Raw genomic sequence first — 57,671 nt, 5'->3', positions numbered from 1 at the left:
CCACAGCCGTACTTGGGGCCGGTGACGTGCAGCATGTCGCGCAGTACCCACAGCAGCGGCATGTCGGCCGGTGCCTCGACGGTGACCGGCTTCCCGTTGAGGACGAAGGAGTAGGAGGGCATCGGCACCTTCTCAGAAGTTGATCGGAAAACGGCGGGGCCTGGTGCCGGTCGCCCGGGCGTAGGCGTTGGCGACGGCGCCCGCCGCGGCCGGGACGCCGAGTTCACCGGCCCCGCCGGGGTCGCGGTGGGAGGGCATGATGTGCGCCTCGAAGCGCAGCGGGGCGTGCCGTTGGCGGGCGTAGTGGAAGTCGGCGAAGCTGCCCTCGCGGACGGCGCCCCGGTCGATGTGCAGGCCGGCCTGCAGCACGGTGGAGATGCCGTCGACGGCGGTGCTCATGAGCTGGGCCTGAAGTCCGCGCGGGTTGACGGCCGTTCCGACGTCGGCCGCCATCACCATCCGGGTCACCCTCGGGTTCTTCGGGTCGCTGGCGTCGATCTCGGCCAGGCAGGCCACGCAGGAGTCGTACTCCTCGTGCACGGCCACGCCCTGGGCGTGGCCCGCCGGCATGGTCCGGCCCCAGTTCCCGGCGGTCGCGACCTTGTCGAGTACGGCCTTGACCGCCTGGCTCCGAAGGGTCGTTCGCCGGAACGCGACCGGGTCCTCGCCCAGGCTCCCCGCGACCTCGTCGACGACGATCTCCTCCGCCGTGCGCATCGTGCCGGAGTCCACGGACCGCCAGGCGCCGAGGGGCATCGCCAGTTCGACCGAGCCCGAGTCCCCGGACACGCGCCCGAAGTTGTACAGGCCGCTGTCGCTGGGCAGCGGTCTCGCCGGGGTGCGGGAGAGGGCGGAGGTGACGCCGCCCTGAGCGGTCACTCCCTCCTTCCCGAAGGACTCGCTCACCGAGGCCGTCATATGGGTGAAGGCCACCACTCGGCCCCCCGCGTGGCTGGCCCTGATCCGATGGTGGCTGGCCGGACGCATCCTGCCGTGCCGGATGTCGTCGGCGCGGCTCCACATCAGCTTCACCGGACGGTGTGCCGCCTTCGAGATCAGGGCCGCCTCGATCGCGGCGTCGGAGTCGAGCCGCCTTCCGAACGAGCCACCGCCCCGCATGACATGCACCCGGACCTTGGACGCCGGCAGCCCGACCGCCGAGGCGATGGTGTCGCGCGCGTCCATCGGTGTCTGGGAGGAGAACCAGAGCTCGGCCCGGTCCGCGCGTACGTCCGCCACCGCGGTCAGTACCTCCATCGGGGCATGGCTGACGAAGGCGAACTCGAACTCGCCCGTCACCTGCCGCGTTCCGAGCAGCGGGGTGCCGAGCGGCGGCACGGCGGCCCACAGCCGGGACCGGACGGCCGCGTCCGACAGCGCCGCGAGCGGGCCCGGGGCCCAGGTGATACGCAGGGCGTCCCTGGCCTTGAAGGCGTGGTGGAAGGAGTCCGCCACGACGGCGACGCCACCGGCGACCCTGACCACCGCGTGGACGCCCGGCAGGGCGCGCGCCGCCCGGTCGTCGACCGAGACGACCTTTCCGCCGAGCGTCGGCGGCCGGGCCACCACGGTCGGTTTCGCCCCGGCCGCCGTCAGGTCTCCGGCGTACTGGGCCTTGCCGGTGACGATGTCCCGCGCGTCGATCCGGGTCGTCGGCCGCCCGATCACCCGGTGCCGGGAGGCCGGCTTCGGCTCGGTGGACACCGCGGGGGCGTGGATGGTGGCGGCGCTCCTGGTCAGCGACCCGAAGGTGGCCGAGCGTCCGTCGGGGGCGATCACCCTCGTGTCCCGGGTACGCAGGGTTCGCGCGGGGACGTGCCATCTCCGGGCAGCCGCGGTCACCAGCCTGGCGCGCGCGGTGGCCGCCAGTCGACGCGCCGGTCCGTACAGCGAACTGACCGAGTTGGAACCGCCGGTGTACTGGTTTCCCCGGGTCCGGGCCTCGGCGAGCGGGATGTCGACGTCGGCGAGCCGGGCGTCCAGCTCCTCCGCGATCATCATGGCGACCGCGGTCGTGATGCCCTGGCCGACCTCGACGCGCGGCAGCCGTACGACGATCCTGTTGGCCGCGGTGACCTCCAGGACCAGCATCTCCTCGTCGGCACCGGTCACCAGGACGTCGGAGGGCGCACCGGTGCCCGCCGCGGTGGGCTCGACGCCCTCCGCCGACGACCCGTCGCAGCCGAGCGGCGCCGCGACGATCAGGGTGGACGCCGCCAGTGTGTGGACGATGAACCCGCGGCGGGACAGTGCCCGCCGTGGCACGGCGTCCCGGGACGATCCGGTGCCGGCGGCAGAGGACTCGAAGCCGTCCACCCATCACTCCGTTCGTTCGGCCGATGTGTCGACTGGTAGGAGGGGCCCACCGACTTCAGGGTTGCGCCGACCGCTTCAGGGTTGCGCCGAAGCCTGGGCGCCGGGGAGATCGACGCGCAGGAGGATCGCCACGCAGGAGGATCGCCGCGAAGTCCCCGGGGCATCGTGCGTGGGGCTCGCGGTGTGGCCCGCCCGACGCGGGTCTGCCCGAACGGGCACCTGTCCTTGCCTTTGCACCTCATGAAGTCCGGCGGACGAAACGCTAGCGTCCCTTCGTGTGCGTCCGGACGCCCCGAGAACCGCCGTCGGCGTCCGCCGGACCCGAGGACTTCACGGGCGCCGGCTCGCGATGCGGCCCTCCGGAGCCGTGGTGGAGCAGAGCCCCGTCCAGGTCCTGGCAGCACCGCTCCGCGTCCGGCCGGAGCGGGCCGGGCGGCGCACACGCTTCTTCTTCATTCCGCACCCGGTCCGCCCGGGCTCGGTGACCGCACGGCCCAGGGAGTCCTTCCGGTGAACGAGTCGTCACCCGACCAGGGGGCAGGCCGCACTCGCCGCAGCCGCCGCCCCGGTCCCTTCACGCTGCTGGCCCTGCCGGGGCTGACGGTCGCGCTGGGATTCTCCGGGTTCCTGGTCGCGACGGGCCGGTTGTCCTCCGGCTGGTCGCCGGACTCGGACGCGCGTTCGGTGACCGCGGACGGCAAGGCCACGGACCGCGTCGACGAGTCCTACGTCCCCTGGCTGCGTACGGCGGCCAAGACCTGCACCGTCCTGAAGCCGTCCGTTCTCGCGGCCCAGATCGACCAGCGTTCCGGCTGGCAGACCGACTCGGGCGCGCTCTCGGACGAGAAGGGCATCGCCGGGTTCACCGACGCGCAGTGGCGGACCTGGGGCAAGGACGAGGACGGCAACGGACGGTCCTCGCCCCGCGACCCGGTGGACGCCATCATGGCGCTCGCCCGCCAGGACTGCGCGCTCGCCAAGAAGGTCACCAGCCTCAGAACCCGTGGCACCGTCACGGGAGAGCTCCTCGACCTCACTCTCGCCGCCTACACGGTGGGCACGGACTCCGTGACTCGTGCGGGGCGTGTGCCCACCGAGGCAGGGACCTACCTCACCGAGGTCAAAGGACTGTTCGCGCGCTACGAGACGTTCGACCGGGACGAGACGGCGAACCCCGGCGGTGGGACGACGAGCGGCTTCCTGGCGGCACCGCTCAGCTCCCTGGTGGTCACCTCGCCCTTCGGTTCGCGCGAACACCCCCTCACGGGCGTGACCAAGCTGCACACGGGGGTGGACTTCGCCGCGTCGCAGGGGGTACCGGTATCCGCCGCGCGGCAGGGGCAGATCGTCTTCGCGGGACTGACCAAGGCCTACGGCAACCGCATCGTGATCGACCACGGCACCCTCGGCGGAAAGCGGCTGGAGACGACCTACAGCCACCTGTCGGCCATGGCGGTCACCACCGGCCGGAGTGTCGAAGCGGGAACCGTGATCGGGTTCGTCGGCTCGACCGGCCTGTCGACCGGCCCGCACCTGCACTTCGAGGTGCTCGTCGACGGGACCTACACCGACCCGATGCCGTGGCTCGCTCCCGGCCACTGACGGCCCGAACCGTCCGGTCACGGCCCCCGGATGCCGGTGCGGGTTCGCGGCACGTGCGCCCGGTCGCGGACCCAGCCGAACAGCGCCACCGAGAACACCGCGGCGAACGCGCACCAGGTCGACACGAACTCCAGCTCCCACAGCGCCCAGCAGATCAGCGCACCGGCGCCCATCACCGCACCGAGCAGCACGAGTCCGCGGTCGCCGGAGAGCAGCAGGGAGCCGAGGGTGGCCAGGAGGTAGCCGGTGACGAGCAGTTCAGGGTGGTCCAGCGCGACGACGTAGGCGACGGTGTGGCCGCGGATCTCGGCCCGCACCGGATGCGTCGCGAGCGCGTACGCGAGTGCCGCGGCGGTCGCGACGCCGATCGCCGTCGCAACCGCCGGGCGGGGCCGAGCCTGCCGTGGAGCCGCGCACCACACACCGGCCGGTACCCACACCGCCAGCAGAGGCAGCGCGATGACGGCCCAGGCGACGGTGGCCGGGCTCGTGCCCCCGCCGGAGTTCCAGACCACGGACTCGACGATCTGATGCGCCCCGAGGAGCAACGGCAGCGCGGCCAGCGGCAGATCGCGGGCGCGACGCACCCGGGCCACCCGGGCCACACAGGCCACTCCGACAGCGGCGATCGCGGTACCGGCTGCCAGGTCGGCCGTCGCACTCCAACACATCGCGTCGCCCTGGGGTCGGCCGTCAGGTGATTGCACGTTCCACCGTTACGGTGCATCACGCTACGGCTCCCCCGGGCCGATACCCCGCGTGGACACGACAGTCACGGGGATTGTCCGTGCAGTAAGCGCTCTCTAGACTTCCGTGCAATGGACACGGAAAACGCCTTCGAGGACGCCTATTTCGACTTCTGCCCCTGGGATTTCGTGCACCGCGCCTCGGCCGGGCAGCGCGCCGGGCAGGACGCGCGCCAGCGGCGGCTGGCGGAATCCGGCGCGCGTTTCGGACCGGACTGCTTCGTCTCCCCGACCGCCGGTGTCTTCGCCGACGTGCTGCGCCTGGGAGCGAACTCCTATGTCGCCGGACATGCCTATGTCACCGGCGAGGTGACCGCGGGCGCCGACTGCACGGTCAACCCGTACGCCACGGTACGAGGGCGGATCACCCTCGGCGACGGGGTACGGATCGGCGCGCACAGTTCGCTGCTCGGCTTCAACCACGGTTTCGCCCCCGAACTGCCGGTGCACCGGCAGCCGCTCACCAGCAAGGGCATCACCGTGGGCGACGACGTGTGGATCGGCTCGCACGTCGTCGTCCTCGACGGGGTGACGATCGGCGACCACTGCGTGGTGGGCGCGGGGACGGTGGTCACCAAGGACCTGCCGCCGTGGACAATCGCCGCGGGCAACCCGGCCCGCCCCCTGCGGGACCGCCGCGCCGGGGGTGTCGGGCGGCGAGGGGGCCCGGGGGGCCTGGATCCGGAGGACCTGAGCCCAACAGACCCGCGCCCGAAGGGCCTGGATCCGGAGGACCTGAGCCCGACGAACCCGAACCCGGAGGACCCTGACCCGGAGGGCCCGAGCCCGAACGACCTGGACCCGAAGGACCTTCGTCCGAGGAGCCTTGAACCGGAGGGCCTGAGCCCGAAGTGCCTTCATCCGAGGGGCCCCGACCCGGAGGGGCTGCATTCGGGGGGCCTGAGCCCGAAGGGCCCTGCCCCGAGGGAGCTTCGTCCGGGGGGCCTGGCCCCGAGGGATCTGGGAACGGAGGGTCTTCATCCCGAAGGCCTCGGACCGGAAGGCCTCGGACCGGAAGGCCTCGGACCAGGTGACGCTGTCGCCCGGTTTGCCGACCGGGTGCGGGCGCAGGCGGTCGATCTGCTCGCCCGCTGCTGGAACCCCCGCACCGGCCGCTACGTCGACCGGCCGGGCGCACCGGCCACCGTCCGGGCGCACTGCGACGCCGTCGAGATCGCCGATCTGCTGCTGGGCTCGGCCCCACCGCAGCTGCCGACCGCCGAACACGCCGAGCGGCTCCGGGCCTTGCAGGACCGTGGCACTGGGCTGGTGCCCGAGTTCGCCCCCGACGGCGGCCCGGGGCAGCTACCCGCTCCGGCCGAGGACGGCTGGGTCGACGACGGCACCGCCGAGTACCACGTCCTGGCCGTGGGCTACGCCCTGGACCTGCTGGGGTCCCGCTTCGATCAACCGGTGCATGTCGTACGACGTATGACGGCCGGTCAGCTCGTGTCCCGGCTGGAGTCGTTGCCGTGGCGGACGCGGGCCTGGTCGGCCGGTGCGTGGGTGGACTGCTGGGCCACCGGCGCGCATCGCAATCTGGAGCTGGGCGTCGAGGCCGGGGAGCCGGGCGCGCTGGAGGCGCTGTTCGGCTGGCTGACCACGCGGGTGGATCCGTGGACGGGGATGTGGGGCGCGGCCGAGTCGCCCGCCACGGGGCGGCTGCAGCTGGTCAACGGCTACTACCGGCTCACCCGGGGCTCCTACGCCCAGTTCGGGCTCGACGTTCCTCACCCGGAACGGGTCGTGGACACCGTACTGGCCCACGCCCGTGATCAGCGCTGGTTCGCGGCCGGCCGGGAGAACGCCTGCAATGTGCTGGACGTGGCCCATCCCCTGTGGCTCGCGGGGCGGCGGACCGGCCATCGGGCGGCCGAGGTGCGGGTGTGGGCCGAGGAGCAGCTGACGCGGGCGCTGGGGCGCTGGCGGGACGGCGCCGGTTTCGGGTTCGGTCCGGCGGGCGAGGGCGGTGCGGGACCGGGGCGGGAGCCGGGGCTGCAAGGCACCGAGATGTGGCTCGCGATCGTCTGGCTGCTGGCCGATCTGGTGGGTGTGGCGGACCGGTTGGGGTACCGGCCGCGCGGCGTCCATCGCCCGGAACCGGCCCGGTCACCGGGGTTCACGACGCCCGGATAGGCCACGCGGTGCGGCGGCCCTGGCATGCTGCACCCATGCCGACGCCCCCGCAGCCGCCCTCGCCCGCCGACGCCTCCCTCACCTCGGTCAACGGCCTTCGCATCCGGGCGCGTCGGGTGAGTCAGCACATACGCGGTGCGGGGCGCGTCCTGCACGACGTGTCCCTCGACGTCGCTCCCGGGCGGCTCACCGTGATCGCCGGGAGCAGCGGGGCGGGCAAGACGATCCTGTTGCAGACGCTCGCCGGGCTGCGCGCCCCGGGCGAAGGGACGGTCCTGCACGACGGGGCGCGGCCCGGGCCGCCGGGGCCGGAGTTCGGATTCGTACCGCAGGAGGACATCATCCACCGGGAGCTGCCACTGCGCCGGACGCTGGTGTATGCGGCGGGGCTGCGGATGCCGCCGGACACCCCGGCCGCGTCCGTCGCCGCGAGTGTGGACCGGGTCCTGGAGACTCTCGGTCTCTCCCATCGGGCGGCGACGCCCGTGCACGCGCTCAGTGGCGGGGAGCGCAAACGGGCCAGTATCGCCGCCGAGTTGCTCACCCGGCCGCGGGTGCTCCTCCTCGACGAGCCGACCTCCGGGCTCGACCCGGTGACCGGGGCCGCCCTGTTGCGGACGCTGCGCGCGCTGGCCGGGGGCGGCACCACCGTCGTGCTCACCACCCACACTCTCGCCGATCTGCTCCGCGGCGACCAGGTCGTGTTCCTCTCCCCCGGCGGCGAGGTGGCGTACGCCGGTGAGCCGGGCGCGTTGTGCGGGGCGTTCGGGGTGGGCGCGGTCGAGGAGGTGTACGAGGCGGTGGCCGACGGGGTACGCGTCGAGCGGCCCGCGGCACGGGAGGAGATCACTTCGTCCGATCTTCCCGCATCTCCCCCTCCCGCCAGGCGTGTTGGCGCCCTGCGGCAGTGGTCACTGCTCACGCGTCGCGGTACCGCCCTGCTCCTCCACCATCGGCTCTCGGTCGCCGTGCTGGCCGGTTCACCCGTGATGATCGTGGCGATGTTCGCGGTGCTGTTCCGCTCGGGTGCGTTCGATCCCGCGGCACCGGACCCGGGCTCGACCGCGATGATCATGTTCTGGATCGCGTTCGGGGCGTTCTTCTTCGGGCTGACGTACGGGCTGCTGCAGATCTGCACCGAGTTGTCCGTGCTGCGCCGGGAGTGGCTGGCCGGGCTGCGGATCGGTCCGTACGTCGCGTCGAAGCTGACCGTCATGCTGCCGGTGCTCGCGGTCGCGGACGCGCTGCTGCTGGTGGTGCTGCGGGCGCTGGACCGGCTGCCCGCGGCGGGGTGGGGCACGTACGGATCCCTGTTCGTGTCGAGCGTGCTGGCCTCGGCGGCCGCTCTCGCCCTGGGGCTGCTCGCCTCGGCCGCGGTGACGGACCCGGGGCAGGCCACGCTGATGCTGCCGCTGCTGTGCTTTCCGCAGGTGCTGTTCTCGGGTGCCTTCGTGCCGGTGCCGCGGATGACCGGTGCCGGGGAGGCGATCAGCTGGGCGATGACCAACCGGTGGGCGTTCGAGGCGCTGGGCAGCGGGGTCGGCCTGGAGTCGCTGTGGCGCGCGGGCGCCTCACCGCTGGGCCCGCCGCTGCTGGACTCGTACGGGGACTCGTTCGGCCATCCGGCGAGCCGTGGCTGGCTGATCCTGGCGGGGTTCGCGCTGCTGTTCCTGGCGGTGACATGGGTGATCCTGGTGCGCAAGTGCCGGGAGGGCGTGGTACGGAGCCGGGCCGGACGGTGAGCGCCGGGCCCCGCCCGCCCCGGCGACCACGAGCACTCTCGGCTGCCCGCCCAGGCACCCAGGGCATCCCGTAGCAACCTCCCGCGCACCCCAGGGCGCGTGCCCTCAGCACCCCACCCGGGCCGCGAGGCCCGACACCCCCGGTACCCGGTCGCGGTAGGCCCGGGTCACGAACGTCAGGAACGTCTCGATGTCCCTCGGCTGCGAGGACACGCCCAGGGAGACGCGGACGGCGCCCGCCGTCGGCATCCGCAGCACCTCCAAGTAGTCCTCCAGTGAGCGGAGTTGTCTGCTCGCCGCGGACCGCAGCCGGCCCAGCGGGAGGGCGAACGCCGCCTCGCCGGCGCCCGGGTTGCAGAAGCAGCCGGTGCGCAGCGAGATGCCGAGCGCGGCGCTGTCGCGGGTGACGATCCGTTCGTCGACGATCCGGCCGTCGGCTCCGAGCAGGTTCAGCGCGACCGTGCCGCCGCGGGCCGGCCCGGCCTGTTCGGGGCCGTAGACCCGGACCATCGGGGAGCCGTCGCTGTGCCGCAACCCCTGCAGTCCGGCGAGCAGTTGCCCGGTCAGGGCGGTGACATGGGCGTGCACCCGGTCCATGCCGAGGCGGTCGATCCACTCCAGCCCGGCGGTGACGTCCGGGATGGACAGGAAGTTCACGGTGCCGTCCTCGAAGGCCGCCTCGTCGTCCGCGAGGACGTGCCACTGCGCCTGGGCGCTGACCGCGTAGATCGTGCCGCCGGAGAACCAGGGGCGGCGCAGCTTGGCGAGTGCCTCCCGGCGGGCGATCAGGCTGCCGATGCCGGTGGGATGGCCGAAGACCTTGTACCAGCTGACCACGGTGAAGTCCGGGTGGAACCGGCCGAGGTCGAGGGTGTTCGTCGGTACGAAGGCGGCCGCGTCCAGCAGGACGTCGTAGCCGTGCTCCTGGGCCCGTGCGATCCACTCCAGCGGATACCGGACGCCGGTGAAGTTGCTCTGTGCCGGGTAGGCCAGCAGTCCGCGCGGCCCCGCGCCGCTCCGCCGACGCAGCAGACCGTGACGGCCCGGACGGCCGGGACGGCGCGGGAGACCCGAACCGCCCGGGAGGCCGGGACCGCGACCGCGTGCGGTGAGCGCCGCGCGCAGCCGTTCCTCGTCGAGCCGGAGGTCGGACCCGCTCACCGGGACGTACGCCGTCGCGGCTCCCCGGGCCCGTGCGTACTCCCGCAGTCCGTTGACCGAGTTGTGGTTGTCCAGGGACATCACCAGCCTGCTGCCGCGGGCGAACGGATATGCCTCGCCGACCAGGCGCAGGGCTCCCGTGGCATTGGGCGTGAAGATCACGGCGTACTCGGCGGGGTCGGCGTCGAAGTGCCTCAGGACCGCCCGGCGGGCCTCGGTGAGCAGGAGCCCCGAAGCACGGGAGGCCGGGCTCTCGGAGTGCGGGTTGCCGAATAACCCGCCGGTGATCCGCTCGGCGCTCCCCGTGACGAGGGAGCGTGGCGCAAGCCCGGCGCCCGTGTGGTCGAGGTAGGTGTGGCCGCCCTCGTCGAGATAGCCGAACTCGCGCGTCCGCAGGGCCGCGAAGCCGTCGGCCCAAGCATCCCCAAAGGTGTCGCCGGTGTTGCGTATGTGGCCCCCGGCCCGTGCCTCTTCCATGTGCCCCTCTCCGCCCGACCGGTCCCGTCCGCACCCCGGACCAGCCCTTTATGAACCTTCAACCAAGGTATGCGTACGAACCGGGCCCTCCCCTGTGCCGCGGCATCGAACAGTGATTGGGTGGGCCCCGGCCATGCCGGATCGACCGACTTCGCAGGAGAGCCCCGCAACCATGAGCAACCCTTACACGTACGAGTACAAGGTCGTCACCTTCCGGTAGTCGCTGATCGGCGACGCGCTGGACAGCGACAAGCTGGAGAAGGTCCTCAACAAGCACGCCGGGGACGGCTGGGCGCTCAAGGCCATCACCTCCGCCGACGTCAAGGGCCGCATAGGTCCCGGCGCGGTCGAGGGGCTGCTCCTGACGTTCGAGCGGCCGCGCGGGTAATCGCACATATGACCGCTTGCGTCCTCGTATGGTGCGCGAAACGCCGAGCCGGGGGATGCTGGATCTGATGGGACAGCGGATCCGCAGGTGCTCCTGAAGACGTCGGAGGCCTTCCGCATGCGGAAGGCCTCTCTCGGCTGGGCGGATGTCGGCGGCGTACCGCACGCCACCGATATCCCGGGGCTCCCGCGGCCGGCCGCTGCCGGCCCGTGAGGTCAGGACGGTACAGCGATGAAGAGCGACGGAACACTCGACCGTGCGGTTCTCTCCAGTCACTCGGTGTTCGGAGCCCCCTGCTGGGTCAGCCTGACCACGCACGATCTGCAGTCCGCAGAGGACTTCTACCACGCCGTACTGGGCTGGGAGTGGCACGCGGGGAAGCTGGGCGAGGATCTCTACCGGTTCGCGCGGGTCAACGGGGTGCCGGTCGCCGGTGTCTCGCCGATGTCCGCCATCGGAGTGCGGACGGCCACCTGGACCCCCTATTTCGCCGTCTCCAGCGCGGACGAGACCGTGTCCCGCAGCCAGGAGCGCGGCGGTACGACCGCGGTGGGGCCCATCTCGTTCCCGCCGGGCCGCGCGGCGCTGCTGGCCGACCGGGACGGGGCGGTCTTCGGCATCTGGGAGGGCCGGCTGGTGTCCGGCTGGGAGACGTGGCGCCACGCGGCACCGGTCTTCGTGCGGCTGCACACCCGCGACGCCTTCGACGCCGCCATCTTCTACGCCGAGGTCCTGGAGTGGGCCAGCCCGCGCCCCGGCAGCTGCGAGGTCCACTACGAGGACAACGAGGTCGTCCTGCGCAGCCGGGGCGACGTCGTGGCCCGCATCCACTCGGGCGCGGTGGGGGCCGCCCCCGACCCGACCATCAGGCCGCACTGGCAGATCCACTTCACCGTCGAGGACGTGGAGGCCTGCGCCCGCGCCGCGCGCGCCCACGGGGGCACCGCCCACCAGCAGGGCCTCGGCTCGACGGAAGCGATCCTGATCGATCCCGACGGGGCGCACTTCACCGTGACCTCCAAGGGCGCCGCCTGACTCATCGGGCCCCGGCCGCCAGCGCGTCCCCCAGCGCCGTGCGCTCGTAGAGGACGTAGTGGCCCCGACGGTACGACACCAGCAGTCCCGCCTCGCGCAGCACCGTCAGATGGGCCGAGACCGACGAAGGGGCCAGCCCGTGGCGGTCCGCCAGGGTCGTGGTCGAGGCGGGGCCGTCGAGACCGGCGAGGACGGCGGCACGGTGGTGTCCGAGCAGCCGGGCCAGGGCCGTGGGCGCCTCGTCCGGTGCGGCCCCGGCCGGCGGGCCGCCCGTGCCGGGGGCCGGATAGATCACCGTCGGCTGCCAGGGCCGGGCGAAGCCGCTCACCACGTCCGGCCGCACGAAGACGCTGGGCATCAGCAGCACCCCACGCCCGTCGGCGCCCTGGGCGGCCTCGTGGGCGGCGTACATGCCCAGGGTGAGTGTGTCGTCCGTCCACGCGATCTCCGGGTGCAGGTCGGCGAAGAGCGCTTCGAGGCCGCCGTCCGCCAACTGCCGTGAGCGATACGCGATATCGGCCTCCAGCAGGGCCTGGTGACGGGGCCAGTCCGGGGCGAGCAGCGCCTGCCAGGCCCGCTCGGTGAGGTCGGCGAGGCGTCGCACGACGGCTGCGGGGTCGTCCAACGCCGCACGGCCGTAGGGCGATTCGGCCGCGCCGGGTGTGCAGGCGAGCGAACGCGCCAGCTCCGTACGGGCCATGGCGGGGTCGGTGGCGCGCATCCGGGCCAGTTCCTCCTCGAAGGAGGCGTTCGGCTCCCGCGGTGGCGGTCCCAGGAAGTCCGGGGTGTAGCCGCCCTTGCGGGGGATGAACAGCCACAGCTCCGACAGGTCCAGGGCCGCCACGGTGTCGCGCACCCGCCGCAGCCAGTCCCGGTGGAAGGCGTGCCGGGCCGGACGCCGCAGCATGCGCAGCGCCTCGTGCGTCTGGCAGAGCGGGGACACCGCGAAACGGCAGCGCGTCAGGTCGTCGGTGCCGAGGTGCAGGGTCAGCGGCAAGACGGCCTCCGGTGAGCCGTCGACGGGGCTCACGGGACCTGGTGAGGGATTCGGCTCCAGCCGAAAGAGTAGTGGGCCGCGTGAGGACCCCGCACGCTTGCCCGTGGCCGCGTCCGGTCACTCCCCCCGGCCGCCCTCGGCCGACTCCCTCGACTCCCGCTCGACTCCCGCTCGACTCCCCTTCGGCATCACCTCAACGACACCTCGACAGCACCTCGACAACGCCTCGGAGAAAGGCTCGTGGATGGCGAGCGTAGGTCCCACCGCCTGGCGCAGAGCCGCCGTCGTCGCCGCGATCATGCTGGCGGCCTTCACCTTCAACACCACGGAGAATCTCCCCGTCGGACTGCTCCCGCTCATGGCGGACGACCTGCGGGTGTCCCTCACGTCCGTGGGACTGCTGGTCACCGGCTACGGCCTGACGGTGGCCGTCGTCTCGCTGCCGGTCGCCCACGCCACCCGATCGATCCCGCGCCGCCATCTGCTGTCCGGGCTGCTGGGGCTGCTCGTGCTGGCCAGCTGGGTATCGGCGCTGGGGTTCGTCTCGTACGGCTCCCTGCTGGCTGCACGGGTCGCGACCGCGCTGGCCCAGGCGCTGTTCTGGGCGGTGATGGGCCCCGTCGCCGTGGGGCTGTTCCCGCCCGAGCGGCGCGGGCGGGTCATGGGGCTGCTGTCCGTCGGGGGCTCGCTCGCCACGGTGCTCGGGGTTCCGGCAGGTACCTGGCTGGGGGCGCACAGCGGCTGGCGTGCGCCCTTCGTGGTGCTGGGCGCGCTCGGCCTCGTCTCGCTCGTCGCCATCGCCGTCCTGCTGCCGACGTCACGTCCCGGGGAGGGGCACGCCGCGTTCGGGGCCACTCCCGACGTCCGCCGCTTCACCGTCGTGCTGGCGACCACCACGCTGTCCGTGACCGGAGCCTTCGCGGGGTTCACGTACATCGTCGCCTTCCTCGACCGGGTGAGCGGCTTCTCCGAGGACTCGGTGAGTGTCCTGCTCATGGTGTTCGGGCTGGCGGGAATCGTGGGCGTCTCGACGGCCGGCCCCCTTCTCGACCGCTTCCCTCGCGCGACCCTGACGGTTCCCGTGGCGACCCAGGCGGCGGCGCTGCTCGGTCTGTACCTGGGCGGCGGCAGCCAAGTGGCGACCGTCGCCCTGCTGATGCTCCTGGGCGCGTCCGTGGGCCCCGTTTTCATGGCCACGCAGAGTCAGGTCCTCCAAGTCGCTCCCGGGCGCACGGAACTGGCCATGGCGGCGAACTCGGCCGCCTTCAACGCGGGCGTCGCGGCGGGCGCACTGACCGGCGGCGCGCTGCTCTCCGCAGTCGGGGTGCGCGGCACGTTCCTGGTGGGCGGCGTGCTCACCCTCGGCGCCCTGGCGGTCCTGATCCGGCCCGTGCCCTCCGTACCCGGCCCGTCGCGGTCCCAGTCGGGCGGGCGGGCCGGGGGTGAGGCCGGTGATGGGGCCGGTGGTCAGGGGAGCGGTTCGGCGGTGGGCACCATCGGCGACTGGTAACCACCGCTGGCGAGCATCCGTACCTCCCCCGCCGAGCTGATCTCGGCACGGAGGATGCCGGTGGGGTCGGCGTACACCGGGTTGCCGCCCGGCCCGAGGCTGTCGGTCCGTTCGACCACCACCTCGTCGGTGATGACGCCGACACCTGATTCCTGATGAGTGAAGGTCAACCGGTAACGGTCCTGAGTCTGCATGACAACCTCCCGCGCCCGAGACAGTGCCAGAGATACAAATGCGGGCAAAACCAATTCTTCTCCATGATGCGACCAGATCGGTCCGGCAGCAGCACGCGCCGGCGAGGGGGCGGGCGCCATGTCACCACACGTGGTGCCTCTCGCCTCGCGGCGCCGGGCAGTGTAGACATGGGCACATGGTCCGACGATTGGGTCGATCCCGGGCCCCGTCGGCCCCTTCCCCCGACGGTCCGCGCGCAGGGCGCACACGCGCCGCGGGACTGCGGTCGGCGCTGAGCGGACGCAGTGTCGCGGGCCAGGTCTTCATGCTGCAAGTGGTGATCGTGCTGCTCCTGGTCGTCTCCGCGGTGGTGGCGCTGGTGCTGCAGGTACGGCACGACAGCACACAGGAGGCCCGCAACCGCTCGCTCGCCGTCGCCGAGACCTTCGCCAACTCGCCCGGCATCCGTGAGGCACTGCGCAGCGCCCACCCCACGGCCGTGCTGCAGCCGCGGGCCGAGGCCGCCCGTAAGGCCTCCCAGGTGGACTTCATCGTGGTGTTGAACACCGACGGGATCCGCTACACCCACCCCAAACTCGACCGGGTCGGCAAGAAGTTCGTCGGGAACATCGCTCCCGTCCTGGCCGGCCACTCCCTCATCGAGGAGGTCAACGGAACCATAGGGCCGCTGGTGCAGGCCACGGTTCCCGTGCGGGCGACCGACGGCAAGGTCGTGGGCATGGTGTCGGCCGGTATCACCACCGCCAAGGTGGGTGGTGTCGCGAACCGGCAGCTGCCCCTCCTGCTGACCACGGCCGGCGCCGCGCTCGCCCTGGCCACGGGGGGTACGGCACTCGTGAGCCGACGGCTGCTGCGCCAGACCCGTGGCCTGGGCCCGTACGAGATGACCCGCATGTACGAGCACCACGACGCGGTGCTGCACGCCGTCCGGGAGGGAGTGATCATCGCCGGTGGCGAGGGACGGCTGCTCCTCGCGAACGACGAGGCGCACCGCCTGCTCGATCTGCCCGCCGACGCCGAGGGGCGGCACGTCCTGGAACTGGGGCTCGACACGGACACCGCCGAACTGCTGGCGTCGGGACGCGTCGCCACGGACGAGGTGCACCTGGTCGGGGACCGGCTGCTGGCCATCAACCAGCGGCCCACGGACCTGCAGGGCGGCCCGCCCGGCAGCGTCGCGACGCTCCGTGACTCGACCGAGCTGCGCGCGCTCTCCGGCCGGGCCGACGTGGCACGGGAACGCCTCAAACTGCTGTACGACACCGGGGTGGGCGTCGGCACCAGCCTGGACGTGACCCGCACCGCCGAGGCGCTGGCGGAGGTGGCCGTCCCACGTTTCGCCGACTTCGCCACCGTGGACCTGGCCGACGCCGTTCTGAGCGGGGACGAACCGGAAACGGTCACCGAACTGCGCCGTACGGCGTGCAGCGGCATCCGCAAGAACTCCCCTCTCTACCCGGTGGGAGAGAAGATCCGCTTCGTCGCCTCCTCACCGCAGGCCCGGAGCCTGCGCACGGGCGAGGCGGTCGTGGAGCCCGAGCTCGAAGCGGCCCCCGGCTGGCTCGCGCAGGATCTGGAGCGCACGGCGCAGGTCGTGGAGTACGGGATCCACTCGCTGATCACCGTGCCGCTGCGGGTGGGCCCCCTGGTGATGGGTGTGGTCAACTTCTGGCGCTCGGAGAAGCCCGAGCCCTTCGACGAGGAGGAGGTGGCCCTGGCCGAGGAACTGGTCGCCCGGGCCGCCGTCTCCATCGACAACGCGCGCCGCTACACGCGCGAACACACCATGGCCGTGACGCTGCAGCGCAGTCTGCTGCCGCGCAGCCTGCCCGAGCAGAGCGCCCTGGACATCGCCTACCACTACCTTCCGGCCCAGGCGGGGGTGGGCGGGGACTGGTTCGACGTGCTGCCGTTGTCCGGGGCCCGGGTCGCCGTCGTCGTGGGCGATGTCGTGGGGCACGGGCTGCACGCCGCGGCCACCATGGGACGGCTGCGGACCGCCGTGCACAACTTCTCCGCCCTGGACCTGCCGCCCGACGAGATCCTCGGGCTCCTCGACGAGCTGGTGGGCCGTATCGACCAGGACGAGGCGGCCACGGACCACAGCGCCGCGATCACCGGCGCCACCTGCCTGTACGCCGTCTACGACCCGACCGACCGGCTGTGCACCGTCGCCCGGGCCGGCCATCCGCCGCCGGCACTGGTCCGACCCGACGGCAGCGTCGAGTTCCCCGAGGTGCCCGCCGGTCCGCCGCTGGGGCTCGGGGGCCTTCCGTTCGAGACGGCCGAACTCAAGCTGGAGGAGGGCAGCCGTCTCGTTCTCTACACGGACGGGCTGGTCGAGGACCGGGAACGGGACATCGACGAAGGGCTCGAACTGCTGCGTAGCGCCCTCGCCGGGGCCGACGGGTCACCGGAGGACACCTGCCGGGCCGTGCTCGACGCCCTGCTTCCGGCCCGGCCGAGCGACGACATCGCCCTGATCGTCGCGCGCACCCGCGCCCTCGATGCCGAGCACATCGCCGAGTGGCAGGTGCCCTCCGAGCCCGCGGCCGTCGGGGAGGTGCGCGCCTCGGTCGCCCGGCAGCTGGCCGCATGGGGGCTCGACGACATGGCGTTCGCCACCGAGCTGATCCTCAGCGAGCTGGTCACCAACGCGATCCGGTACGGCGGTGGCTCCATCCACGTCCGTGTGCTGCGCGACCGCAGCCTGATCTGCGAGGTCTCCGACAACAGCAGCACCTCGCCCCATCTGCGGTACGCGACCACCACGGACGAGGGCGGACGCGGTCTGTTCCTCGTCGCCCAGCTCGCGGAGCGCTGGGGCACCCGGTACACCCAGGCCGGCAAGGTCATCTGGGCCGAACAGCCCCTGCCCTGAGGGGCGCCCGGACGAATCTCGCCCCCGGCGCGACGAATCCCGTGGTTCCCGGTCCAATGGAGGGTGACGGGATACACCGGTACGACATGCGCCGTCGGACCTCCGGGGGCTGTGGCGGCGCGATGGAGGTCCGCGATGCCCAGTGCTCTCCGGCTGCTGCCCGCCCTCTCCCCCGACCACCGTCAACGGCTGATGGCCCTGGCCCGGGAGGTCTCCTTCCCGGCGGACGGAAAGATCTTCGAAGCAGGGGGAACCGCGGACCGGTTCTGGGTGGTCCGCTCGGGAACGGTCTCCCTGTACCAGCGGGTCGTCGGGGAGCGACGCATCTCCGTCGCGACACTGGGGCCCGGCGATCTGCTCGGCTGGTCGTGGCTGTTCCCTCCGCACCAGTGGGACTTCGGCGCCGAGGCCTTCAGCCCCGTACGCGCGTATGAATTCGATGCCGTGGAGGTACTCAGGCTCTGTGCCCAGGATCCGGCGCTGGAACTGGCGATGACGCGCACGATCGCCGCAATCCTCGCGCACCGGCTGGAAACGACTCGCGCGGCCCTGATCGAGCACTACGCGCGCCACGGCGGCGGCATCCGCTGACGGGTGCGGGCGGGAGCCGGTCCGCGATAGGAATCTCGCGTGAACCACACCGCTGACTCCCGCGAGGCCGCCCCCTCCGACGGGACCCCCGGCTCCTTCGAGCTCCTCCCCGGCGCCCACGACTCTCCCGTCATCCTGCACGTCCCGCACTCCTCCCGGCGCATACCGGCGCCGGTGCGCGCCGGCATCGCCCTCGACGACGCCTCGCTGGCGAGCGAGCTGGACCACATCACGGACGCGCACACCGCCGAGCTGGCCGCGGCCGCGGCGCGGGCGGCCGGGGTCACCCCGTGGCGGTTCGTGAACCGGCTGTCCCGGCTGGTGGTCGACCCCGAGCGCTTTCCGGACGAGCGGGAGGAGATGCTGTCCGTCGGGATGGGCGCGGTCTACACACGCACGACGCACCGTGCACCGCTGCGGCCGCCGGACCTCGACCCCCGGCCGCTGATCGACCGCTACTTCCACCCGTACGCGCAGGCCATGACGGCGGCCGTGGCCGACCGGCTCGCCGTCGCCGGACGGGCCGTGGTCGTCGACGTCCATTCGTATCCGACGGCCCGGCTGCCGTACGAGCTGCACGGGGACGGCCCGCGGCCGCCGATCTGTCTGGGCACCGACGCCTTCCACACCCCTCCGGGGCTCGTCGCCCTCGCGGAGAAAGCGTTCAGGGAGAAAGCATTCGAGGAGAAAGCATTTGAGGAGAAAGGGTTCGGGGAGGTCGGCATCGACAGCCCGTTCTCCGGCGCCTACGTACCCCTGCGCTTCCACGGCGAGGACCCGCGGGTCACGGCCCTGATGGTGGAGATCCGGCGGGACACGTACATGACCGAGCCGGGCGGCCCGGCGGGCCCGGGGCTCGCGCGCCTCGCCCTCGCGCTGGCGACCCTGGTCGATGCCGTGTCGAGGTAGCCGTGCGGTGCGCCGCCCGTCGCGTCTTCCGCCTCACGGATCGTTCATAGATGCTGGAGCCAGATACACGTTCGACCCCGAGGTGAGGGCAGCCCGTCGATGGCTTTGCAGATCAGCGCCACCAACCCGGAGCATCCCGCGCTCCTGCTCGAACTGCCCTGGCGGCTCCCGCTGGAGGAGTGGCCCGAGCACTACCTGGTCCCGCTGCCGCGCGGCATCTCCCGGCACGTGGTGCGCTACGCACGCGCCGGGACCGAGGTCGTGGCGGTCAAGGAGCTCGCCGAGCGGCCCGCCCTGCGCGAGTACGAGCTGCTGCGCAGCCTGGACCGGCTGTCCATACCGGCGGTCGACCCGCTCGCCGTGGTCACCGGGCGCACCGACAGCGAGGGCGAGCCGCTGGAGCCCGTCCTCATCACCCGGCACCTGGGCGGCTCGATGCCGTACCGGTCGATGTTCGAGACCACCATGCGGCCCGCCACCATGCACCGGCTGATGGACGCGCTGGCGGTGCTGCTGGTGCGACTGCACCTGGCGGGGTTCGCGTGGGGCGACTGCTCGCTGTCCAACACGCTGTTCCGGCGCGATGCCGGGGCGTACGCGGCGTATCTCGTGGACGCCGAGACCGGGGAGCTGCACCCCCGGCTGAGCAGTGGGCAGCGGGACTACGACCTCGATCTCGCCCGCGTCAACATCAGCGGGGAGCTGCTGGACCTGGAGGCTGCGGGGGCCCTGCACCCCTCGGTCGACCCGATCGACTTCGGCATGGAGATCGTCGCGCGCTACCAGGGCCTGTGGGAGGAGCTGACCCGCACGTCCGTGTACCCGGCGGGCAAGCACCACTACATCGACCGCCGTATCCGCCGCCTCAACGACCTCGGCTTCGACGTCGCCGAGATGCAGATAGAGCACTCTCCGAACGGGGACACCGTCACCTTCGTGCCCAAGGTCGTCGACGCGGGCCACCATCAGCGCCAGCTGCTGCGGCTGACCGGGCTGGACACCGAGGAGAACCAGGCGCGCCGGCTCCTGAACGACCTGGAGAGCTGGATGGCCACCCAGGACGACTACGCGCCCGGCGACCCTCCCCCAAGCTCTCGGCCTCGCGCGAGCAGGGGGTACCGGTACCCCCATGCCGCCCGTCCGGAGGTCCTCGCCCACCGCTGGGTGCGGGACGTGTTCCGGCCGACCGTCCGGGCCGTGCCGCCGGACCTGCGCGGCTCCATGGACGCGGCCGAGATCTACCACGAGCTCCTCGAACACCGCTGGTACCTGTCCGAGCACGCCCAGCACGACATCGGTCTGGACACGGCCGTCGAGGACTACGTCACCAACATCCTCCCCAAGATGCGGGAGTCCCTGCTGCCACCGGAGCAGGCCCCTGTACGGCCCGTGTGAGAGGCGGGCCGGAGCAGTTCGAGAGCGAAGGTGCCCGTTCATACATACGATTGGGCGTGTACCGGCCGTGCGGCGTCGCCCGGCGTACCTGGCGGCCGGGACGACACTGACCATCTCGGGGTGGGAGACGTATGGCACAGGCCGCCGGTTCAGCGCGGACCGTCATTCTGACCGTGGATGACGATCCCGGGGTGTCGCGCGCCGTGGCGCGTGACCTCAGGCGCCGCTACGGCGAGTCGCACCGGATCGTGCGCGCGGAGTCCGGGGAGACCGCGCTGGACGCGCTCAGGGAGCTGAAGCTGCGCGGTGACCAGGTGGCGGTGATCCTGGCCGACTACCGGATGCCGCAGATGAACGGCATCGAGTTCCTGGAGCAGGCGCTCGACGTCTACCCGGGCGCGCGCCGGGTGCTGCTGACCGCCTACGCGGACACGAACGCGGCGATCGACGCGATCAACGTGATCGATCTGGACCACTATCTGCTCAAGCCGTGGGATCCGCCGGAGGAGAAGCTCTACCCGGTCCTCGACGATCTCCTGGACGCCTGGCGGGCCAGCGACTACCGGCCGGTGGCGACCTGCAAGGTGGTCGGGCACCGCTGGTCGGCGCGCTCCTCGGACGTACGGGAGTTCCTGGCCCGTAACCAGGTGCCGTACCGCTGGTACTCGTCGGACACCCCGGAGGGGCAGCGGCTGCTGTCCGCGGCCGGTCAGGACGGGGAACGGCTGCCCTTGGTGATCACGCCGGACGGGACGCCGCTCGTCGAGCCCGACGACCCGGATCTCGCGGCGCAGGTGGGGCTCGCCACCACGCCGACGGCGGAGTTCTACGACCTCGTCGTCATCGGCGGCGGTCCGGCCGGGCTCGGGTCGGCCGTGTACGGCGCCTCGGAGGGGTTGCGGACGGTGCTGGTCGAGCGGTCGGCGACCGGCGGGCAGGCCGGGCAGAGCTCGCGCATCGAGAACTACCTCGGCTTCCCGGACGGGGTGTCCGGGGGCCAGCTCACCGACCGGGCGCGGCGGCAGGCGGCGAAGTTCGGCGCCGAGATCCTGACCGCGCGGGAGGTGACCGGACTTGAGGTCACCGGAGCGTCCCGCACCATCCGTTTCTCGGACGGCTCGGCGATCTCCGCGCACGCGGTGATCCTGGCGACCGGTGTCTCGTACCGGCAGTTGAACGCGCCCGGCCTGGCGGATCTGACGGGGTGCGGGGTCTTCTACGGTTCGGCGCTGACCGAGGCGGCCGCGTGCCAGGGCCACGACGTGTACATCGTGGGCGGGGCGAACTCGGCCGGGCAGGCCGCCATGTATCTGTCCCGGGGCGCCAAGTCGGTCACCCTCCTCGTCCGCGGCCCCTCACTGACCGCCTCGATGTCGCACTATCTGATCCAGCAGATCGAGGAAGCGCCCAACATCATGGTGCGCACCCGCACGGTCGTCGACGCGGCGCACGGCACCGACCATCTGGAGCAGCTCACCCTGCGGGACGTGACGAGCGGGCACACCGAACTCGTCGACGCGCAGTGGATGTTCGTGTTCATCGGCGCGGCCCCGCTCACCGACTGGCTGGAGGGGACGGTGCTCCGGGACGAGCGCGGATTCATCCCGGCGGGCCCCGACATGACCGTCGACGGGCAGCCGCCCAAGGGCTGGGAACTGGACCGGCCGCCGTACCACCTGGAGACCAATGTTCCCGGCGTGTTCGTGGCCGGGGACGCACGTGCCGAGTCCGCGAAGCGGGTCGCTTCCGCGGTCGGAGAGGGAGCCATGGCCGTCATGCTCGTCCACCGTTATCTGGAGCAGTCGTGAGCGGGCGGCCGATGCCGTGCGACAGGGCGGAACTCGGGACGCTGTTCCTGTTCGAGAAGCTGGACACGGACCAGTTGGAGCGGCTGTGCCGGGAAGGCCGGGTGGAGAAGTTCGATCCCGGTCCCGTCTACACCGAGGGCGATCCGGCGACCTGCTTCTTCGTACTCCTCGAAGGCACCCTCGTGATGTCGCGCCGGGTCGGCGGCGACGACGTGGAGACCATCCGTAACTCCCAGCGCGGGGTGTACGCGGGGGCCACCCAGGCCTATGTGAGCGGGCCGGATCAGGCGCGCTACAAGGGCTCGCTGCGCGTCACGGTGCCCTCCCGGTTCTTCATCCTGCCTGCCGAGACCTTCTCCTCGATCATGCGGGACTGGTTCCCCATGGCCGTGCATCTGCTGGAAGGGCTGTTCTACGGCTCCCAGAACACCCAGCGGGCCATCGGGCAGCGCGAACGACTGCTGGCGCTCGGTTCGCTGTCGGCCGGGCTGACGCACGAGCTCAACAACCCGGCCGCGGCGGCGGTGCGCGCCACGTCCGCGCTGCGGGACCGGGTGGCCCACATGCGGCAGAAGCTCGGCGTGATCGCGGCGGGACCGTACGCGCGCGACACCCTGGAGACGCTCGTCGAGATCCAGGAGCGGACCGCCGAGCAGGTCGCCAAGGCCACGCCGCTGAGCCCGTTGGAGGCCTCCGACCGGGAGGACGCGCTCGCCGACTGGCTCGACGACCACGACATCGCGGGCGGCTGGCAGCTCGCGCCGACCTTCGTGCAGGCGGGGCTCGACACGGACTGGCTGGACCAGGTCGCGGCGGCCGTGGACGAGGAGACGCTCCAGGGCGCCGTCCACTGGCTGAACTACACCGTGGAGACCGAGCTCCTCATGAACGAGATCGAGGACTCCACGACCCGTATCTCGCACCTGGTGGGCGCGGCCAAGCAGTATTCGCAGCTCGACCGCGCGCCGTACCAGGTCGCCGATGTGCACGAACTCCTCGACAGCACACTGATGATGCTGTCCGGGAAGATGGGGCCCGGCATCAGGGTCATCAAGGAGTACGACCGTACGCTGCCGAAGATTCCCGCCTACCCGGGCGAGTTGAACCAGGTGTGGACGAACCTCATCGACAACGCCGTCTCGGCGATGGGCGGCGAGGGAGAGCTGACCGTGCGCACCGCGCTCGACCGGGAGCAGTTGCTCGTGGAGTTCCGTGACACCGGTCCCGGGGTCCCGGACGAGATCCGCGACCGGATCTTCGACCCGTTCTTCACCACCAAGCCGGTGGGTGAGGGCACCGGGCTCGGTCTGGACATCTCCTTCCGCATCGTCGTCAACAAGCACCACGGGAGTCTGCAGGTGCAGTCCGTCCCGGGTGACACCCGGTTCCAGGTCCGTCTGCCGCTGACCGCCGCGGACACCGAAACACCCGAGGAGTCCTCATGAGCCTGCCCGCCGGAATCGACCCGAGCATCCCGCCGAGCGGTACGGGATGCGCCGAGTGCGACGCCGTCGACGGCTGGTGGTTCCATCTGCGGCGCTGTGCGCAGTGCGGCAACATCGGCTGTTGCGACGACTCCCCGGCCAAGCACGCGACCGCGCACGCGCAGAGCACCGGCCATCCCTTCATCCGCAGTTTCGAGCCCGGCGAGGCCTGGTTCTGGAACTTCGAGACGTCCGAGATGTACGAGTCGGGCCCGGAGCTCGCTCCCCCGCTCAGCCACCCCGCGGACCAGCCCGTTCCCGGCCCCGCGGGGCGCGTCCCCGCGAACTGGGCGGACACCTTGCGCTGACTGACGGCCGTGCGCCTGACCGACGATCGGGCGCTGAACAACGACCGTGCGCCGAACGACGACCGGGCGGCGAGCGGGTCCCGTGCGAAAGGGCCGGACCCCCTCAGCGCACCGAGGTGCCGTACATCTCCCCCAGCGGCTCGGCGAGCAGTTCGACGCGGGCGCCGTCGGGGTCGCGGAAGTAGAGCGAGGTCCCGCTCTCCTCCTGGTACTCGACCCCGGCGGCGCCGAGCCGTTCGCGCAGCCGCTGCCAGGTGGTGGGGTCGACGGAGATGGCGAGGTGGTGCAGTCCGCCGAGCACCTCCGTGTAGGGGCCGAGGTCAAGGCCGGGGAAGTCGAAGAAGGCCAGCAGATTGCCGTTGCCGATGTCGAAGAAGAAGTGGGTGGAACCCTTGTAGTCGCGGTTCTCGATCACCTCGGTGAGCGGGAACTCCAGGACGCCCTGGTAGAAGCGCACGGTCCGTTCCACGTCCGCGGAGAGCAGTGCCACGTGGTGCAGTCCGCGCGCGGAGCTCGCGGGCCGGTCCGAGGTCAGGTGGGTGTCCCGGATGCGTGCACGCTCCGCCTCGATCGCGGCGAGGTCCAGGGGGTTCAGGGCGCTCATGAGAGACTCCGTCCGCAGTTCAACCACTTTGTCTTCACCCTAGACCTCCAGGCTGCGGGCGGGCCACTGCTCGGGGTCGGCCGGCTGGAACAGGCCGGCGGTGACCGCGACCAGTCCGCTCCAGCCCGTCTGGTGGCTGGCGCCGAGACCGGCGCCGGTGTCGCCGTGGAAGTACTCGTAGAACTGCGGCAGGTTCTGCCAGTGCGGGTCCGTCTGGAACTTCCGCTGCGTCCCGTGCACGGGACGTCGGCCCGAGTCGTCGGCCCGAGTCGTCGGCCCGAGTCGTCGGCCCGAGTCGTCGGCGAGGAAGGTGGCCGTGAGCCGGGCGGCGATCTCCCGGGCGACCTCGTGGAGTGTGAACCGTTCCGGGTTTGATCGAGGCTCGATCTTTTGGAAGGATCGAGTCCGTTATGGCGAAGCAATACCCCAAGGAGCTCAAGGAGCGGGCCGTGCGTCTGGTCCTGGAGACTCGTGATCAGTACAAGACCGAGTCCGCGGCGATCCGCTCGATCGGAGCGAAACTCGACATCGGGCCGGAGTCCCTGCGGAACTGGGTGCGTCAGGCCGAAGTCGACGCCGGTGCCCGGACCGGTACCACGACCGGGGAATCCGCCCAGCTCAAGTCCCTCAGGAAAGAAGTCGCCGAGCTGAAGCGGGCGAACGAGATCCTGAAGGCTGCGGCGAGTTTCTTCGCGGCCGAGCTCGACCGGCCACACACACGCTCGTAGCGTTCATCGACGAGCACCGGGACCGCTTCGGCGGAGTCGAGCCGATCTGCAGGACGCTCACCGAGCACGACTGCAGCATCCACCCGTCCACCTTTTACGCACACAAGAAGCGCATGCCGTCGGCCCGCTCACTGCGGGACGCGGAACTGGCACCGCTCATCACCAAGATCTACCGCGACAACTACAGCGTCCACGGAGCCCGCAAGATCTGGGCCGAACTGAAACGGCAAGGACATCAGGTGGCCCGGTGCACTGTCGAGCGCCTGATGAAGGCCGAAGGCATCACGGGAGCGGTGCGCGGGAAGAAGGCCGTCACCACCAGGGCGGACAAGGAAGCAGACCGGGCCCCGGACCGGCTGGGCCGGCAGTTCGTGGCCAGCACCCCCAACCGGGTGTGGGTCGCCGACTTCACCTACGTGGCCACCTGGTCGGGCACCATCTACGTCGCGTTCGTCGTGGACACCTTCTCCCGCCGGATCGTCGGCTGGTCCGCCGCGACGAACAAGCAGACGCCGCTGGTACTGTCCGCACTCGAAATGGGCCTGTGGCAACGTGACCGCGCGAACACCCCTGTCATCGCAGGGGAGTTGATCCATCACTCCGATGCCGGATCGCAGTACACCAGCTTCCGCCTCGCCGCCCACCTGACCGCCGAACAGATCGCGGCGTCCATCGGCACCGTCGGCGACGCCCTCGACAACGCACTGATGGAATCGACGATCGGCCTGTACAAGACCGAGCTCATCAAGCCTCAGCGGCCATGGAAGGCCCTCAGCGACGTCGAGTTGGCCACGGCGGAGTGGGCCGACTGGTACAACCACCGCCGACCCCACGGTGAGATAGGCCACGTCCCGCCAGCCGAATACGAAGCCGTCTATTACCAACAGCAGCCAAAACTGCAGGCCACAGCCACAATCTAGAGTCTCTACCGAATCCGGAACGGTTCAGTCGGGGCGCGGTGGACGGCTTCGACGTCGGTGCCGAGGGTGGCGCCGTGGTCGGTGGCTTTGGTGCGGTAGCCGGTGTCGGTCCAGGCCTTGTGAGGCGTGGGTTCGCGGCGGCGATCCGGGAGAGTAGGTGGATGCCGCCGGTGTTGTCGGAGTTGCCGGCGGTGGTGGCCCATACGGCCGGCGGCAGGCTGAGGGTGTCGACGCCGGGGTGGTGCTTGCGGCCTGCGATCTTCTTGCCTGCGTCGATGCCCTGGCCCGCGGCCGGGACGTTCGCGGTGGTCTTGACGCTCTGGGCGTCGAGCACACAGGCACTCGGCTCGGCGTCCCCGCCTTCGGCCTCCCGCACCAACTGACGCAGGGGACCGTTCATTTGGACGAGGATGCCGTCCTTCTGCCAGGCGGCGAAGTATCCGTAGACGGTTTCCCACGGCGCGAAGTCGTGCGGCAGGTAGCGCCAGGCGGCCAGGGCGGGCTCTGTCAACTCCCAGCGGGCATCGGACAGATTGCTGGGACACGGGCGCTGTCGCGTCATGTTTCGGTACTACCGTCGCGACCCTCGTACCGACAGGGCGCACATGGGTTTCAGTAGGGGCGCCTTGAGATCAGACAAGATCGAACGGACGGAAACGGGCCCGCACATAGCGTCAACAGCATCACCTGACACACGAGATATCCCTAGCCCCACCACTCCTGAATCGACCGGACACCCAAAGAGCTACCAAACACCCTCCCCGGAACAAAACGCTCGTTTAGGCGAGTAACTCCCTGGCATCCGGCCACGGAGTCTCCGCAAAAACCCGTTGGCGGACCACGGCGACCACTGCTACTTTTCCGGAGGCCGTGCGAGAGAACGAGGAGGTGGTACCCGTGAACACAGTATCGACATGGGTGCTCCCCTTCGGGGTCACGGTCGGGCGATAGGTCGTCCGGGAGCGCCACACTGCGCACTCCCGAAAGGCACGACCATGCACTTCACTTCTGAACAACGCCTCGATGACGGCGTCCTCGAGCGCGAATTCACCCTCGGCGAGATTCCCGGCATCCTGTGGACGCCCGGATCCGCGTCCGCACCGGCGCCGCTGATCCTGCTCGGCCACCCCGGCGGACTGCACAAGATGTACCCCCGGCTGGCGGCCCGGGCCCGGCACTCCGCGGCGGAGGGCTTCGCCTCGGCCACCATCGAGCTCCCCGGAAGCGGCGACCGGCCCCGTTCCGCCGTCGCCGAGCAGGCCCGCGCCGACCTGCGCCGGGCGCTGGAGGCCGGCGAGCCGGTCGACGACGACATCGTGGACCGGCTCGTCCTCCCGCTGGTCGAAAAGGCGGTCCCGGAATGGCAGACCACCCTGGACGCCCTCCTTTCGCTGCCCGAGATCGGTGGCCCGGTCGGGTACTCGGGGGGAGTGATCGCCATCGGGACCCGGCTGGCGGTGGTCGAGCCGCGCATCTCGGCCGCCGTTCTGTTCGCCGGGAGTTTCGTGCCTCGTTCCATGTTCGAGGAGGCCCGGCAGGTCACCATTCCGCTGCACGTCCTGCTCCAGTGGGACGACGAAGGGAACGACCGGCAGACTGCCCTGGACCTGTTCGACGCCTTCGGCTCCAAGGAGAAGACGCTGCACGCCAACATGGGCGGGCACACCGGCGTCCCGCAGTTCGCGGGGGACGCCGCGGCCCAGTTCTTCACCCGGCATCTGAGCTAGCCGCGGGCCCGCCCCGCCGCCGGGCCAGTAGACGCTAGGCGGTGTCGGCCAGCACGCCGCTCATCGAGGACAGGTCCCGGCCCTCCTCGATGGCGGTGGCCGGCAGATACACGACCGCCCCGATCGCGGCGGTACCGGCCATCGGCGGTACCGGCCGGTCGGGGCGGCGCCCGGCCACCAGCGCCTCCATCAGCTGGGCCCACGCCGTGAGGCACTCGGCCCGTACCTTGCGGATCGCCGGGCAGGCGACCGACTCGACCACCAGCGCCCGGGCCGGGGTTGGTCCGTATAGCCCCCCCTTCACCGGGACGGTTCGCGGAACACCTATGCGGAAGACCCTGACCTGGGGCTCCGTTCCCTTCGGCCGGTGTTCCGTTGAGGGATCCCCTTACGGAACACCTCGGCAGGTCGATCGGCGGCGCTGTCCTTGAGCGAGCACGCTGACGGCCGACCACACCCCATCACGATCCGTCCGGCCGCGTCGCCTGCCGGCCGTCTGCGAACCAGGCGCAACATGGAGCACCACGCCAAAATCCACACCGAACGCTGGCCACTACCGGACCCGCGCCGATCAGGCCCGGTCCGCCGCCACCGACCGCGAGTTCGCCGACCTGCTCGCCCCGTAACACCGGGTGTGAGTAGTTGAGGTACAGAATGTGCCACTTCCAAGGACGGGAAGATGTCGGTGGCGGTCGCGCCCCAGTACTGATGCTGTTGGCAAATCCGCCGCGGGGAACACTCTCCCCGGAAGCCGTGAGCACTAGATCGATCTAGTGCTCACGGCTTCCGGCACACATGCCGCGGAGCCGACGTGGCCGACCGGGTTGGCCAACAGCATCAGTACTGCGGCGCTTTGGGCAAGCAGGCCAACTGCCAGCTCGCGGTGAGCGTGCACGCGGTCTCCGACACCGCGTCCTGTCCGCTGCAGTGGCGGTTGTTCGTGCCCGGGGAGTGGGCGCACGATGCCGTACTGCGGCAGAAGACCGGGATACCGCAGGAGGTCGGGCACCGGGAGAAGTGGCGCCTGGCCCTGGACACCATCGACGAGCTGGCCGGGTGGGGTCTGGTGCCGCCGGTGGTGGTGGCCGACGCCGGTTACGGGCAGAACGCCGACTTCCGGGCCGGCCTGAGCGAGCGGGGCATCGGCTATGCCGTGGCGGTCCGTTCGGATATGACCGTCCACCCGCACGGCCCCGAGCCCCTCACGCCGCCGTGGTCGGGCAACGGCCGCAAGCCGCAGCCCCGCTACCGGGACAAGCCGTCCCCGGTGGCCGCGCCGGCGATGAGCCACGGACGGACGGCATTCCACGAGGTCACCTGGCGGCAAGGCTCCCGCGGGCCGATGCGCTCGCACTTCCTGGCCGTGCGGGTGCGGCCCGCCGGCGTCAGGGCCCGCCGTCTGGCCCAGGCCGCCGCAACCACGCAGGGCGACTGCTGGGACGGTGTCCTGCCCGAAGTGACGCTGCCGGCCGAATGACCCGAAGGCTCCGAAGCACCCAGCGACTACTGGCTGTCCAGTCTGTCCGCCGACACCCCGCCGGCTGAACTGGTCCGCCTGGCCAAGATCCGCCGGCGCATCGAGCACGACTACCGGGAACTCAAACACGGCCTCGGCCTGGACCGCTTCGAGGGCCGTTCCTGGGCCGGGTGGCATCACCACGTCACCCTGGTCACCGCCGCCCACGCCTTCCTCACCGAACAACGCCCGGCCCCAAGCCGATACAGCCAACTCACCCTCTACCAGATCCTCGACACCCTCCAAGACCTGCTGAACTGCTGGACCGGCACCTGCACCACCTGCCACCGCCCCCTGCCCAGAACAACCACCACCAGCCCAAACCCAAGGGCCAGAGCAACCTAACGGAGTTCTGCTAGACCTCTGAGATTCCCTGCTACCGCGCGTCTCAGTTGATCAAGTCGACGCAGGTCTCAGCCACGGCCTCGGAGCAGATCATCTAAGACGGGATAATTCGACCGGGGGGCGGAGCGACGGGTGCGGGTCAGCGCCCTTCGCCGGGGTGCGCCTTCGCTGCGGGGAAGGGGCGTTGGACGGCGGCGACGCGGCGGTCGGCCGGCTGCATGGCGCGCCCTTGCGGGTCGGTGCCGGCAGTGAGGCCGGGCTGGTTGACCCACGAGGTGGCGACCGGCGGTAGTGGGCGGCTCGGCCACCGCATGGCGCGCCGCGCTGGCCGGGCGGCAGTCGAGAGGAAACCTATTTCCAGCGCCTCTCGCGCTGTTAGCCTGCGCGCATGTCAGACCTGGGGCCCGTCGCCTGGCCGCCTGAGCCCATGAGGACCGAGAGGCTCGTGCTCCGTGAGCCCGAGGCCCAGGACCGTGCGGCGTTCATCGAACTGCTGGCGTCGCCAGAGGTGCACACCTACCTCGGCGGCCCCCGGCCGCGTGACGAGCTTGAGCGCGAGATGCCCGGGACGCCCGAGCGGTGGCCCGGGAGTTTCGTCGTTGATCTCGACGGGTCGATGATCGGCCAGATCCTGCTCAGGAGAGCAACGGGGCACCGCCGCCCGGCTGCCGCGGGGAAGGCCGATCTCGGCTACCTGTTCCTGCCGCGGGCGTGGGGATTCGGGTACGCCGCCGAGGCGTGCGCGGCGGCACTCGACTGGTTCGACGGCGTCCTTCCCGGCGAGCCGGTGGTGCTCACCACCCAGACCGCCAACATCGGCTCGATGCGCCTCGCGGCAAAGCTGGGGTTCACCGAGGTAGAGCGGTTCCAGGCCTGGGACGCCGAGCAGTGGCTCGGCCTGCGGTCCCCGGACACGCCGTCCGCTTGAGCCCAAGGTCGCCAGGTCGGGTAGCCCGAGGGAGTCTCCCCCTCGGGCTACCCGACCTGGCGCGCGTGCACCCACAGAATGTCCAGGTGGTCGGTGCGGAGCCGGCGCAGCGACGCCTCTACCGCCTGCCGGAGGTTCTTGCGGTGGTTGCCGACCGCGTTCACATCGCCCGCCCGGGTTCTGAAGGATGGACTCCGAACTGCCGGCGGTATAGGTGGTCGCGGTGTCGATGAAGTTGCCACCTGCGTTACGCCTACGGCGAGGGGACCACCTGGACGGAGGCCGCCGCGGCCGCCGGCGCCGTCGACCCAGTGGCCGTCGGTGAACGGGTCCGGCACAAGAACAATCGGCTGACCGCCGAGCAGGCCCGCCGTACCGCTCTGCGGCGCGGCGGCCCGGCGGCGCCCTGACCCCGGCCGCACGTCCCGCCCGGGGTCCCGGTTGCCCGCACCCGCCCGCCCGCCCGCACGTGACGCCGTCACGCATGGGCGGGTTGCGCGACTTGCCTCTCTCCGCCGCAGCCTCCCACCACCCCGACCCGGCCAGGCGAAATGCGCAGCTTAGAGCCTTGAAGGGTCGCTTCGGCAGAGAAGCGGCAGAAGGTCAAGGTCTCCCCGATCGCCCGCTGGACGCAGGACGACGTGGACGCGTATGTCGCCGAGCACGGCGTACTCACCAACCCGCTACTGATGGACGGCTACGCCTCCGTCGGCTGCGCGCCCTGCACCCGCCGGGTGCTGTAGGGCGGAGGACGCGCGCGGAGCCGGATGTCACCCCCCGTTTTATCGCTTGCCGCGCTAACCGTCCGCGAGCGCATACTCCCGGTCCTGTCGGAGCCTTCACCCCGCGACGCAAGAGGTGAGAGCCGTCCACGCTCCCGGTCCGCATGCGAGACACGCATGCCCGAACCCGAAGGGAACCCTCTCCCCATGTCCACGCTCGCCCTGCTCGTCGTCCTGCTGCTCGTCCTGGTCGGCGGCATCATCTTCAGCGGCCTCGCCTATCTGACGCACCGCCACCCGTCATACCGCGAGCCCCTGCTCATCGGTCTGACCGGCGTGGCGGTACTCGCCGCCCTCGTGACGCCGATCGTCACCCGATGAGCCCGGGGCGGGCAGCGGCCCGGGCCGTCGTCCGGTACCGGACCGAACCCACCATCACGTACGGCCTTCCTCGCGCCCGGCGACATCCTCGCCGCGGCTGGGGGCATCGACGCAGGCAAGAAGATCGCAGGCCGCAAGCGCCACCCCGGCGTCGACGCCCTCGGCCCGCTGCCGGCCGTGTGAGTCACCGCGGCCGGCATCTCCGACAACACCGGCGGCATCCACCTGCTCCCCCGGATCGCAGCCACCCACCCCAGGATTACCAAGGCCTGGACCGACACCGGCTACCGCACCAAAGCCACCCACCACGGCGCCACCCTCGGCATCGACGTCGACGCCGTCCACCACGACCCGACCGCGAAGGGCTTCAAGGTGATCCCGCGACGCCGGGTCGCCGAGCGGACCCTCGGCCGGCCCATGCACCACCACCGCCCCACCCGCGACTACGAAACCCACCCACACCCCTCCGAAGCCATAATCCGCCCCGCGATGATCGACCTCATGAGCAGACGACTGACCCGCCAATCCACCCCGAACTGGCGCTACACCTGACTTCGAACCAAACACTTCCCCGGGACAAAACGCTCTCCCAGAAACGGGCACTCACCGCACGGCTCAGGACGCTTCTGCGGTTGCGGGTTCTCAGCCTCGGGTGGTCGGCGGTTCTGCGATGCCGATGAAGTTCCAGCCCATGGAGCGGATGCGGACCGACCACCCCAGCGCTGTGAGGTCGTTCGTGAGGGTCGGGGCATCGTGGAACACCTTCACGATGCGGTGCTGGCTGCCGTCATCGAGCCGGCGCAGCGCCGCCGGGGCGGGCTGGTTCGCGAGGACTTCCTCCTCTGCGGCCGCGGCGGGGCCGTCGTCGATGAAGATCGCTTTACCGCCCGGCGCGAGCGCGGCGGCGACGGTGTTCCAGAAGTCGGGCAACCTCGCCGGCGGGACATGGGAGAGCCAGAAGGCGAAGAACACGGTGTCGTAGCGTCGTGGCGGTTGCCACTCGAACAGGTCGGCCTCAAGGAATTGCACGGTGGGGGATGCGGTGCGCGCACGAGCGAGGTCCAACACTTCGGTTGCCGCGTCGACAGCCGTCACCGACTGCGCCCGCGCCGAGAGCCTCCGGGTCCACTGGCCCGTTCCGCAGGCCAACTCCAGCACATCCCCGGCAATCGGGAGGTCATCGACAACGGCCAGTAACTTCTGCAGGTCTTCGTACTCTGCGTAGGGCCGGTCGTATTCGGCCGCGCCGGCCCTGTAGTAGGCCATCTGCTCTGCCAGGAGAGCGTCGTCGTCCAATGCAGGTTCCTCTCCTCCGCGTTCGGTCAGGACCAAGCGCGCTCAGCTCGCCGGCTGGATCGCCACAGACACTGTCGGCCTTCACCTATGGGGAAGGTCAAGAGCCATGAGTGCCTGGGGACCCTCCTCGCCCACCGACCTCGCGCCCGCTGCCGCTGCCACTGCCGGTGGAGGAACCACGCCAGGGGACTGCGGGTGGGCCAGTTACTGACTTCTCGCGGAGGTACGTCTCCAACTCGGCGGCCCCGGCCAGCATCGCGCGCCCGCGAGCGGACAGCCGACCCTGCCAGTCGCGCAGGGTGGCCTCCAGCGGCTCCGGCCCGCCGGCCGCCCGCACCTGGGCGATCAGCGGGGCGATCTGCTCCAGCAGGTAGCCGCCACGCCTGAGCTGGTGCGCCAGCCGGGCGTCCCGCACGTCGGCCTCGTCGTAGACGCGGTACCCGGTCCGCGGGTCGCGGCGCGGGCGCACCAGCCCGGCGCGCTCCCACTTGCGCAGCGTCGCGGGCCGGATGCCGAGCTTTTCTGCCAGCGGCCCGATGAACCCGCCGGCCGGCCCGGACACTGCGTCGGGCTCGGACGTCGCGGTGGGCTCCAGGCCGCGGAGGGCGCGCTCCACGGCCTGGAGGGTCCGCCGGTCTTCGAGGAGTTGGGCGTGGCTCTCGTCGATGAGGCGGAACGCCTCGTCGACCGCGCCCTGGTTCACCGCCCGCATGATCGACGTCGCCGTGCGGTGGCCGTGGCCGGGCACCAGGGCGAGGAACGCGCGCAGAGCCTGCGCGTGCAGCGAGGTATAGGTGCGATAGCCGTGGGGTGTGCGACCGGCGGCCTGAAGGATGCCGGCCTCCTCGTAGTTCCTGATCGCCTGCGTGGACAGACCGTGCCCGCGCGCCAGATCAACCGGCCTGAGCCGCTCACCGTTTTGAAGGTCTCGCCCCATGAGACCGACGATATCGCAGGATATCGCGGGAAAGTTTCAACCGAAGGTTCAACGATACCGTTGAAGGCATGGCCACTGACATCAAGGACACCGCCCATGCCGTCGAGGCTGCCGCCGTCATGAGGCTGCTCCCGGCCCGGCCTCGGCTGCTCGCCCTGGGCGAGCCCACCCACGGCGAGGACACTCTGCTCGACCTGCGCAACGAGCTCTTCCGGCAGCTCGTCGAGCAGGAGGGCTACCGGACGATCGCGATCGAGAGCGACTGCCTGATGGGCCTGGTCGTGGACGACTACGTCACCTCGGGCACGGGCACTCTCGACGAGGTCATGGAGCACGGATTCAGCCACGGCTGGGGCACCTCCGCGGCCAACCGCGCACTCGTGCGCTGGATACGGGCCTACAACGACGGCCGGCCCGCGTCCGAACGGCTCCGCTTCGCCGGTTTCGACGGCCCGCTGGAGATCACCGGCGCCGCGAGCCCCCGGCAGGCCCTCACCGCACTCCACGGCTACCTCTCGACCCAGGGGGACGCGGACCTGCTCCCCTGCACCGGGACACACTCGACCGCCTGCTCGGCACCGACGCCCGATGGACCGACCCCGCCGCGATGATGGACCCGGCCCAGTCCGTGGGGCAGTCGGCCGAGGCCGGTCGGCTGCGGCTGCTCGCCGACGATCTGGTGGCGCTGCTCGACGCGCAGACGCCGCACCTGATCAGGGCGACCTCGCGGGACGACTGGGACCGGGCGTGCCTGTACGGGCGCACCGCCACCGGCCTGCTGCGCTACCACTACTGGATGGCCGACACCTCGCCGAGCCGCCTGACCCGGCTGGTGGGCCTGCGGGACCAGATGATGGCCCACAACCTCCTCGCCGTCGCCGACCGGGGCCCGGCACTCGTCCACGCCCACAACGGCCATCTCCAGCGGGCCAGGAGCACGATGCGGATGGGCAGGATGCCGCTGGAGTGGTGGAGCGCCGGTGCGCTGGTGAGCGCCCGGCTCGGCGAGGAGTACGCCTTCGTGGCCACGGCCCTCGGCACGATCCGGCACCAGGGAGTGGACACCCCGCCGCCGGACACCGTCGAAGGACTTCTGTACGCGCTCCCGGAGGACCGCTGCGTCATCGACGCCCCACGGCTGGCCACCGCCCTGGGCGATACGCCACCCGCGCCTCGCGTATCCGCGTGGTTCGGCTACTCCCCGCTGGACCCGGCCCACCTGGCGGACAGCGACGGGATCGTGTTCGTCAAGGACGTCCCACAGAGCTAGCGGACACGGCCGTACGCACAGTCAGCTCGTGGTGAGCACCATTCGGAAGCGGGCGGCGCCGGAGAGCATCCTCCGGTACGCCTCGTCGGCCTCTTCCAGCGTCACGACCTCGGTCATCGGGCGGATGCCGTGCAGGGCGCTGAACTCCATGGTGTCCTGGATGTCCTGCGACGTGCCGCTGGGGTGGCCGCGGACGAGCTTGCCGGCCATGAGCAGCTGAACCGGGTTGACGCCGAGCGGCTCCATGTCCGCGCCGACGACCACCAGCTCGCCGCGGGGACGCAGCCCGTCCACGGTCGCGGTGATGGCGGCGGAGTTGGCGGCCGTGGCCAGGACGGCCTGGGCACCTCCGAGGGACTGCAGCGCCTCGGCGACCGGGGTGTCGGTCGTGCTGTCGATGTAGTGGTGCGCGCCGAGCTGCTTGGCGAAGTCGGCCTTGTCGGCACCGCGGGCGATCGCCACCGTCTCGAAGCCCATCGCCGCCGCGTACTTCACTCCCAGGTGTCCCAGGCCGCCGATGCCGAGTACGGCGACCAGGTCACCGGGCCGTGCCGAGCTGTGCCGCATGCCGTTGTACACGGTCACACCCGCGCAGGCCAGGGGCGCCGCATCGGCGGCCGCCAGCGCGTCGGGGATCCGGGCCAGCGCGTCCACGGGCACGACCACCTGCTCGGCGTACCCGCCGTCGTACGACCAGCCGGGGACCTTCAGGTTCACGCACACGATGAAGTCGCCCTGCCGGCAGGGCGTGCAGTAACCGCATGCGCCGCCGAACCAGCCCACCGCCACCCGGTCGCCCAGCTGCCAGCCACGGTCCTGCGTCCCCTCGCCGAGTGCCTCGATCCGTCCGGCGACCTCGTGCCCGGGGACCACCGGAAAGGTCACGCCCGGGAGGGCGGCGTTCACGAACATGGTGTCGCTGTGGCACACCCCGCAGGCGTCGACGGCGACGCGTACATGTCCGGGGCCCGGCTGGGGGACCTCACGCTCGTCGATCTCGAACGAACCGCCGGCGGCGGTCACCTGCGCGACTCGATAGGTAGCCATCTGGATCCCTGCCTCGGAGAGTCGGTCTGATCTCGCCGCACTCTGTCCGCAGGTGTTCAGGGTCGGTCGTGACGGGCACGCGAACCGAACGCGCACCGAGCGTCGGCCACATGCGAACCCGACCGGCGGGCCGCTGACGGACGGGGCGCGGGTAGCCTCACGCTACTGCAGGTCACAGCGCTCGGCGAGTTCGCCGTCCGTGACCCCGCCGTCCCGCCGCGCCACCGGGACGGCCGTGAACCACGGCGGTGCCGTCTTCGGCCGGCACGAGCCGCCGCCCGCGAGCCGCACCTCCGTCACGGCCTCGCCGGACACCGTCCCCGACGCCCACCACGGCCGAACCACGCCCACCCGGCACCCTGCCCGCCCGGCACCGCGACGACCGGTACGAGAACACCTTCCGCCGGATCCACCACGCCGGGTCAACCAGGGCCTCCGCCATGCCCCGTGCCGCCCCGAACGGAAGGCCCGCGGCGGCGACTACCGCACCCGGTCCCCCACCGGCGCCCGCAGCGACCGCAGCCGCCCCCCGTGCAGCGGAGTCGTGTGCCAGTGCGCGCCGAACGTGCCGTCCGGCAGCGAACAGGTCACGGTCAGGCGGTGCGGGGTCTCCAGGAACAGCACGTCGACACGGAGGCTGTCCGCATCCGTCCACCCTCCGCTCACCGCCGTGGGCAACGCGTCCCCGTCCACGGTCCAGCCCGTTGCGCCGAGCCGCAGCTCCAGCCGCTCGTCGCCCTCGTGCAGCGACACGCTCCAGCCGCCCTCCCCCTCCGCCGGGACGGCGACCGTGACGCCGGTCAGGGTGCGCTGCTCCGCGCAGTGACCGCCCTCCGGGGCGAACACGGCGCCGGCCCAGGCGTCGGCCCGTCCCGGCGGCCCGGCGTCCGCCTCGACCGGCGGCAGGGCGAGCTGTTCGAGGCGGTGTCGCAGCGCCTCGTCCTCTCCGCCGGAGAGCGGCGCGGCGTCGAACGCCGGAAGAAGGTGCCGCCACATCAGGTTGAGCAGGGCCTGCATGTCCTCGGTCGCGGCGGTCGTCGCGATCACCACGTCGTGCACGGGCAGGACGAGACAGAACTGTCCGAACGCGCCATCACCGCGATACCCGTGCCGCCCCATCCAGAACTGGAACCCGTACCCCTGCTGCCAGTCCGAGAGCGCACCCTGGTCCGTACCGTCCGCGGTGGAGATGTGCGCGCGTGTGGCCTCGGCGATCCATGACGACGGGAGCAGCCGCTCGCCCTCCCAGACACCGTCCCGCAGATAGAACTGGCCGAGCCGGGCGACCGCGTCCGTCGCGGCGTGCAGACCGCTGAAGCCGAGGTCGCGGCCGGACGGGCGCTGCAGCCAGGCGGTCTCGCCGATGCCGAGCGGGTCGAAGAGCCGGGGCCGCAGGTACTCCGTCAGCGACTGGCCGGACGCCCGCTGGACGATCGCGGCGAGCGTGTAGGTGCACGGTTGGTTGTAGGCGAAGACGGTCCCGGGGTCCCGGTCCGGCGGGGTGAGCAGGAAGCCCCGGACGATCTCGTCGCGGTCGCGTCGGGCCGCCGCCTCGTAGGTTTCGCCGAGGTGGCCGCTGGTCATGGACGCGAGGTGCCGTACGAGCATGGCGCGACTGCGCGGGTCGGTGATGTCGGCCTCGAACTCGGGGAAGTACGAGATCACCGGGTCGTCGAGGCGCAGCAGCCCTTCGGCGGCCGCGAATCCGGCGGCCGTGGACGTGAAGCTCTTGCTGAGCGAGTAGAGCAGGTGGAGGCGGTCGGGGGTGTAGGGCGCCCACCAGCCGGAGGCCACGAGGTGTCCGTGGCGCAGGATCATCAGGCTGTGCGGTTCGATGTCCGGCGCGGCCTCGACGGCGTCGAGGAACGCGTGGATGCCCGCGGCGTCCACCCCCTGGGCGGCGGGTGTGCTGACGGGCAGGGGAGCACTCATGAAGGCGGCCTCCGGGCGGCTCGGGCGACGGCTGGAGCAGGGGAACTGCGAGGGGACGGACAGCGGGCTGTGCGGCGACGGTGCGGGACAGTGTGTGCATTCGCCATCCTTCCTCCGGGGGACATCGCCTGTCCATGAGGTACGTGCAGGACCCTTGAGGCCCAAGTGACGTGATGCATAGGATCGTTGCAACCGAATTGAAACGTTTCAATCATCGCTTCACCCTTGAGGGGCGACACATGGCCAAGGATTGGGACCGCCGCGTCTTCCTGCGCAGCTCCGTCGTCGGAGCGGGCGCCTCCGTCGCACTCGGGTCCGGGGGTGTCCATACCGCCTCCGCATCGCAGGGCGCGAGCACCGGCATCCCGCACGAGGACGGCCTGCGCATCGAACGCACCACCGTCGAGTACGCCGAGACCCTCCTCGGCACCGAGGTCGAACACCCCAGACTCACCTGGGAGTTGGCCGCCGCCGGCCGGGGTGCCCGGCAGTCCGCGTACCGGGTGCGAGTGGCGCTCACCGAGCGGGACCTCCGAAAGGGACGCCACCTGGTCTGGGACTCGGGCCGGGTCGCCTCGGACCGCACCGTCGGCATCGCCTACGCGGGGCCCGCCCTACGGCCCCGCACCCGCTACCACTGGCAGGTCAGGGTCTGGGACGGCCACGGCCGGCCGTCGGCGTGGAGTGCCCCGCGCTGGTGGGAGACAACGTTGCCAAAGGACGGGTGGCAAGGTTTCTGGATCGGGGCGGCCGCCACACCCGAGCCGCCCGGTTTCGACGGGGCGTCCTGGATCTGGTCGCCCGGCTCGACCACCGGCTCGGCGCCCGTCGGGCCCCGCTGGCTCCGTACGACGGCGGCCCTCCCCACCGGCGACGAGGTGCGCAGGGCGACCCTGGTGGCCACGGCAGACGACGACTTCACGCTCTACGTCGACGGACAACAGGTCCTGAATCAGCCCCAGCAGACCGACGCCTGGCGCACCGGGCATCTCGCCGACGTCACCGAGCAGGTGCGCGGGGCGAGCGGCGGCCGGATCGTGGTCGCCGCCGTCGCGACCAACCGCGACAACGGATCCGCCAACCCGGGCGGGCTACTGCTCCGCCTGATCGTGGAGACCGGCTCCGGCGACACCGTCGACCTCGTCACCGGGGCCGGCTGGCGCTGCGCCGACAGTGAGCAACAGGGCTGGCAGCAGCCCGGGTTCGACGACGGAAGCTGGCCGGAAGCGGTCGTGCTGGCGCCGTACGGGCAGGGCCCCTGGGGCACGGGTGTCACCATCGCGGTCCCCGAGCGGCCCGCTCCCCTGCTGCGCCGGGAGTTCACCGTCCCGAAGGCGGTGACGCGTGCCCGGCTCCACATCAGCGGACTCGCTTACTACGAGGCCGAGATCAACGGCGTCCGCACCGGCCGTCAGGTGCTCGACCCCGGCTTCACGGACTACGACGAGACGGTCCTGTACGCGGTGCACGACGTCACGGACCAGGTCCGGCGCGGCACCAACGCGATCGGCGTCACGCTCGGGCGCGGCTTTTTCGGCCTGACCACATCCACCGCGTGGAACTGGAACCGAGCGCCCTGGCACGGCGAGCCCCGGCTGCTCGCTCAGCTGGAGATCGACCATCCGGACGGCTCCCGCAGCACCGTCGCAACGGACGGGCAGTGGCGTCTCACCGACGGCCCGACTCTCTCCAACTCCCTCTATGCGGGGGAGAGTTACGACGCCCGAAAGGCACCCAGGGGCTGGACGCGCCCCGGGTTCGACGACCAGGCCTGGCAGCAGGCCCAGCAGCAGAGCGCTCCGAAGGGGGCCCTGCGCGCCCAGGCGCACGACCCGATCGAGGTGGCGGAGACCGTACGCCCCGTCGCCATCAGCGAGTTGAGCGAGGGCGTCCACGTCGTCGACATGGGCCGGACCCTCGCGGGCTGGACCCGGCTGACCGTGCGAGCGGAGGCCGGCACGACCGTGCGGCTGGTCCACGGGGAGCGGCTGAACCCCGACGGCAGTGTGCTCGCCCGCAACGATCTGGCGCCGGGCCGCTGCCAGACGGACGAGTACGTGTGCGCGGGCGGCGGCGAGGACGAGGTGTGGGAGCCCAAATTCTCGTACAAGGGTTTCCGTTACGTGCAGGTCAGCGGTCTGCCCGCGAAGCCCGAGCCCGCCCAGGTGCTCGGCCGGGTGGTGCACACACGGGTGGCGTCGACGGGCACCTTCGCCTGCTCCGAGCCGTTCTACGAGCGGCTGGAAGGGGCGATGCGGCGTACCGTCCTGAACAATCTGCACGGCATCCCGACCGACACCCCCGTGTACGAGAAGAACGGCTGGACCGGCGACGCACAGCTGGGCGCGCCCGTGATGACGTACGCCCTCGGCGTGCACCGCTTCCTGACCAAGTGGCTGGGCGATCTGAAGGACAGTCAGAATGCCGAGGGGCAGCTGCCGGTGATCGTGCCGAGCGGCGGCTGGGGCTATCACGATCTGGCTCCCGCTCCGGAGTGGACGACGGTGTATCCCTTCCTGCTGCGGGAGATGTACCGCGTGTACGGGGACGAGCGCGCGGCCCGCGACCACTGGGCGCCGCTCACCCGCTACCTGGACTGGGAGATCGCGCGGCTCCAGAACGGGCTGGCGGTGACCGCGCTCGGCGACTGGCTGCCGCCGGGTTACGGCGGAATCCCGCCCGAGGACACCAGGCTGACCGCCACCGCGTATCTGCACCGCGCGCTCACCGGCACGGCGGAACTCGCGGACCTGCTGCACGACACCGAGGTGGCGACGCGCTACCGCGGGACGGCCGACGCGCTGAAGGCGGCGTTCAACGCGGCCTTCCTCGGCGCGGACGGGTACTACCGTACGGCGAAGGACCCCGACTACCGCCAGACCAGCAACTGCATCCCGCTGGCCTTCGGGCTCGTCCCGCCGGGTGCCAGGGCGAGCGTGGTCGACTCGCTGCTGGCCGACATATCGCGGCGGGGCAACCACCTCAACACGGGGGCGCTGGGCACCAGTGTGCTGCTGCGCGAACTCTCCGCCCAGGGCCATCCGGAGGTGGCGCACGCCCTCGCCACCCAGCGCACCTACCCCGGTTGGGGATACTGGTTCGACAACGGCGCCGACACCATGTGGGAGATGTGGCCGCTCGACTCCCGCTCCCGGGACCACTACTTCCTGGGCACCGTGGTGCAGTGGCTCTACGAGAACGTGGCGGGCCTGCGCCCGGGCGACGCGGGCTACCGCACCTTCACCGTCCGTCCGGACGGCCGTACGGGCGTGGACTGGGCCCGCACCTCGGTGCACACCGTGCGCGGTGAGGCGGCGGCCGCGTGGTCCGTCGTGGCCGGGACGACCCGGCTGTCGGTGCGGGTGCCGGTCGGGGCGACGGCGGAGGTGCATGTACCGGCGGCGGACCGGGCGGCCGTGACGGCGCCGGACGGGGCGGTGTTCGTGCGCGCGGAGCCGGGGTTCGTCGTGTACACGGCGCCGCACGGGAGGTGGGAGTTCGTGGCACGCGCCTGATACGCGCCGGGGCCCGCGCGTCGCGTCGGCGCAGGAAGTGTCAGGGGGTTGTGCAGACCGTGTCAGGGGTTGTCGGGTCACCGACATAATGCTCGGATGACCACCCCCTCCCCCACTTCCGCGCCGGAGCGGCGCGTCCCCGTCGTCGTCATCGGCGCGGGGCCGGCCGGTCTCACGGTCGCCAACGTCCTGCGGGCCGCGTCCGTCGACTGCGTTGTTCTGGAGGCCGAGAGCCGGGAGTTCATCGAACAGCGGCCGCGCGCCGGGTTCATCGAGGAGTGGGCGGTGCGGGCGCTGCGCCGGCGGGGGCTGGCCGACCGGCTGGTGGAGCGGGCACGGGCGCACAGCGAGTGCGAGTTCCGGATCGACGGCGAGCGGCACCGCTTCCGGTACGCCGCGCTGTCCGGGGACCGGCACTTCGTCTATCCGCAGCCGCTGCTGGTGACCGACCTGGTGCGCGAGTACGCGGACGAGCGCGGCGGCGACATCCGCTTCGGCGTGCGGGACGTGGTCCTGCACGGCGTCGACGGCGACCGGCCCGCGGTGCTGTACACCGACGCGCGGACGGGCGAGCGGCGGCGGATCGACTGCGAGTTCGTCGCGGGCTGCGACGGTGCGCGCGGAGTGACCCGCACTCATGTGACCCCCGATCGCGGCACGGTGGCCCGGCACGACCACGGCGTGGGCTGGCTGGCGCTGCTCGCCGAGGCGCCGCCGTCCAGCGACTGCGTCGTCTTCGGTGTCCATCCGCGGGGCTTCGGCGCGCACATGGCCCGCAGCCCCGAGGTCACCCGGTACTACCTGGAGGTCGCGCCCGGCGAGGATCCGCAGAACTGGTCCCACGACCGTGTGTGGTCGGAGCTCCACGCCCGGCTGTCGGCGGCCGGAGCCCCGCCGCTCACGGAGGGGCGGCTGATCGAGAAGCGTGTGCTCGACATGCACAACTACGTCGTGGCACCGATGACGTACGGGCGGCTGTTCCTGGCGGGCGACTGCGCGCACCTCGTCGCGCCGATCGCCGCGAAGGGCATGAACCTCGCGCTGCACGACGCCCTGCTGCTGGCCGACGCGCTCGTCGCCCACTACGGGGCGGGGGACGACAGCGGGCTGCGCGGCTACTCGGCGGCCTGTCTGCGGCGGGTGTGGGAGTACCAGGAATTCTCCCAGTGGTTCGCCGAGTTGCTGCACGGGCCGTCGTCGGGCGATGCCTTCCGGGCGGGCTCGGCGGGGGCCCGGCTGCGGCGGATCCTCGGCTCGACCGCCGCGGCGACCGCCTTCGCCGAGTCGTACATCGGCAAGGACACCGATCCCCCTCGATAAGGGCGCCGGGAGATGAACCGCCGTGGTCGTCGGGCCGGAAATTTTCGTACGCGTGCGCGCCGCGACGGGAGTTCAGGAAAAACTGGCCCCGGGTATCGCCCGGCTTTGAACACTCAACGTCACATGCGCCGTACAACCGGGAAAGGTGAGAGTCCGGTGCGCAGCGAGGGATGACCATGGTCAAGGTGCAAGTCTCCACGGATGAGTTGGTCGCCGGAAGATACCGACTCCTGGAGGTCGTCCACCGTGAGGAGGGGCGCGACTGCTGGCACGGCCAGGACGCCGAGTCCGAGCGGGCGGTGACGCTGACCCGCTCACGCCTCCCGGACCATCTGCGCGAGGAGGCGGAGCTGCGCACCGCCGTCCGGATCACCCGTGAGTCCGAGGCACTGGGTCTGGTCTGCCCCGGACGGGTGGCCGTCGTCATCGATGTTGTCGAGGACAGCGATTTCCTGTGGACGGTGACCGCACGGCCGGAGGGCGTTCCGCTGAGTGCGCTCCTCGGGCACGGCCCGATGCCCTACGTCCGGGCGGCGCGGATCGGGCTGGGCATCCTCGACGTCCTGGGGGCCGCCCATCAGGAAGGGATCACCCACGGCGACCTCAGCCCCGGGCAGGTGTGGGTGGAGGAGCGGGGCGGGGTCACGCTGGGCGGTTTCGGCCTGATGGGGGCCGCCGCGTCCACGCGCGTCACAGCGCCGTCGTACGCCTCCCCCGAGCAGGCCCGTGGTGAGCGCGGCGGGCCGGCCACGGATCTGTGGGCGCTGGGCGCGATCATGTACGAGATGGTCGAGGGGCGTCCGGCCATCCGGGACCGGGGCGGACTCGAAGCCACCTTCCGGGCCGTGGAACGGCTGCCCATCCGGGCCCCGTTGAGCGCCGGTCCGCTCAGTCCGGCCATTCAGGGGCTCCTGCGCAGGGTCACCGTGGAGCGGGTGCCCGAGTCGGTCGTACGCGAGGCACTGACCCGCATCCTCAGGGCGGAGCTCGAAGCGGACTCGGTGCCCACCGAGCAGCTGCCGCTCTTCCGGGAATCGGACCTGGAGACCCCGCTCTCGGCGCGGGTCCGGGGCAACCGGCTCCGCAGCCGCCCGGTACTGCTGGGCGGGGCGCTGGCCGTGACCGTCGTCTGCTTCGCCGGGCTCGTCGCGGCGGGCGGGCTGTCCGAGCGCAGCACGTCCGCGTCCGGCGCCGCGCCTTCGCCGTCCGACGCCGCCACGTCCGCCGCTCGTGGCACTGTCCCCCAGCAGACCCCCTCGGCCCCGGCCTCCCCTTCCGTCTCCACGTCCCCGTCCCCTTCCGTCTCCACGTCCCCTTCCGCCTCCCCTTCCCCGTCCCGCACCCTCGACGGCGATCCGCCCACCGGCTTCTTCCACTACACCGCGCCGCAGGGCTTCTCCATCGCCCTCCCCAAGGGCTGGAAGCCCCTGCGGACCGAGAATTCCGCCGACGGCTCCTACCGCGTCCTCCTCGGCACGAGTGGTGACCCACGCACCCTGACCGTCACCTACAGCACCCAGCTCGACCCGGACCCCGTCGCGGTCTGGCGCGAGGTGGACGCCTCCCTGCGGGGCGACTCCATCGACTACGCGCGGGTGGGCGACATCACGGCCGTGCAGTACCAGGGTTACCAGGGTGCGGACATGGAGTGGCTGTCCACCTCCGCGGGGGTGCGTGAGCGCACGTTCGGGCGTGGCTTCCTGGTCGGCGACCACCGCGGTTTCTCCCTCAGGTGGACGACCCCGGCCGCGGACTGGGACACCGCCGCCAACCGGGCCGCCCAGGCCACCTTCCTGCGTACCTTCAAGGGCTTCAAGGGCACATCACAGTGATCCGGCGTCGCAGCAACCGTCCCGGCGCATCAGCCGCCCCACCTCCAGCCAGTCGTCCCCGACCGCCGCGCGCGATGCCGCCGCCGGGGACGGCTCGAACGCGGCCACCAGGTCGTCCGTCTCGTACGGTGTCCCGCCCCTGAGCACCGCCACCGTACGGACGAGCGTGTCGAAGTCCGTGAACGGATCGCCGTCCACCACCGTCAGGTCGGCGAGTTTCCCCGGCTGTACGGTGCCGAGGTCGCCGTCGAGGCCGAAGAGGCGGGCCGGCAGCACGGTCGCGGTGCGCAGTGCCCCCGCCGGGGAGAGTCCGCCGCGGTGCAGGGCGCGCAGGCCCAGGTGCAGGGAGAGCCCGACGGGCACGAGGGGCTGGTCGGTGCCGAGTGCGACGAGACCGCCCGCGGCCAGCACCCGCCGGTAGACGTCCGTCTCCGTGCGGAGGGTGGCCAGTTGGGCGGGGGTCGGCGGCACACCCGCCGACTGCCGTACGGCCACGGAGTCCCACGGCGGCATCACGACGGTGACCCGGGGGTCGTCGGCGAGCCCCGGATCGGCGCCCAGCAGCGGTGCGGAGGTGAACGGAGTCGTGACGAGGGCGAAGTTGACGCCCTGTCGGCTGTAGATCTCCACGACGTCCTCGTAGGCCCGGCCGGTCGCGGTCAGGGCGTGGCCGAACTCCCCGCGTTGAGTGGCCAGCAGATGGGTCGTCAGGTCCTGTCCGGTCTGGACGCCCGGGGACAGGAGGTGGCTCCCGGAGGGCACGCCGAGGCGTTCGTGCGCGAAACGTGCCGCTTCCTCCATCACCCAGCTCGGCGCCCGTACATAGGTCTTGACGAAGTCCCAGTCGAGCGCCGCGCCCCGCTCCAGCGACCGGCGCAGACCGTCCTCGGTGCGGTGGGCGCGTCCCATGCTGTAGGCGACCCGTGATCCGTCGAGCAGTTCACCGGTCGTCAGCAGCCGGGGTCCGGCGAGCTGTCCGACGGCCACCGCCTCACGGATACGGGCCTGTTCGTACGCGAACCCGCCGAAGGAGACGGCGGTGGTGATCCCGTACGTGAGCTGCCCGACGCTCTGGCGCCCGCCGTAGGTGCTCTGCCAGGGGTGGGTGTGGGTGTCCCACAGCCCGGGGATCACGGTGCGCCGGGAGGCGTCGATCCTGCTGAGCGCGCCGCGGCCGCCGGCCCGGTGCGGTGCGACTTCGGCGATGCGTCCGCCGCGTACGACGATGTCCACGTCGTCCCTGACCGTCTCTCCCGTGCCGTCCCACAGCCGTCCGGCGTGCACCACGGTGTCGGCGGGGGCGGGCCGGTGCTGGTCGAGCGGGACTCGAACGGTACGGGCCGCGCCGCTCGCGACATCGAGGAGCCGCAGTCGGCTGCCGGACAGGTAGAGCAGTGTCTTCGAGTCGCCGGACCAGGAGGGGTGGTCGGCCGGTTCGGTGGTGAGGGTGCGGAGTGCGCCGGTCGGGGTGCCGTCGTCGGCGACGGGCAGCAGGCACAGCGCGGACTCCACGACGACCGCCATCCAGCGTCCGTCGGGCGACCAGACGGGCCCGGAGTCGTAGCGGTCGGCGATACAGGCATGGGGTGCGACGGCGTGGAGGCGATCGGTGCCGGTCGTGGTGTCGACGACACGGATGACGTTGTAGCCCTCGCGGAAGCGGAGGTTGAGGCGGTTGCGGTCGCACAGGGCGAGGTGTCTGCCGTCCGGCGACCAGCTGGGGCGCCCGGGCAGCCCTCCCCCGCCGAGCGGCGTCACCAGTACGTGTTCCTCGCCGGTGTCCAGGTCACGGACGAGGAGCCGGCCGGTCATGTCGAGGCAGGCGAGACGCTTCCCGTCGGGTGAGAGTGCGGGATGGACCCGGCCGCCCGTCGCGAGCGCGGTCTCCTCGCCGGTGGCGAGATCGCGCCGGTACACGCCGAGCAGTCCGTCGCGGTCGTCGGCGAACAGCAGGGAGCGTCCGTCGCGTGCCCAGACCGGTGCGAGCAGATAGCCCGTGGGGCCGGACTGCCGTAGCCGCTCGGGCGGGCGGCCGCCCGAAGTGCTCGCCAGCCAGAGGGTGTTGAGGGCGGCGAAGGCGAGGTGCCGCCCGTCCGGGGACAGCGCGGGCAGATGGATGCCCCGCACCGGCCGCACCCGGTCCTCGCCGAGGTCGTACTCCTTGATCCGGTACCGCGGCCGGTCCACCGGCAGCTCGCCCCGGAAGGGGATCGGCTCGGCCCGCTCCGGCTGCTCCGGTCGTACGAGGGTGAAGTGGCCGTCCACCGTGAGCAGCAGCTCCCCCGCCGCCGTCCAGCGCGGGGGTACGGGGGCGAGGTCTCCTGCGACCGCGACGGGGGTGCCGTCGACGACGAGCGTGCAGGAGGCGTTCGGGGCGGCCGTGACCCGCAGATAGGCAAGGCGGCGGCCGTCCGGGGCGAGGGTCGGGGTCATGACCTGTGCGGCGGCGGTCTCGGTGTGCTCGACGACGACCGGGCCCGGAGTGTCGGCCGGGACGGCGGCGACGGTACGGGCTTCGAGGCCGGGTCCCGTGGAGAGGGTGACGGCTTTCGCCCGGACGAACAGGACGCGCTTCCCGTCCGGCGACCAGGTGGGGTCGAAGTCCTCCCAGGCGACGTCCTGCAGCGGGCCGTCCTGGCCGGTGAGCCCGGTGACACGGGTGATGTCGCCGGTCGCCAGGTCCAGCACGTGGACGCGGTACGGGCTGCCCTTGACGGGGTCGCCGCCGCGCTCGGAGGCGAAGGCGAGCCGGGTGCCGTCGGGCGACCAGGCCGGGCCGCGGTCGTCCCAGGGGCCGTCGGTGCGCTGCCGCACCTCGGACCCGTCGGGGCGCATGGTCCACAGGTGGTAGCCGCCGCCCTGGTACGCGCAGAACGCGATGAGCTCGCCGTCCGGGGAGTGCACCGGACGGTTCGGTTCGAGACCGGCCGGGGTGAGGGGCACGGCCTTGCCACCGGCGCGCGGCAGCGACCACAGCACGTGCTGGATCTCGACGATCAGCCGGTCGCCCGCCGGTGAGAGTGTGGCTGAGCCGTTGGTGGCCTCCGAGAACGAGAGGAGGGCCGCGGCGCGGGTGCGCGCCGCGGCCGGGGTGGTGCCGAGGGCGGTGGCGGCGCCCGCGACACCTGCCACGGCGAGGAGTTGACGACGGGAGAGGAGAAGGGCGGTCAGGCTCCGGTCACGTTCCATGGCAGAGAACGCTCGCGCAGCTCAAACCCCCTGAGCAACAGTGCCATTCGGGCCAAACGGGTCCGGCCGACGGCCGCGGCCGAGGGGCGGCCCCGGCCCACCGGTCCCGGGGTACGGTATGCGTCCGCCGGTCCCGGGTGAGGCCATCGGGCCGCCCGTACCGGGAGGTGAGGTCGGTCCGCCCCGGTCGGGGTACGGCATCGGACCGCCGTTCCCGGAGTGATGGGCTGTGTGCGTCATCGGCCCTCCGTAGGTCTTCGCTGGGCCAGCCACAGGGCGACCGCCTCCGAGATGGGCTGGCCCGTCTCCAGTTCGATGAAGCCGAACTGCCCGCCCTGGTTGCCCTCCAGGAACCACCAGACGTCCTCCTCGTCCTCGGCGAAGTCGAAGGCGGCGTAGGCGAGTCCGGTGAAGGCCGTGTACTCCTGCACCGAGCGGGCGATACGGCCCGGGACGAGGACCGGCTCCCAACGGTGTCCGGTTTCACCGAAGCGCCCGTCGACCTGACCGGGCACAGCGGCCTTCCGGGCCGCGAACACCTGGTTGCCGATGCAGGTGAGCCGGATGTCGGCCCGCTTGGGGATGTACTGCTGGAGCAGCGCGGGACCGGCCGCGACGCCGGAGAAATCCGCGTCGGGGCCGATCAGCGTGGTCGGCAGGGCCACCGGTGGTTCGCCGGGCGGCGGCCCGGAGGCGGACTTCACCACCACCTGCCGGTATTCCTCCACGAACTGCTGTGCTACTTGCGGAGCCGTCGTGATCACGGTCGCCGGCACCGCGAACCCGCTGCTGTGGGCCACCCTCAGCTGCCAGGGCTTGTGCCGGGCCTGTTCGGCCCGGCGCGGGTGGTTCATCCAGCGGGTGGAGGCGGAATAGAGCATGCCGAACAGCGCCTGCCGGGTCTCCGCGGTGAGCCACGGCGAGGGCTCCGCCGCGTGCGCCGCGGGCTCGCCCGGCCGGCGTACCCACACGGAACGCAGACCGCCCATGCTGAGGACGTGCCCGTTGACCGAGAGGTAGCCGTCGAAGTCGCCGTGCGCGTAGTCCGCGGACAGCACCGCCTTGCCCGGCAGGTCGGCAGGGTCCAGGCGCACCATGGGCACGCCTTGTTCATGCAGCCTGGCCACGACCATGTCGGCGGTGACGTCCTGCTCCGCCGTGAGAATGAGAACCGTCATGTGAGTGAGCGGCCGTCAGTCGTCGAAGTGCGTCTGGGAACCGGCGGTGGAGGTGGTCGTACCGGTGGCCATGAGCAGGGCGTGGTCGCTGACTGCCGGGCGGCCGTCCGGCAGCACGTTCAGTTGCAGGGAGACATCGAAGTGGTACGAGGGTATTGCGGCCGAGTGCCCTGTGGGCAAGGCGTAGTTGAGGGTGAACGGTCGCACGAAGGTTCCTCCCGCCATCTCACAATGTTCTGCCCCCTCCCCTACGTGTCACGACCGTAAGGAATTCATCACTTTCCGCCACATCGGGGTGAAGGGCATCACATCGCGTCGATTCAGGCTTACTTGTTTCCGTATTGCACGTGTGTGTGCTTGGTTGTCTGCTTGACCCAGGCCGAAAGCTTCGGCCAAGGCTTCATTCTCTGTAATCTAGACGCCGTCCCACCCAGGAGAGTTCCCGGTGACCGCAGTTCTCGACCAGACCGCCGAATCCGCCCCGATTCAGGGCGTGTTGGACCCCGTCTCGTGTGACGCACGCGACTTCGGTGCCTACGCGCGAAGCGGCGGCTGGGCCTTCGCCCTGAAGGTGGCGCGCAGTGTGCGACCCGGTGGACAGTCCGCCGACGAGACACCGAAGGTGTCCGCGAAGGAGTTCGCCGAGTTGGCCGGATGCTCCCCCGAACGGGTGCGGCGCTACTACACGGCGTGGGACAAAGCCGCCGACGACGGGCTCGTCCCGCACTTCGAAGTCCTCGTCCCCGGCGAGGACGTCGAACTGCCGGACGCCGAGGTGTGGCAGACGTACTACGTCTCCCGCTCCAGCGCCTCCTCCGAGCGCGGCAGCGCCATCACCGAGGCCGCCGAGGCCGAGGGCATCCGTCCCACCAAGGCCCTGGAGGTCGCCGAGAACCCCACCGCGCTGCGGGCGGCGATCCTCGCCGACCCCTCCACGGCCCAGGCGGCCCGGACCGCGCTCCTGGACCGGGTGAAGGAAGACCCGGCGCTGCAGGCCGAGTTGGCCCGCGACATCGCCCGCAGGGACGAACTGAAGAAGGCGGTCGCCACCGAGACCCGGGCCGCCGACCGGATCGGCTACGTCCGCCAGATCGCCGAGAAGGGCCAGATCAGGACCCCGGCCGGGCAGACCCTCGACGCTCCCGCCGAACTCCGCTCCGAGGCCGAACGCCACCTCTCCCTCCTCGACGAGCTGGACGAGGGCGAGGACACCGGCGAGTGGGCCACCGAGGCCTACGACACCATGAAGAACCTGGTCGTCGAGACCGTCGAGGCCGACCCCGAACTGCGTGTCCAGGAGCGCCGGACGAAGTTCTACAGCAGCCTGCACAAGGCCACCAAGGTCTTCGAGGAGCTGACCTTCGACGACGCCGACGACATCTACGAGGACGACATGGTGCAGCGTCTGGAGGAGCTCCAGCAGGCGATCGGCTCGTGCATCACGGCACTTCGGAGCGCGGCTCCACGGCAGTGACCCGTGCCGTCGGCCTCCCGGGGACGGCATGCGCGCCGTTCCCGGGAGGCCGGCGGGTTCACCGGGGCAGACCGGCCGGGTCGGTCGCCCACGCGGTGTTGGGCTGCTCCGAGAGCCGGAAGGCGAGAGTGCCGCCCTTCGTCGTCAGGGCGCCGCTCGTCCAGGAACGCTGCGTGGAGCGCCCGTCGACCCGTACGGCGTCGATGTACGGGTGCGCGGCGTCGGCCTCGGGCGCGCTGATGGTGATGTCGGTGCCGCCAGGACGGTCCACGACCGCCGTCGGGAAGAGCGGGGCGGCGAGCAGCATCGAGGCGCTGCCCGGGGTCTGCGGATAGAGCCCCAGGGCGGAGAAGACGTACCAGGCGGACATGGTGCCGAGGTCGTCGTTGCCGGGCAGCCCCGAAGGGCCGGTGCCGTACACGGTGTTGAGGATCTGACGCACCGTCGCCTGGGTCTTCGAGGGCTGCCCGAGGGCGTTGTACAGCCAAGGGGCGTGGATGCCGGGTTCGTTGGTGGGGTCGTAGCGCAACGGGTCGCCGCCACGGACCGACCAGGAGCCGTCGGCCGCGTGGAAGAACCCGTCGAGGCGTGCGGCCGCCGTCTCCCGGCCGCCCATGGCGGCTGCCAGCCCCTGGACGTCCTGCGGCACCATCCAGGTGTACGTGGCGCTGGTGCCCTGGGCGAAGCCGAGGTCGCTGCCCGGGTTGAACGGGCTCACCCAGGAGCCGTCGAGCTTGCGGGCCTGGATGTAACCGGCGTCGGCGGTGGCGGCGGGGTTGAAGACATTGCGCCAGTAGGCGCCGCGCTCGGTGAAGACCCTGGCCTCCTCGTCACGGCCGAGCAGTCGCGCCCACTTCGCCAGCGCGGAGTCGGCGACGGCGTCCTCCAGCGTCTCGGCGGCGCCGCCCCAGCAGTGGCACACGTCCTGAGCCGCGTAGTGCGAACTCAGGTACTGCGCGAGATTGGGTCGTTGGCCCACGCACTGGCCCGGGCAGCCCGCGTCCGAGAGCCCGTCGGCGTTCGGCACGGTGGCCTGGCGCACCAGCGAGTCGAAGGCTCCCTCGTAGTCGAAGTTGCGCACCCCCATGGCGTAGAAGGTGGCCAGCGTCGCCGCCGAGGGGTCGCCCGTCATGATGTGGGTGGCGCCGCTGATGTGCACCCAGCGGTCCCAGACCCCGTTGTTCTGCTGGGCGAAGTTGTAGAGGGACTGGGCGAAGTCGCCCGCGATCCTCGGCTTCAGCAGGGCGAGCAGCTGGATCTGGGCGCGGTACTGGTCCCAGCCCGAGAAGTTGCTGTACTGCGCGCGCTGTCCGCGGGCGAGGCGGTGCACCGCGCCGTCCATGCCGTAGTACCGGCCGTCGGCGTCGCTGATCAGGTCGGGTTGCATGAGCGCGTGGTAGAGCGCGGTGTAGAAGGTGGTGCGCTGGGCGGGGGTGCCGCCGCCGACGCGTACGGTGCTCAGTTCGCGGTCCCAGGCACGCGCCCCGGCGTCGGCCACCTGCGCGACACTCGCGTGCGGGGCGATCTCCCCGCGGAGGTTGGCCTCGGCGCCGTCGAGACCGACGTACGAGATACCGATCCGCATGTGGACATCGTTGTCAGCGCTGGTGTCGAAGCCGACGTATCCGCCGGAACCACGGCCCGCGCGGTCCGCCCCGGTGGCGTATCCCTCACCTCCCGAGGCGGAGGTGGCGCCCGCCGAGAGCGTGCCGTCCTTCCAGGTGCCGAAGGAGGAGAAGGCCCGGTCGAAGGAGGCGCTGAAGTACAGCTTGTAGTAGCTCTTGCGGTTGTTGGTGCCGCCGTTGGCGCGGCGGCCGCAGAAGGCGCCGGTGAGCACCCAGCCGGTCACCTTGCGGTGCGCGCTGTCGATGTCGACGTGCGCGTCCTCGCTGCCGTTGAGGGAGTTGGAGACGCGGAAGAGCAGGTTGGCGGGGCGGTCGCTCGGGAAGGTGAAGTCGGCGACGCCCGCGCGCTCGCTGACGGCCAGGTCGGCGGTGGCGCCGGTCTTGAGGCCGAGGGTGTAGCGGCCGGGGACGGCCTTCTCGTCGGCGTGCGCGAAGTCGGCGGCGTAGACCGCGTCCTTGGTGTCCGCCGAGGGCGAGGACGTCACCTCACCGACATACGGCATGATCGGTACGTCACCGGCGGCGCCCGGATTGCAGCCGGCGCCGTTGACGTGGGTGAGGCTCAGACCGCGGATGCGCGTGGTGTCGTACTGGTAGCCGTTGGCGGCTCCCGTACTGGTCTGGTCGCCGGTGGTGCTCGTCGGCGACCAGGCGATCATTCCGTACGGGCGGGTGGCGCCGGGGTAGGTGTTGCCGCCGTTGGCCGAGCCGATCAGCGGGTCCACGGCGGAGACCGGCCGCTGTGGCGGGAGAGCGGCCGCGTCGGCCGGGGCGGCCGGGGCCGGGAGGGCCAGGACGACCGCCGTGGTCACGACGGCGGCGGCGGATCTGCTTGCGGCGCGAGTGCCGAACCGTCTTGCTGTGCGCAGCCATGGGGGGCGCATACGCGAGGTCACCTTCCGTCGGACGAAGAGGTGCGAGGACGGACCGGGCCCTGCCCGACGACTGGCTGCCTCGCAGGCCGGTCCGAGCGCGAGGATAGAAGGCGGTCGGGAGGGCCGGAAGTGGCGTACGCGGACTGTTGGTTACGGAGTGGTGAAGGGTGCGGGGCCGCGGGCCCGTGGGGTGGGCGGGCTCCGCCGCTCCGGGGCCGCGACGGTCCGGGCTCCGGGGCCCGGGGCGGGGCCGGTTCTAGTCGGTCGCGTCCGCCGTCGCCGTCCCGGCCGCGGTGCGGTAGAAGGCCATCCGGTCGACGAGCGGCTGGGGCGCGTGCGGGGCGAAGCAGAGGATGAGGTTCTCCGCGGAGCCGGCCGCCGCGGCCTCGCTGCGCGGGAAGAGCGCCTGCTCGTAGACGGTCAGGGCCTTCTCGATGTCGTCGGGGTGGGCGGCGATGGCCGTCGCGAGTTCGGCGCCGTCGAGCATGGCGAGGTTGGCGCCCTCACCGGCGAACGGGGACATGAGGTGCGCGGCGTCCCCGAGCAGGGTGACGCCCGGGACGCGGTCCCAGTGGTGACCGACCGGCAGGGCGTGGACCGAGCGGGCGACCAGCGCGCCGTCCGCGTCGGCGATCAGCGCCCTCAGCCGCCTGTCCCAGCCGTCGAAGTGCTCCAGGAGGCTCGCCTTGGCCGCTTCGGTGTCGGTGAAGTCGATGGGGCCGGACGTGGCCCAGTCGGCGGGCGCCCGCAGGGCGACGTAGATGTGCAGCGAGCCGTCGGGGGCGCGGTGGGCGAGGAAGCCCTTGCCCTCGGCGAGCGCGAACATCATGCCTGCGCCCACGATGCCGGCGCTCTCCGGGTGCCGGGTGTCGGCGTCGAGGAGGTGCACCTCGACGAAGGAGAGGTCGCAGTAGACCGGGGTCGCGTCCGTGACGAGCGGGCGCACCTTCGACCAGGCGCCGTCGGCGCCGATCAGCAGGTCGGCGGTGAACGTCTCCCCGGTGGCGAGCGCCACCTCGTGACGGCCGTCGTCGAGCGTCCGCGCGCCGGTGACCTTGGCGCCCCAGCGGACCGTGCCCTCGGGCAGGGAGCCGAGCAGGATGTCGCGCAGCGCTCCCCGGTCCACCTCGGGGCGCCCGCCACTCTCGCCACCGTCCGCCAGCCGGACGGTGGCCTCCTTGTCGAGGATGCGCATGGCCTCGCCGCCGGGGTGGATGATCGCCCGGAACTCCTCGTGGAGACCGGCGGCCCGCAACGCGGCCTGGCCGGAGTCCTCGTGCAGGTCCAGCATGCCGCCCTGCGTACGGACGGTCGGTGAGGCGTCGAGGTCGAAGACGGCGGCCTCGATGCACGCGCTGGTGCTCGCCGTGGGCGGCCACTACACGTATGCACAGGTGCCGTTGGGCGACTGGGTGCGGGACTGGTTCGGCCTCGACCGCAATCCGTACGACCGGTTCGGACACCTCATGCAGGGGTTCGTGCCCGCCGTCCTGGTACGGGAGTTGCTGAGCCGGACCTCACCGCTGCGCGGCAGCCGCTGGCTCGCGCCGCTCACCGTCTGCGCGTGCCTCGCCTTCAGCGCGGTGTTCGAGATGTTCGAGTGGGCGGCCGCGGTGATCGGCGGCCACTCGGCGGACGCCTTCCTGGCCACCCAGGGCGATGTGTGGGACACCCAGTGGGACATGTTCTGCGCCCTGATCGGAGCGACGGTGTCCGTCCTGCTGCTCAGCCGGGTCCACGACCGACAGCTGACTGCGCTCGCCGAGGCGGAGGTTCGAGTCGACCTGCGGGGCGTACCTGTGGGCGCCAGTCGGTAGGGGGAGGGGCAGCGAGGGGCCGCGCCCGCACACCGACTGCGCATCACCTCCCGGGGCCCGACCGCTCGACCCGCGAAGTAGAGGTAGAGGAAGTAGAGGTAGAGGCAGAAGCAGCTGATCGGCGCGGGGTCGGCCCGGTCGGCCACCGGCTCCTGACGGTCCACTCGCGGCGCCCGGCTCGCGACAAGCGGTCCGTGGCGACCGACTTCGTGACACCCCGGCGCGCCGTCGGCTCCGGCCGACAGCCGCCCGGAAGTTCAGCCAACAACGAGCGCCCACACCCGGCGACCGCCGCCCGCGGCATGCGGACGGCGGTCACCGCTGGTGGGGCGCGTCGGCGCGGCGGCGACCTACCAGCGGCCCTCCACCTGCTCCTTGATCCGCCGGTCGTAGAGGTCGTCGATCGCGTCCAGCGTCTGCCGCGACAGTTCCGGGAGCCTCGCGGCGACCGCGTTGGCGTGGGCCTGCTCGGGCGAACGGGCGCCCGGGATCACCGTGGTGACGCCGGGCTGCTGGACGATCCAGCGCAGCGCCAGCTGGGCCGGGGTGCAGCCCTCCGGAGCGAGGGCGGCGAACTCCGCGGCCGCCTCCACACCGGTCACGAAGTCGACCCCGGAGAAGGTCTCGCCCTGGTCGAAGGACTCACCGTGACGGTTGTACGTCCGGTGGTCGTCCGCCGCGAACACCGTGTCCTTGGTGTACTTGCCGGAGAGCAGACCGGAGGCCAGCGGGACACGGGCGATGATGGCGACACCTGCTTCCCGGGCCGCCGGGAGGACCTGCCGCAGGGGCTTCATGCGGAACGGGTTCAGGATGATCTGCACGCTCGCCACGTTCGGCCGGGCGATCGCCGTCAGCGCCTCGTCACACGTCTCGACACTCACTCCGTACGCGGCGATCCGCTCCTCCTCGACCAGCGTGTCCAGCGCGTCGAACACCTCGTCCGACGCGTAGACGGGGGTCGGCGGGCAGTGCAGCTGCACCAGGTCGATGCGGTCGACGCCGAGGTTGCGCCGGGAGCGGTCGTTCCACGCCCGGAAGTTGTCGAGGACGTAGTTCTGCGGGATCTGCTCCACCCGGCGCCCCATCTTGGTCGCCACCATGACGTGCAGGTCGGGCCGGCCGCTGAGGAAGGATGCGATGGTCTGCTCGCTGCGCCCGTCGCCGTACACGTCCGCGGTGTCGAAGAACGTCACCCCGGACTCCGCGGCCGTCTCCAGCACCGCCTTGGCGTCCGCTTCACTCACATCGCCCCAGTCGGCGCCGAGCTGCCACGTGCCGAGACCGATGACCGATGCCTTCTGACCTGACCTGCCGAATTCACGCTCGTCCATGCCGTCAGTCTGACATCTCCCGGCGCTCGCGCAGGACGGCCACCCCGCCCCGCGCGCTGTTGCGCCCCCATGCGAGCGCATTGGCGCGCGATGGAGCGTCATTCACCCACATGGGTGAGACCGTTTGGCGGCGGGCTGATCCGTGTCGACCGTCGCCTACCTTGAACCAAGTGACCGACCATTCAGTAAGTGAAGGGCGTGCCGCGCCGGGTGAAGGGCCCGCCCCCTGGTCCCGCCGGGGCTTCCTGATGGGCGCCGCCTCGCTCGCCGCGCTGCCCGCACTCACGCTGCGGGACCGCGCCGCCGCGGCGGAGGAGCTTCCCGGGTTCCCGGAGGGCGTCGTCGTCCACCGCTCGGCATACCGCAACTGGGTCGGCGAGATCACCGCCACGGGCCTGTGGGCCTGCGCTCCGGCCGACCCGGACCAGGTGGTCGCCGTGGTCAACTGGGCCTGGAAGCAGGGCTGAACGGTGCGTGCCCGGGGCTCCTCGCACGGCTGGTCGCCGCTGACGATCCCGACGGGAACCGAGCCCGGCGCCCCGGTACTGCTGGTCGACACCGCACCCCACCTCACGGGGCTCTCCCTGGAGTCCACCGCTCCCGCCGCCGTACGAGCCGGTGCCGGAGTCACCCTCGAAGCACTGCTCGGCCACCTGGAGGGACACGGCCTCGGGCTCACCGCGACGCGAGAACCGTCTGCCCGCTCACCGCACGCCGCGTGACCTCGCCGTACAACTACCGTTCCTGTGGACTGAGCGGAAGTGAGCCCGATCAGCCGCACGCCCCGAACGGTCTTGGGCGCTCCCCCACTGCCTTAAGGGCGTGGGAGGTACCCCCTGGTCCCCGGCGTACTCGACCCCGGGGCGGCGACACGCATCCTGTGCGTGGTCCGGGCCCGGGAGGCCAGTTCCCTATGCGACCCGGCCATGCGAGTACGGCCGGAGGCGACGGGGAGGCCCTGAACCATCACTCCGGTGGAGCAGGGGCCCCGCACGCCGACGCCGTACCCGGTGTCCCAGATCGCGCTGATCACGCTGGCCCAACCGGCCCAGGGCTCAGCAAGCCCGCGAGCCAACCATCACACGATCGAGTTAAAGCGGCCTTGTGCGCATTCCTCGGCGAACAGTTCCCAACCCCTTCTCCGACAACGTACCGACCCCCGTGGCGGATCTGGCCGGGCGCATCCTGTCCGGTGCGGCCTGGTATCTGGCGCCGGTCCTGGGCAACGCGCAACTCGACGCGGCCGTTCTGGGTCTGACGGCCACGCTGTCCGCCGACCTCTGGGGGCCCTCGAAGAACACACTGCTCTACATCAGGCCGACCACCCTGCGCGTGACGGCCAACGGCTACGCCGTGCTCACCTCCCGGGCCGAAGTGCAGCGTGTCGTCGCCGAGTTCACGTCCCTCTTCCGGGAGCGGCTGACCGCCTACGCCGCCGCCGGCCGCTTCCCCGTGAACGGCCAGGTCGAAATCCGGGT

Annotated in this window: 40 protein-coding genes and 9 pseudogenes (2 of these 49 running past the window's edge); 27 read left to right on the top strand and 22 right to left on the bottom strand. The window is 71.6% G+C overall.

Going from position 1 to position 57,671, the window contains the following annotated elements; genetic code table 11:
• Together RV986_RS49585 and RV986_RS49580 are read right to left on the bottom strand one after the other, a co-directional pair.
• Nucleotides 1-122, bottom strand: the start of a protein-coding gene (locus RV986_RS49585; protein WP_475923673.1) for a (2Fe-2S)-binding protein. 334 nt of this gene lie to the left of the window's left edge; 122 of the gene's 456 nt are visible here — the first part of the coding sequence; it begins with the start codon at nt 120-122; its stop codon lies off the left edge, out of view.
• 10 nt (nt 123-132) lie between these two features.
• A complete protein-coding gene (locus tag RV986_RS49580; RefSeq protein ID WP_475924695.1) occupies nt 133-2,232 on the bottom strand; it encodes a xanthine dehydrogenase family protein molybdopterin-binding subunit in 2,100 nt (699 codons plus the stop codon).
• A 594-nt stretch (nt 2,233-2,826) separates the two neighbouring features.
• Between RV986_RS49580 and RV986_RS49575 the strand changes: the two genes are divergently transcribed.
• The gene (locus RV986_RS49575) at nt 2,827-3,918 is read left to right on the top strand and encodes a M23 family metallopeptidase (RefSeq protein WP_475923672.1); all 1,092 of its coding nucleotides are present in this window, start codon (nt 2,827-2,829) and stop codon (nt 3,916-3,918) included.
• Between the two features lie 17 nt (nt 3,919-3,935).
• Here the strand turns inward: RV986_RS49575 and RV986_RS49570 are convergent, their stop codons facing one another.
• A complete protein-coding gene (locus RV986_RS49570) occupies nt 3,936-4,589 on the bottom strand; it encodes a DUF6629 family protein (RefSeq protein ID WP_475923671.1) in 654 nt (217 codons plus the stop codon).
• 147 nt (nt 4,590-4,736) lie between these two features.
• On the opposite strand from RV986_RS49570, the gene RV986_RS49565 reads away from it, so the two are divergent.
• Nucleotides 4,737-6,800, top strand: coding sequence for an acyltransferase (locus tag RV986_RS49565; RefSeq protein WP_475923670.1), 2,064 nt, complete (start codon nt 4,737-4,739; stop codon nt 6,798-6,800).
• A 35-nt stretch (nt 6,801-6,835) separates the two neighbouring features.
• The gene (locus RV986_RS49560) at nt 6,836-8,542 is read left to right on the top strand and encodes an ATP-binding cassette domain-containing protein (RefSeq protein ID WP_475923669.1); all 1,707 of its coding nucleotides are present in this window, start codon (nt 6,836-6,838) and stop codon (nt 8,540-8,542) included.
• Nucleotides 8,543-8,647: 105 nt separating this feature from the next.
• On the opposite strand, the gene RV986_RS49555 is transcribed toward RV986_RS49560, so the two are convergent.
• Entirely contained in the window at nt 8,648-10,180 is a 1,533-nt protein-coding gene (locus RV986_RS49555; protein ID WP_475923668.1) for an aminotransferase class V-fold PLP-dependent enzyme, read from the bottom strand.
• 223 nt (nt 10,181-10,403) lie between these two features.
• On the opposite strand from RV986_RS49555, the gene RV986_RS49550 reads away from it, so the two are divergent.
• Nucleotides 10,404-10,568, top strand: a complete 165-nt coding sequence (locus tag RV986_RS49550; protein ID WP_475924694.1) for a DUF4177 domain-containing protein — start codon at nt 10,404-10,406, stop codon at nt 10,566-10,568.
• A gap of 231 nt (nt 10,569-10,799) precedes the next feature.
• The gene (locus tag RV986_RS49545; RefSeq protein WP_475923667.1) at nt 10,800-11,603 is read left to right on the top strand and encodes a VOC family protein; all 804 of its coding nucleotides are present in this window, start codon (nt 10,800-10,802) and stop codon (nt 11,601-11,603) included.
• A 1-nt stretch (nt 11,604) separates the two neighbouring features.
• Here RV986_RS49545 and RV986_RS49540 read toward each other — a convergent pair whose 3' ends face one another.
• Complete coding sequence (locus RV986_RS49540; protein WP_475924693.1) at nt 11,605-12,600, bottom strand: ArsR/SmtB family transcription factor; 996 nt, start codon at nt 12,598-12,600, stop codon at nt 11,605-11,607.
• 244 nt (nt 12,601-12,844) lie between these two features.
• Here RV986_RS49540 and RV986_RS49535 point away from each other — a divergent pair, with 244 nt between their 5' ends.
• Entirely contained in the window at nt 12,845-14,110 is a 1,266-nt protein-coding gene (locus RV986_RS49535; protein WP_475923666.1) for an MFS transporter, read from the top strand.
• Here RV986_RS49535 and RV986_RS49530 read toward each other — a convergent pair.
• Nucleotides 14,068-14,304: a DUF6296 family protein gene (locus RV986_RS49530; RefSeq protein WP_475923665.1), complete on the bottom strand. Its 237-nt coding sequence runs from the start codon at nt 14,302-14,304 to the stop codon at nt 14,068-14,070. The two genes, RV986_RS49535 and RV986_RS49530, sit on opposite strands and share 43 nt — an antisense overlap.
• A gap of 176 nt (nt 14,305-14,480) precedes the next feature.
• Between RV986_RS49530 and RV986_RS49525 the strand changes: the two genes are divergently transcribed.
• The 7 genes from RV986_RS49525 to RV986_RS49495 all read left to right on the top strand — a co-directional run bounded on the left by RV986_RS49525 (nt 14,481) and on the right by RV986_RS49495 (nt 23,681).
• Nucleotides 14,481-17,186: a SpoIIE family protein phosphatase gene (locus RV986_RS49525; protein WP_475923664.1), complete on the top strand. Its 2,706-nt coding sequence runs from the start codon at nt 14,481-14,483 to the stop codon at nt 17,184-17,186.
• A gap of 135 nt (nt 17,187-17,321) precedes the next feature.
• On the top strand, nt 17,322-17,777 hold the full coding sequence (locus tag RV986_RS49520; protein ID WP_475923663.1) for a cyclic nucleotide-binding domain-containing protein: 456 nt from the start codon (nt 17,322-17,324) through the stop codon (nt 17,775-17,777).
• A 39-nt stretch (nt 17,778-17,816) separates the two neighbouring features.
• A complete protein-coding gene (locus RV986_RS49515; protein WP_475923662.1) occupies nt 17,817-18,686 on the top strand; it encodes an N-formylglutamate amidohydrolase in 870 nt (289 codons plus the stop codon).
• A 99-nt stretch (nt 18,687-18,785) separates the two neighbouring features.
• A complete protein-coding gene (locus tag RV986_RS49510) occupies nt 18,786-20,081 on the top strand; it encodes a DUF4032 domain-containing protein (RefSeq protein ID WP_475923661.1) in 1,296 nt (431 codons plus the stop codon).
• Between the two features lie 131 nt (nt 20,082-20,212).
• Nucleotides 20,213-21,889, top strand: a complete 1,677-nt coding sequence (locus tag RV986_RS49505; RefSeq protein ID WP_475923660.1) for an NAD(P)/FAD-dependent oxidoreductase — start codon at nt 20,213-20,215, stop codon at nt 21,887-21,889.
• Entirely contained in the window at nt 21,886-23,334 is a 1,449-nt protein-coding gene (locus RV986_RS49500) for an ATP-binding protein (RefSeq protein ID WP_475923659.1), read from the top strand. The genes RV986_RS49505 and RV986_RS49500 overlap by 4 nt, the downstream gene beginning before the upstream one ends.
• Nucleotides 23,331-23,681: a UBP-type zinc finger domain-containing protein gene (locus RV986_RS49495; RefSeq protein ID WP_475923658.1), complete on the top strand. Its 351-nt coding sequence runs from the start codon at nt 23,331-23,333 to the stop codon at nt 23,679-23,681. The genes RV986_RS49500 and RV986_RS49495 overlap by 4 nt, the downstream gene beginning before the upstream one ends.
• A 103-nt stretch (nt 23,682-23,784) precedes the next feature.
• Here the strand turns inward: RV986_RS49495 and RV986_RS49490 are convergent, their stop codons facing one another.
• The gene (locus RV986_RS49490) at nt 23,785-24,285 is read right to left on the bottom strand and encodes a VOC family protein (RefSeq protein WP_475923657.1); all 501 of its coding nucleotides are present in this window, start codon (nt 24,283-24,285) and stop codon (nt 23,785-23,787) included.
• A gap of 39 nt (nt 24,286-24,324) precedes the next feature.
• On the bottom strand, nt 24,325-24,525 hold the full coding sequence (locus RV986_RS49485) for a hypothetical protein (RefSeq protein ID WP_475923656.1): 201 nt from the start codon (nt 24,523-24,525) through the stop codon (nt 24,325-24,327).
• A 170-nt stretch (nt 24,526-24,695) separates the two neighbouring features.
• Here RV986_RS49485 and RV986_RS49480 point away from each other — a divergent pair.
• A protein-coding gene (locus tag RV986_RS49480; protein ID WP_475923655.1) for an IS3 family transposase occupies nt 24,696-25,933 on the top strand; the annotation gives its coding sequence in 2 pieces (ribosomal slippage) (nt 24,696-24,969 and nt 24,969-25,933; 1,239 coding nt in all).
• 29 nt (nt 25,934-25,962) lie between these two features.
• On the opposite strand, the pseudogene RV986_RS49475 reads toward RV986_RS49480, so the two are convergent.
• Nucleotides 25,963-26,495 (bottom strand): annotated as a pseudogene (locus RV986_RS49475) (transposase); the annotation flags it as partial.
• Between the two features lie 433 nt (nt 26,496-26,928).
• Here RV986_RS49475 and RV986_RS49470 point away from each other — a divergent pair.
• Complete coding sequence (locus RV986_RS49470) at nt 26,929-27,660, top strand: dienelactone hydrolase family protein (protein ID WP_475923654.1); 732 nt, start codon at nt 26,929-26,931, stop codon at nt 27,658-27,660.
• Between the two features lie 34 nt (nt 27,661-27,694).
• Here the strand turns inward: RV986_RS49470 and RV986_RS49465 are convergent, their stop codons facing one another.
• The gene (locus tag RV986_RS49465; RefSeq protein ID WP_475923653.1) at nt 27,695-27,964 is read right to left on the bottom strand and encodes a hypothetical protein; all 270 of its coding nucleotides are present in this window, start codon (nt 27,962-27,964) and stop codon (nt 27,695-27,697) included.
• 519 nt (nt 27,965-28,483) lie between these two features.
• Here RV986_RS49465 and RV986_RS49460 point away from each other — a divergent pair.
• Nucleotides 28,484-29,432: pseudogene (locus RV986_RS49460) on the top strand (IS701 family transposase); the annotation flags it as partial.
• Nucleotides 29,433-29,909: 477 nt separating this feature from the next.
• Nucleotides 29,910-30,449: a GNAT family N-acetyltransferase gene (locus tag RV986_RS49455; RefSeq protein WP_475923652.1), complete on the top strand. Its 540-nt coding sequence runs from the start codon at nt 29,910-29,912 to the stop codon at nt 30,447-30,449.
• 59 nt (nt 30,450-30,508) lie between these two features.
• Here the strand turns inward: RV986_RS49455 and RV986_RS49450 are convergent.
• A pseudogene (locus tag RV986_RS49450) lies at nt 30,509-30,698 on the bottom strand (aldo/keto reductase); the annotation flags it as partial.
• A 338-nt stretch (nt 30,699-31,036) separates the two neighbouring features.
• Here RV986_RS49450 and RV986_RS49445 point away from each other — a divergent pair.
• From RV986_RS49445 to RV986_RS49435, 3 genes and pseudogenes are all read left to right on the top strand, one after another.
• Nucleotides 31,037-31,189, top strand: a pseudogene (locus RV986_RS49445) (phosphoadenosine phosphosulfate reductase domain-containing protein); the annotation flags it as partial.
• Nucleotides 31,190-31,378: 189 nt separating this feature from the next.
• On the top strand, nt 31,379-31,552 hold the full coding sequence (locus RV986_RS49440) for a hypothetical protein (protein ID WP_475923651.1): 174 nt from the start codon (nt 31,379-31,381) through the stop codon (nt 31,550-31,552).
• A gap of 96 nt (nt 31,553-31,648) precedes the next feature.
• Nucleotides 31,649-32,104 (top strand): annotated as a pseudogene (locus RV986_RS49435) (transposase); the annotation flags it as partial.
• Nucleotides 32,105-32,194: 90 nt separating this feature from the next.
• Here the strand turns inward: RV986_RS49435 and RV986_RS49430 are convergent.
• Together RV986_RS49430 and RV986_RS49425 are read right to left on the bottom strand one after the other, a co-directional pair.
• A complete protein-coding gene (locus RV986_RS49430) occupies nt 32,195-32,848 on the bottom strand; it encodes a class I SAM-dependent methyltransferase (RefSeq protein WP_475923650.1) in 654 nt (217 codons plus the stop codon).
• A 97-nt stretch (nt 32,849-32,945) separates the two neighbouring features.
• The gene (locus RV986_RS49425) at nt 32,946-33,785 is read right to left on the bottom strand and encodes a TioE family transcriptional regulator (protein ID WP_475923649.1); all 840 of its coding nucleotides are present in this window, start codon (nt 33,783-33,785) and stop codon (nt 32,946-32,948) included.
• Nucleotides 33,786-33,853: 68 nt separating this feature from the next.
• On the opposite strand from RV986_RS49425, the pseudogene RV986_RS49420 reads away from it, so the two are divergent.
• Nucleotides 33,854-35,055, top strand: a pseudogene (locus RV986_RS49420) (erythromycin esterase family protein).
• Between the two features lie 21 nt (nt 35,056-35,076).
• Here RV986_RS49420 and RV986_RS49415 read toward each other — a convergent pair.
• The 3 genes from RV986_RS49415 to RV986_RS49405 form a co-directional block, all read right to left on the bottom strand.
• Nucleotides 35,077-36,102: an alcohol dehydrogenase gene (locus tag RV986_RS49415; protein ID WP_475923648.1), complete on the bottom strand. Its 1,026-nt coding sequence runs from the start codon at nt 36,100-36,102 to the stop codon at nt 35,077-35,079.
• A 162-nt stretch (nt 36,103-36,264) separates the two neighbouring features.
• Entirely contained in the window at nt 36,265-36,447 is a 183-nt protein-coding gene (locus RV986_RS49410; protein WP_475923647.1) for a hypothetical protein, read from the bottom strand.
• 135 nt (nt 36,448-36,582) lie between these two features.
• Nucleotides 36,583-38,034: a serine hydrolase domain-containing protein gene (locus RV986_RS49405; protein ID WP_475923646.1), complete on the bottom strand. Its 1,452-nt coding sequence runs from the start codon at nt 38,032-38,034 to the stop codon at nt 36,583-36,585.
• Nucleotides 38,035-38,273: 239 nt separating this feature from the next.
• On the opposite strand from RV986_RS49405, the gene RV986_RS49400 reads away from it, so the two are divergent.
• The 3 genes from RV986_RS49400 (at nt 38,274) to RV986_RS49390 (ending at nt 44,701) form a co-directional block, all read left to right on the top strand.
• Nucleotides 38,274-41,549, top strand: a complete 3,276-nt coding sequence (locus RV986_RS49400) for a family 78 glycoside hydrolase catalytic domain (RefSeq protein WP_475923645.1) — start codon at nt 38,274-38,276, stop codon at nt 41,547-41,549.
• 96 nt (nt 41,550-41,645) lie between these two features.
• Entirely contained in the window at nt 41,646-42,869 is a 1,224-nt protein-coding gene (locus RV986_RS49395; RefSeq protein WP_475923644.1) for a 4-hydroxybenzoate 3-monooxygenase, read from the top strand.
• A 176-nt stretch (nt 42,870-43,045) separates the two neighbouring features.
• Nucleotides 43,046-44,701, top strand: a complete 1,656-nt coding sequence (locus tag RV986_RS49390; protein ID WP_475923643.1) for a serine/threonine protein kinase — start codon at nt 43,046-43,048, stop codon at nt 44,699-44,701.
• Here RV986_RS49390 and RV986_RS49385 read toward each other — a convergent pair.
• The 3 genes from RV986_RS49385 to tgmA all read right to left on the bottom strand — a co-directional run bounded on the left by RV986_RS49385 (nt 44,693) and on the right by tgmA (nt 49,275).
• The gene (locus RV986_RS49385; protein ID WP_475923642.1) at nt 44,693-47,890 is read right to left on the bottom strand and encodes an amidohydrolase family protein; all 3,198 of its coding nucleotides are present in this window, start codon (nt 47,888-47,890) and stop codon (nt 44,693-44,695) included. The genes RV986_RS49390 and RV986_RS49385 overlap by 9 nt on opposite strands.
• A 236-nt stretch (nt 47,891-48,126) precedes the next feature.
• Nucleotides 48,127-49,068, bottom strand: a complete 942-nt coding sequence (gene tgmB, locus RV986_RS49380) for an ATP-grasp ribosomal peptide maturase (protein WP_475923641.1) — start codon at nt 49,066-49,068, stop codon at nt 48,127-48,129.
• A 15-nt stretch (nt 49,069-49,083) separates the two neighbouring features.
• Nucleotides 49,084-49,275 (bottom strand): putative ATP-grasp-modified RiPP, encoded by a 192-nt coding sequence (gene tgmA, locus RV986_RS49375; protein WP_475923640.1) that lies wholly within the window; start codon nt 49,273-49,275, stop codon nt 49,084-49,086.
• Nucleotides 49,276-49,513: 238 nt separating this feature from the next.
• Between tgmA and RV986_RS49370 the strand changes: the two genes are divergently transcribed.
• The gene (locus RV986_RS49370; RefSeq protein WP_475923639.1) at nt 49,514-50,542 is read left to right on the top strand and encodes a hypothetical protein; all 1,029 of its coding nucleotides are present in this window, start codon (nt 49,514-49,516) and stop codon (nt 50,540-50,542) included.
• Nucleotides 50,543-50,600: 58 nt separating this feature from the next.
• Here RV986_RS49370 and RV986_RS49365 read toward each other — a convergent pair whose 3' ends face one another.
• The gene (locus RV986_RS49365; protein WP_475923638.1) at nt 50,601-53,051 is read right to left on the bottom strand and encodes a GH92 family glycosyl hydrolase; all 2,451 of its coding nucleotides are present in this window, start codon (nt 53,049-53,051) and stop codon (nt 50,601-50,603) included.
• A 247-nt stretch (nt 53,052-53,298) separates the two neighbouring features.
• Nucleotides 53,299-54,390: pseudogene (locus RV986_RS49360) on the bottom strand (FAD-dependent oxidoreductase); the annotation flags it as partial.
• Here RV986_RS49360 and RV986_RS49355 point away from each other — a divergent pair.
• Nucleotides 54,386-54,859, top strand: a pseudogene (locus tag RV986_RS49355) (DUF2238 domain-containing protein); the annotation flags it as partial. The pseudogenes RV986_RS49360 and RV986_RS49355 overlap by 5 nt on opposite strands.
• A gap of 350 nt (nt 54,860-55,209) precedes the next feature.
• Here RV986_RS49355 and RV986_RS49350 read toward each other — a convergent pair.
• Nucleotides 55,210-56,193 carry an aldo/keto reductase gene (locus tag RV986_RS49350; protein WP_475923637.1) on the bottom strand — a complete coding sequence of 328 codons (984 nt, stop codon included), beginning with the start codon at nt 56,191-56,193 and terminating at the stop codon, nt 55,210-55,212.
• Nucleotides 56,194-56,441: 248 nt separating this feature from the next.
• Between RV986_RS49350 and RV986_RS49345 the strand changes: the two are divergent.
• Nucleotides 56,442-57,671: pseudogene (locus RV986_RS49345) on the top strand (cholesterol oxidase substrate-binding domain-containing protein) (it continues 406 nt past the right edge of the window).

The organism is Streptomyces sp. RLA012 (genome assembly GCF_056270325.1).
The sequence above is the reverse complement of the archived record's forward strand: the minus strand, read 5'-3'. Positions and strand labels throughout refer to the sequence as shown.

Bases quoted from the DNA above. Each gene is read 5' to 3' on its own strand.
- RV986_RS49570 (WP_475923671.1), bottom strand. From the start codon at position 4,589: ATGTGTTGGAGTGCGACGGCCGACCTGGCAGCCGGTACCGCGATCGCC.
- RV986_RS49525 (WP_475923664.1), top strand. From the start codon at position 14,481: ATGGTCCGACGATTGGGTCGATCCCGGGCCCCGTCGGCCCCTTCCCCC.
- RV986_RS49535 (WP_475923666.1), top strand. From the start codon at position 12,845: ATGGCGAGCGTAGGTCCCACCGCCTGGCGCAGAGCCGCCGTCGTCGCC.
- RV986_RS49415 (WP_475923648.1), bottom strand. From the start codon at position 36,102: ATGGCTACCTATCGAGTCGCGCAGGTGACCGCCGCCGGCGGTTCGTTC.
- RV986_RS49520 (WP_475923663.1), top strand. From the start codon at position 17,322: ATGCCCAGTGCTCTCCGGCTGCTGCCCGCCCTCTCCCCCGACCACCGT.
- RV986_RS49545 (WP_475923667.1), top strand. From the start codon at position 10,800: ATGAAGAGCGACGGAACACTCGACCGTGCGGTTCTCTCCAGTCACTCG.
- RV986_RS49560 (WP_475923669.1), top strand. From the start codon at position 6,836: ATGCCGACGCCCCCGCAGCCGCCCTCGCCCGCCGACGCCTCCCTCACC.
- RV986_RS49505 (WP_475923660.1), top strand. From the start codon at position 20,213: ATGGCACAGGCCGCCGGTTCAGCGCGGACCGTCATTCTGACCGTGGAT.
- RV986_RS49405 (WP_475923646.1), bottom strand. From the start codon at position 38,034: ATGAGTGCTCCCCTGCCCGTCAGCACACCCGCCGCCCAGGGGGTGGAC.
- RV986_RS49350 (WP_475923637.1), bottom strand. From the start codon at position 56,193: ATGGACGAGCGTGAATTCGGCAGGTCAGGTCAGAAGGCATCGGTCATC.
- RV986_RS49510 (WP_475923661.1), top strand. From the start codon at position 18,786: ATGGCTTTGCAGATCAGCGCCACCAACCCGGAGCATCCCGCGCTCCTG.
- RV986_RS49495 (WP_475923658.1), top strand. From the start codon at position 23,331: ATGAGCCTGCCCGCCGGAATCGACCCGAGCATCCCGCCGAGCGGTACG.
- RV986_RS49565 (WP_475923670.1), top strand. From the start codon at position 4,737: ATGGACACGGAAAACGCCTTCGAGGACGCCTATTTCGACTTCTGCCCC.
- RV986_RS49425 (WP_475923649.1), bottom strand. From the start codon at position 33,785: ATGGGGCGAGACCTTCAAAACGGTGAGCGGCTCAGGCCGGTTGATCTG.
- RV986_RS49555 (WP_475923668.1), bottom strand. From the start codon at position 10,180: ATGGAAGAGGCACGGGCCGGGGGCCACATACGCAACACCGGCGACACC.
- RV986_RS49490 (WP_475923657.1), bottom strand. From the start codon at position 24,285: ATGAGCGCCCTGAACCCCCTGGACCTCGCCGCGATCGAGGCGGAGCGT.
- RV986_RS49530 (WP_475923665.1), bottom strand. From the start codon at position 14,304: ATGCAGACTCAGGACCGTTACCGGTTGACCTTCACTCATCAGGAATCA.
- RV986_RS49395 (WP_475923644.1), top strand. From the start codon at position 41,646: ATGACCACCCCCTCCCCCACTTCCGCGCCGGAGCGGCGCGTCCCCGTC.
- RV986_RS49400 (WP_475923645.1), top strand. From the start codon at position 38,274: ATGGCCAAGGATTGGGACCGCCGCGTCTTCCTGCGCAGCTCCGTCGTC.
- RV986_RS49440 (WP_475923651.1), top strand. From the start codon at position 31,379: ATGTCCACGCTCGCCCTGCTCGTCGTCCTGCTGCTCGTCCTGGTCGGC.
- RV986_RS49455 (WP_475923652.1), top strand. From the start codon at position 29,910: ATGTCAGACCTGGGGCCCGTCGCCTGGCCGCCTGAGCCCATGAGGACC.
- RV986_RS49385 (WP_475923642.1), bottom strand. From the start codon at position 47,890: ATGGAACGTGACCGGAGCCTGACCGCCCTTCTCCTCTCCCGTCGTCAA.
- tgmB (WP_475923641.1), bottom strand. From the start codon at position 49,068: ATGACGGTTCTCATTCTCACGGCGGAGCAGGACGTCACCGCCGACATG.
- RV986_RS49365 (WP_475923638.1), bottom strand. From the start codon at position 53,051: ATGCGCCCCCCATGGCTGCGCACAGCAAGACGGTTCGGCACTCGCGCC.
- RV986_RS49390 (WP_475923643.1), top strand. From the start codon at position 43,046: ATGGTCAAGGTGCAAGTCTCCACGGATGAGTTGGTCGCCGGAAGATAC.
- RV986_RS49470 (WP_475923654.1), top strand. From the start codon at position 26,929: ATGCACTTCACTTCTGAACAACGCCTCGATGACGGCGTCCTCGAGCGC.